This is a genomic window from Mesorhizobium sp. M1088, from assembly GCF_040318575.1.
GTDB lineage: Bacteria > Pseudomonadota > Alphaproteobacteria > Rhizobiales > Rhizobiaceae > Mesorhizobium.
Window position 1 is genome coordinate 1 of record NZ_JAMYMO010000036.1, and the last position, 55263, is coordinate 55263.

Below are 55263 nucleotides of genomic sequence, written 5' to 3' on the forward strand. Positions count from 1 at the left end.
GCTCGTGTCCTCGAATGGCATCCCGAACCTCCCGGCGCAAAGCGCGCCAAACTGTTCGCGATGTCCTCGCACACCTGTTCGCGATGTCTCCGGTCCAAACACCTCCAAGAGGGGGAGATGTCCGGCAGGACAGAGGGGGGCGCGAAGGATCGCCGACGCTCGCTTCGCGTTCGCTCTGCCCTGGGATAACGACAGCACGATGGCCGCCACTTAACGCGAGCGGATGAACTCCGCGAAGGCGGATAGGGCATCGCGCATCGTCAGCCGGTTTTCCGGCTGCGATAAGATATCCTCCACCTCCGGCGGCTTCTTGCCGAGCAGCGCTATTTCGAGCGCTGCCTCCCCATAGAGCGCGAAAGACATTGTCCGCATGACCTCGGCCAGTGCGGCGCGGGCAAACAGCGAGCGCGGCGAGGCGTGGACCAGCATGGCCGGTTTGCCGACGGCGGCATCGCGCGACACCAGCCAGTCGAGCGCGTTCTTCAGGCCGCCTGGCATACCGTGGGCATATTCCGGGCAGGAGACAATGATGCCGTCAGCGGCGGTGACCGCGTCGATCAGCGCCGCTGCTTGCGGCGGCGTCCGCTCGCCTTCGTCGTCGGGGTTGAAGATCGGCAGCCGGCCAAGTCCATCGTAGACGGAGACGTGACAGTCCGGCGGCGCGTTTTGCGCGAGTGCCGCGACCAGGGCCGAATTGGTCGAGGCGGCGCGCAGGCTGCCGGAGATGGCGAGGATGTTCAGCAAAGGAATGGAGACCGGCTTGGGCGATTCGTTGCCGGGCACGCTACCACATGGTCTCCCTGTATTCCTCATCCAGCCAGCGGTCGGTCGCCTCGGCCGAATCGGCGAGCGCCAGCTGGTCGCGCAGGATCTGGCCGAGCGTCGGCAGCGTCGCGCGGTCGTACCAGCTCTCCGGCTTCCACAGTTCGGAGCGCATGAAGGCCTTGGCGCAATGCATATAGGCGGCCTTGACCGTCACCACGACGACGCTTTGCGGCGCCTTGCCGTCGACCGCCAGCCGCTCGCGTAACGCCGCATCGACGGTTATGCGGGCATCGCCGTTGACACGCAGCGTCTCGTTCATGCCGGGAATGAGGAAGAGCAGCCCGACCGAGGGATTGAGAAGGATGTTCTCCAGCGTGTCGAGCCGGTTGTTGCCCGGCCGGTCGGGGATGGCGATGGTCTTCTCGTCGAGCACTGCCACAAAACCCGGCCTGTCGCCCTTGGGCGTCACATCGGCATTGCCGGCGCCGTCGGACGAGCCGATCAGCACGAACGGGCTCTTGCCGATGAATGAACGGCAGTGGCCGTCCAATGTCTTCAATTCCTTGCGGATCGAGCCGTCGGTCAGCCGAGGCGTCTTGTAGATCGTCCTCAACTCGTCGCGCGTGGTGATGAATTCCATGCCCCTCTCCCCTTATTCTGATGCAATTCCCTAGGGAAAACGCTACGCGCTTTTCCCGGGAAAACCGCTACACACTTTCCTGGAATTGCTCTATTTGCCGGCCTTCTCTTCCTTGCCGGCCTTGTCCTCGAGCGAATGGCGCAGGATCAACGGCATTTGGCTTAACGTGAAGACAAGGGTAATGGGAATCGTGCCCCAGACCTTGAAATAAAGCCAGGCTTCCTCAGAAAAGTTGCGCCACACGATCTCGTTCAGCGCAGCCAGAAAAAGGAAGAAGAGTCCCCATCGGAAAGTGAGCTTGCGCCAGCCTTCGGCGTCGAGATTGAAGGCGGAATCAAAGACATAGCCCAACAGCGATCTGCCAAACGCCAACCCGCCAAGCAACGTGATGCCGAACAGGCTGTTGATGATTGTCGGCTTCATGAAAGCGAAGGTCTTGTCCTGCAGCCACAGCGCCAGCGCGCCAAACACAAACACCACGATGGCCGAGACCAACGGCATGATCGGCCAGCTGCGCGTCAAAATCCACGAAACGCTGAGCGATAGCGCCGTCGCCACCATAAAGAACGCTGTGGCAATCAGGATAGGCTCGCCGATATGGCCGAGGATCGGAAACTTCCCGACAAGCCACGCGCCGCGGATGGTGGTGAAAAAGAACACCAGGCCAGGCCCGAGTTCGAGCAGGAATTTCAGGCCGGGGTTCAACGCCCTGCGTCGCGGATCGGACGGGTCGCCTTCGAGGATGGGTGGGTTCATAGCGTCCTTCTTACGCATGATCCAATCCAAAGAGCCTGCAACTTTTCGGAATCATGCTCGTCAAGCCACTCCAGCGATCGCCCTGGCGAATTCGCTTGCGGAAAAGGGTTCGAGGTCGTCGACCTGTTCGCCGACGCCGATGAAATAGACCGGCAATTTGTGCTTTGCCGCGATCGCCACCAGAATACCGCCGCGCGCCGTGCCGTCCAGCTTGGTCATTACCAGGCCGTTGACGCCGGCGACATTGCGGAAGATCTCGACCTGGTTGAGCGCATTCTGGCCGGTGGTGGCATCGACCGTCTGCAGCACGGTGTGCGGCGCTTCCGGATCGAGCTTGCCCAGCACCCGGACGATCTTTTCCAGTTCCGCCATCAGTTCGGTCTTGTTCTGCAGCCGCCCGGCGGTGTCGATGATCAGCACGTCGGAGCCGGCCTCCTTCGCGCGCTCGAATGCATCGTAGGCGAGGCCGGCGGCATCGGCGCCGAGCTTCGAGGCAATGACCGGCGAGTTGGTACGCTCGCCCCAGATCTTCAGCTGCTCGATCGCGGCGGCGCGAAAAGTGTCGCCGGCAGCGAGCATCACCGAGAGGCCGCCATCGGTCAGCTTTGCCGCCAGCTTGCCGATGGTTGTGGTCTTGCCGGTGCCGTTGACACCGACGACCAGGATGACATGCGGCTTGTGGCTGAGATCGAGTTCTAGCGGCATGGCGACATGGGTCAGTACCTTCTCCACCTCGGCCGCCATGATGGCGCGGACTTCGGTGTCGGAGACGTCCTTGCCGTAGCGGCTGGCGGAGAGCGCGTCGGTAACGCGCAAAGCCGTCTCCATGCCGAGATCGGCGCGGATCAGCACATCCTCCAGGTCCTGCAGCGTATCCTCGTCAAGCTTCCGCTTGGTGAAGACGCCGGCGATGTTGCCGGACAACTCCCGGGAAGACCGGGCAAGCCCGTCTCGCATGCGCTGGAACCAGGAACGCCTCGGCGCCGGTTCGGGCGCCTTCTGCGGCTCGGCTTTCTGCTCGACCTTCTTGGTTACGGTGACTTTGCCGGGGGCGGGCTTTGGCTCCAGCGCTGGTTGCGGAACGGCTTCCGGCTCGGGCTTTACCTCCCCCTCGATGGGAGGGTGGGGCGCCGGCACGACCTCCGGTTCGGGCGCGATCTCGGTCAAGATCGGTTTCGTCTCGACCGGCGCTGGCTGGCGGATCGGGGGCGGTATTTCGGCGGGCGGGACTTCGTGCACTGGCGCTGCTGAGGGAGCCTCGGTGGGCACTACCGGCACTTCGACGGGTGCAGGTTCCAGCTGGGAGGGGACGATTTCTGGCTGCTGCGGCTCGGCCCGGATCTCCTCCGGTTCCTCAGCAGGCGTTTCCGGCTCGGGTGGAATGGTCGGCGGCGGCTCAGGCTTCTGCTCTTCCGGCGCCGGTTGCGGTGCCGGAGGCAACTCTGGTTCGACTGGCGGTGGAGGTACGGCTTCGACTTCGGGCCGCGATTCTTCGCGTTTCAAAAACTCCGGGACGGCCTGCTCGGCGACCGGTTTCAGCGCCTCCAGTTCGTCCCATTTGATCGGCGGCAGCGGCGCGGCCTCGTCGGGCCGCTCCTCGACGACTTCCTTCTTGCCGAACGAAAATATCTTCTTGAAAAACCCAGCCATGTCTTGCGCTCTCAGGCGGCGCGGGCGGCAAGCGGCGCGGCGATCAGTCGGATACCGTCATGGCCGGCGATATCAGCCTCGACAATGTCGCCCGGAGCGCCGGCAGAGACCGCGGCCAGCGTAAACCCTTCGGTGCGGCCAAGGCCGTCACGCTCGACCAGGATCGACTGATGCGTTCCAGCGAGCGAGGCAAGATGGCGGCGATAGGCGGCCTCGCCGGCGGCGCGCAGGCGTGCCGCGCGTTGCTTGACGACGTCGCGGCGGAGCTGCGGCATGCGCGCGGCGGGCGTGCCCTGGCGCGGCGAAAACGGGAAGACGTGGAGATGCGTCAGGCCGCATTCCTCGACGATCTCCAGCGAGTTTTCGAACATGGCGTCCGTCTCGGTCGGGAAGCCGGCGATGATGTCGGCGCCGAAAACAATGCCGGGGCGCAGTTTGCGCACATCCTCGCAAAAGCGGATCGACTGGTCGCGGCTGTGCCGGCGCTTCATCCGCTTCAGGATCATGTCGTCACCCGATTGCAGCGACAGATGCAGATGCGGCATCAGCCTCGGCTCGGTGGCGATGGCGTCCAGCAGATCGTCGTCGGCTTCGATCGAGTCGATCGAGGAAAGCCGCAGGCGTTTCACGTCTGGCACCTGCTTCAGGATGGTCTTGACCAATTTGCCGAGCTTCGGTGCGCCCGGCAGATCGGCGCCAAAACTGGTCATGTCGACGCCCGTCAGCACGATCTCGGCATAACCATTGCCGACGAGTCGCTTGATCTGCTCGACCACGGCGCCCATCGGCACCGAGCGCGAATTGCCGCGACCGTACGGAATGATGCAGAAGGTGCAGCGGTGGTCGCAGCCGTTCTGCACCTGGACAAAAGCGCGCGCCCGGCCCTCGATGGCGTCGACCATGTGGGCGGCCGTCTCGCGCACCGAAAAGATATCGTTGACGCGCGCCTTCTCAGTGTCGTTGATGCCGAAATCCGGCAGCGCGCGATAGGAATGCGCCTTCAGCTTTTCCTCATTGCCGAGGACGAGATCGACCTCGTCCATGGCGACGAAATCCTGCGGGCCGGTCTGCGCGGCGCAGCCGGTGACGATGATGCGGGCGGCCGGGTTCTCACGGCGGGCTTTTCTGATCGACTGCTTGGCCTGGCGTACAGCCTCGCCGGTGACGGCGCAGGTGTTGAAGATGATGGCACCGCCTTCGAGGCCGCCGAGGCCCGCACTTTCGGCTTCACGCCGCATCACCTCGGATTCATAGGTGTTCAGCCGGCAGCCGAAGGTGACGACCTCGATACCCTTGTTGCCAAGAGGAGCCATCAGGCGGCGCTTTCGGTGTCGCGCGCCCACGCCCCGGTCGACGGATCGAAGCTGCCGGAAAATTCCCATTCGGCGGCACCGGTGAGGATGACGTGGTCGTCGTCGCGCCACAAAACATGCAGCGAGCCGCCGCCGGGCGTCATCAGCGTGACGCCGCGGCCGGTACGCCGGGTGCGGGACGCGGCGACCACAGCGGCGCAAGCAGCCGTGCCGCAGGCCTTGGTCAGACCGGCGCCGCGCTCCCAGGTGCGGATGGCCATGGTCTCCGGCGAGGTCACCTGCGCGATGGTGATGTTGGCGCGCTCGGGGAAGATCGGGTGGTTTTCGAGCAGCGGGCCGAAGCGCTCGAGCTCGTACGACCAGACGTCGCGGTCGACCCAGAAGATGGCGTGCGGATTGCCCATCGAGACGACCGACGGCGAATGCAGCACCGGAGCATCGATCGGGCCGATCTGCAGCTCGATCATGCGGGTGTCGCGGAATTCCTCGGCCAGCGGGATGTCCTGCCAGCCAAAGCGCGGCCTGCCCATGTCGACCGAGATCATTCCGTCGGCATGTTCCTCGGCATTGAGGATGCCGGCGACTGTTTCAAAGGCAAATGTCTTCTGGCCGGTCTCGGCGGCGAGCGCCTGGACGACACAACGCATGCCGTTGCCGCAGGCTTGCGCCCTGGTTCCGTCGGAATTCAAGATGTCGATGAAAAAGGCGGTGCCCGGCGTCCTGGGGTCGTGGATCGCCATGATCTGGTCGAACCTGGTCGCCGCATCGGCATTAAGCGCGACGGCTGCCGCAGGCGCCACGCGATCGGCACGGCCACGCATATCGGCAACGATGATTTCGTTGCCGATGCCGTTCATCTTGGCGAAAGGGGCCGCGCTTGCCATCGATCGAAAGGTCTCTTGCCGGTTTGGCGCCTATATGGCGGATAGCGGCAGAAATTACCAGCGCGGCGTGATTTTCAAGTCACCGCGAAGACGCCAAGCACGATCAGCAGGAAGATGATCAGCACGATGCCGATGAGGATGCGCGCGCCGGTGGCGGCGGCTCCGGCCAGTGCCGGCATGCCGAGCAGGCTCGCCGCGGCCGCGATAATCAAAAGAATGATGATCCACCTGATCATGAGAGACACCTCGCAGCCGACAGGTTTGAACACCTACAAACGTCTATGTGATGCCTTAGGTTCCGCCGCGCTAGACCGCCGGCACGTCCCAGACTTCGCCCGGCCGCAAGGCGCGAAAACGTTGCCGCGGCAGGCCGGCAGCATCGAGCGCTTCGCCGAGCTTTCTGGGCGGCTCGTCGATCGGCTCGTTGGTGAGCCGGAACGTGCCCCAGTGACAGCCGGCTGCATAGGCGGCGTTGCACAAAAGCATGCCTTGCACCGCCTCCTCCGGATCCTGGTGATGTGGCGCCATGAACCAGCGCGGTTCGTAGGCGCCGATCGGCAGGATGGCGAGGCGGAAGCCGCCGTGCTTTTGCGCCATCAGCCGGTAATTGATGCCACCGTGGAAGCCGGTATCGCCGGCGAAATAGATCTTTGCGTCGGGTGTCTCGACGACGAAACCCGCCCACAGCGCCATGCGCCGGTCGCGAGTACCGCGGGCCGACCAGTGGTGCACCGGCTCGACATGGACGGCGACGCCATCGCCGATATCGACCCGGTCGCCCCAGTCATGCGCGGAAAGCCTCATACGGGGCACGGCAGCGCCGATGATCGTGTCGTTGCCGAGCGGCGTCAGCAGCAGCGGGTCGTGTCTTGTCTTCAGGCGCTTCAGCGTGGCGAGGTCGAGATGGTCGTAATGGTTGTGGCTGACCAGCACGAGGTCGATCGGCGGCAAATGCGAAAACGCGATGCCCGGCGGATTGACGCGTTTCGGACCGGCGAAGGAGAGCGGCGAGACGCGTCGCGACCAGACTGGGTCGGTCAGGATGTTCAGGCCGGCTGTCTGGACGAGCAGCGAGGAATGACCGACCATGGTGAGGCGCAGCGCAGAACCATCGATGCGCTCGACCGGTCTTGCCGGTGGAAACGGGCTCGGATCCGCCGCCGGCCATTTCGAGCGCTCGCGGCTCAATTGCCATTTCAACAGATCGGCAAAGCGACCCGGCGGCCGTCCGTCGGGATTGAAGAACAAGGTGCCGTCGAAATGATCGCTGGGCGGCCCGCTGTAATAGCGGTTGGCGGCTCTCTTTCTCGCGGCCAAGAAATCGGCTCCCTGCAGTTTGCTGATCCCAAGAGATAATGCCGGCGCCGGCCCGCACAAGCATTTGAGGTGAACGCCAAGGATTTGGCGCCAGCGCGCCGTATCGAATCAACCGGAGGTGTCGGCCAAACGGCCAAGGCGTAACGCAATTTCAGGCAATGTGAATTTTGCGACAAATTTGCAACATTACCGGCGCAAACCGTATTTTAACCATATCGGGTTGAAATTTCGCCACCTTCTCCATCTTGGTGAGGGGGACATTGCGCGGACGGCATCCCCAGCCCGATCCGACGGAGGTTGAAGAATGAAATTTTCGAAAACCGGCCCGCTGGCCGTATCGTTGGCCGTGCTCGTTGCGAGCGGCTGTTCAACCTCACGGTTCACATCGATGGATGAGCAGCAGCCGGCGCCGCTGGAAGCTGCGCCCGCCGGCAAGGTGACTGCAAACCAGCTGCCGCCACCGGCGACACCCGGCCCGGCCGACCCGTCGAAATTTCCGACCGCGCCGCAGAGCACGCAGGTCGCCTCGCTGCCGCCCGACGGGACGGCGCCGGCCGGTGCAGCCGACCTGACCGCGTCCAGCGTCGCCGGTGTTTGGAAGGCAAGCGTGTCCGGCCAGAGCTGTCAGGTGGCGACGCCGCAGACCAAATTCGGGTCGGGCTACCGCGCCGGACCGCTGCATTGCCCGGCGCCGCTCGATGGCATCAAATCCTGGAACGTCGCCGGCAAGCAACTGACGCTCTACGACGAGAATGGCGGCACGCTGGCACGGCTTTATTCCTCAGGCGGCGAGAAATTCGACGGCCAGACTTCCAACGGCCTGCCGATCTCGCTTACAAGGTAAGAAAACGGCCCCCATTGTTACGCAATTCCGGACGGAAAACCGTTACACACTTTTCCTGGAATTGCCTCTTTTGTTTTTTACGCAATTCCGGACAGAAAACCGCTACACACTTTTCTTGGAATTGCTCCGGAACGACGTGACCAATGCATCTGCGTGACGGCCTCCAGACCCATGCGACCGTCAAGCAGCGCTATGACCATCTGGTCGAGACGGGCGCCATCGGGCGCGATCCGGCGCAGGAGCGGATCGCCGCTGCGCTCGACCGGCTGATCGAAGAGATATCGGCAAAGCGGCTGGCGCAGAAATCAAGCGCGCTGGGGTGGTTGTTCGCCCGCAAGCGCGAGGTGCACGAGGCGGTCAAGGGCCTTTATATCCATGGCGGCGTCGGCCGCGGCAAGACCATGCTGATGGACATGTTTTTCGAGCTGCTGCCGGTGCGGCGCAAGCGCCGGGTGCATTTCAACGACTTCATGGCCGACGTGCAGGACCGCATCCAGAAGCACCGACAGGCTCGCAAGAACGGCACGGCCAAGGAGGACGATCCGATCCCGCCGGTGGCGCGCGCGCTGGCCGAGGAAGCCTGGGTGCTATGCTTCGACGAGTTCTCCGTCACCGACATCGCCGATGCGATGATCCTGTCAAGGTTGTTTTCGGCGTTGTTTGCCAATGGCATGGTGCTGGTTGCCACTTCCAATGTTGCGCCGCAGGATCTCTACCGCGACGGCCTGAACCGTCAGTTGTTTTTGCCGTTTGTCGCTATCCTGGAGCGCCACGCGCAGGTGCTGGCGCTTGACGCCGACAAGGATTACCGCCTCGACAAGCTCAGCCGCATGCCGGTCTACGTCACCCCGGCCGATGCCGCCGCCGACCATGCGCTCGACGACGCGTGGGCGGTGATGACACATGGCAGGCCGACGGCCGAGACGATGCTGACGGTGAAGGGCCGGCACGTCATGGTGCCGCGGGCTGCAGGGGAGGCTGCGCGGTTTTCCTTCGCCGATCTCTGCGAGAGGCCGCTCGGCGCCCGCGACTATCTTGCCATTGCCGCCCGCTTCTCGACCATCTTCATCGACCATGTGCCGGTGCTCGGCGAAGGCAAGCGCAACGAAGCCAAGCGCTTCATCCTGCTGGTCGATACGCTCTACGATCATCATGTACGGCTGGTGATGAGCGCCGCGGCACCGCCGGCGCAGCTCTATACGGCCAAGCGCGGCAACGAAGTCTTCGAGTTCGAGCGCACCGCATCGCGGCTGATCGAGATGCAGAGCCACGACTGGCTGGAGGACTGGGCGAAGAGGCAGAGGGCGCAGGGATCATCGACGGAGGCACGGCAGGCACAGGCGTGAGGGATAGTACCGAAGGGGGCGCTGCCGCCGGCGCCTATAATCGATAAACATACATGACGAACCCCTCCGCCGGCCCATGCGGCTCTTTTCGCGACTCGTAAAGTGCGCGAGCAGCGACATTGTCCGGCTCGGTGCCGACCCACGCCTCCTCACAGCCATGCTCGCGACCGAGTGCCAACATGGCGCCGAGCATCCTCGTCGCAATGCCCAGGCGTTGAAAGGCCGGCGCCACGCCGACCTCGTCTATGTAGAGTTCGCTCACCTTGTCCGGGTGGCGGTGGATGACGGCTGCGCATTGGCCAACGACGATGTCGTCGGCGAGGGCCACGACCATGAAATGACCGGGCTCCGCGAGATAGGCGGAGAGCCGATCCGGCCTGACCGGCTCGTCGAAGACTTCGTCGGCAACCCGCATCACAAGGGCGTCATCGCCAGGAAACAGCCTTCTGATTTCCACTGCCATTGTGTAGAATTCCTCTAGTCGGCTTCAGAATTTTGACGTTTACGTAATTCCCATTGTTTCTAACCGATTGAAATTACTCACTCCAAAATAATCGTTTGAATTTTTGTGCGGCCGGGGCTATTGCGTGCGGCGAATTTCGCGGTTCCGCAGCATTCCGGCCTCTTCCTCCGACGCCGTCATCAAATCGTCAAGGGTTTGGGCGCCGTCATAGTCAAAGGGAAAACATCCTGACATGGCACGCAACAAGATAGCGCTCATCGGCTCGGGCATGATCGGCGGCACCCTCGCCCACATGGTCGGCCTCAAGGATCTCGGCGACGTCGTGCTGTTCGATATCGCCGAAGGCATCCCGCAAGGCAAGGGACTGGACATCGCGCAGTCGTCGCCGGTCGATGGGTTCGACTCGAGGCTGACCGGCGTCAACGACTATGCCGGCATCGAGGGCGCCGATGTCTGCATCGTCACCGCCGGCGTGCCGCGCAAGCCCGGCATGAGCCGCGACGATCTTCTAGGCATCAATCTGAAGGTGATGGAGCAGGTCGGCGCCGGCCTCAAGAAATACGCGCCGAAAGCCTTCGTCATCTGCATCACCAATCCGCTCGACGCCATGGTCTGGGCGCTGCAGAAGTTTTCCGGCCTGCCCAAGAGCCATGTCGTCGGCATGGCCGGCGTGCTCGACAGTTCGCGCTTTCGTTATTTCCTGGCCGAGGAATTCAAGGTCTCGGTCGAGGACGTCACCGCCTTCGTGCTCGGCGGCCATGGCGATTCCATGGTGCCGATGATCCGTTATTCGACGGTTGCCGGCATCCCGCTGCCCGACCTCATCAAGATGGGCTGGACCTCGAAAGAGCGGCTCGACCAGATCGTGCAGCGCACCCGCGACGGCGGCGCCGAGATCGTCGGCCTGCTCAAGACCGGCTCTGCCTTTTATGCGCCGGCCGCCTCGGCCATCGCCATGGCCGAAGCCTATCTCAAGGACAAGAAGCGGGTGCTGCCCTGTGCGGCGTACCTCTCCGGCCAATATGGCGTCAAGAACACCTATGTCGGCGTTCCCGTGGTAATCGGCGCCGGCGGCGTCGAGCGGATCATCGAGATCGAGCTCGCGAAGAGCGAGCAGAAGATGTTCGACAATTCGGTCGCGGCGGTGCAGGGCCTGTGCGACGCCTGCGTCAAGATCGCTCCGCATCTCGCGGCCAAGTAAGCCGGTAGCCAAGCCCGCCAAGCAAGCTGGAGACATAGCGCATGAACATCCATGAGTATCAGGGCAAGGCGCTGCTGAAAGGCTTTGGCGCACCCGTGGCCGAGGGCGTGCCGGTGTTCAAGGCGAGCGAGGCGGAAGCTGCCGCCAAGGCGCTGCCCGGCCCACTCTATGTGGTCAAGAGCCAGATCCATGCCGGCGGCCGCGGCAAGGGCAAGTTCAGGGAGCTCGGGCCCGATGCCAAGGGCGGCGTCAGGCTGGCGAAGTCGGTGGCCGAGGTCGTCGCCAACGCCGAGGAGATGCTCGGCCATACGCTGGTCACCAAGCAGACCGGCCCGGCCGGCAAGCAGGTCAACCGGCTCTATATCGAGGACGGCGCCGACATCGAGCACGAGCTCTATCTGTCGATCCTGGTCGACCGCTCGGTCGGGCGCGTCGCCTTCGTCGTCTCGACCGAGGGCGGCATGGACATCGAGGCGGTCGCCCACGACACGCCGGAAAAGATCATCACCGTCGCCATCGACCCGGAAAAGGGCGTGACTGCGGACGATGTGAGGAAGCTCAACGCGGCGCTGAAGCTCGACGGCGACGCCGCCAAGGATGGCGCCACGCTGTTCCCCATCCTCTACAAGGCCTTTGTCGAGAAGGACATGAGCCTGCTCGAGGTCAACCCTTTGATCGTCATGAGGAGCGGCCGGCTGCGCGTTCTCGACGCCAAAGTGTCGTTCGACAACAATGCGCTGTTTCGCCACCCGGACGTGCTCGAATTGCGCGACACCACCGAAGAGGACGAGAAGGAGATCGAGGCGTCGAAATACGACCTCGCCTATGTCGCGCTCGACGGCAATATCGGCTGCATGGTCAACGGCGCCGGCCTCGCCATGGCAACGATGGACATCATCAAGCTCTATGGCGCCGAGCCGGCCAACTTCCTCGATGTCGGCGGCGGCGCGTCGAAAGAAAAGGTGACGGCGGCGTTCAAGATCATCACCAAGGATCCGGCGGTCAAAGGCATTCTGATCAACATCTTCGGCGGCATCATGAAGTGCGACATCATCGCCGAGGGCGTCATCGCCGCGGTCAAGGAAGTCGGCCTGCAAGTGCCGCTGGTGGTGCGGCTGGAAGGCACCAATGCCGAGCTCGGCAAGAAGATCATCAACGACAGCGGGCTGAACGTGGTGTCGGCCGATGACCTCGATGACGCAGCCAAGAAGATTGTCGCGGCGGTGAAGGGCGACTGATGCATCGGTTGCTGGCCATAGCGCTCTGCGGCATGGCTTTTTGGGCCAGCGCTGCTGCGGCCGCGGATAGTTCGAAGTCGCCCGCCTGGATCGGCAAGAGGGTCAATCTCTTCATGAACTTATGTCCGGCAACGGCGCCCAGCTTCGGCCGGTTCAACGCGGTTGCCCGGCAAAGCGGGTTCAAGGCCGGATCCGACGGGCTACAAGTCTACAAGGCTACGGAAATCGTTGCCTCAATCAAGAGTTCGAACGGTCGCTGCGACTGCCTGGTCTCCTTCGGCACCAACGATCCGAAGCTGGCCGCCAACATGATCCTGAAAAGGCTTCTGACCAAATATGGCAGCAGTTTCCAAGTCGATGATGACCCCAAGTCCCTTGGTGAATTGAGAACGTCTGGCGGCAATTTATCGGTGCAGATCGTGACGATCCGGCGCGCCGGGGGCCGATGGATCGGTGCTGTCGTTCACGGAAACCAAAAATGTCCAGCTTGAAAACAGAACTTCAGGGTCAAGGTTGATAGGCGATGCCTCCGCACAAGATAAACCTCGTCGAGGCGGCGGATCAGAAGATCAAGAAGGTCTTCGATCCGCATATCGCCGGCGACGTGAACGACAGCCAGGTCAAGATCGCCAAATTCGGCGACGTCTTCGACTGGCACGCGCATGACAATGAAGACGAAGCATTCTTGGTGCTGCGCGGCCGCATCGCCATCGATTTCCGCGACGGCACGGTTGAGCTTGGCAGCGGCGAGTTCATCGTTGTGCCGCGCGCCGTCGAGCACCGGCCGCGCTCGCTCAGCGAACAGCCGGTGGTGCTGATGTTCGAGCCGGCGACGACGCTCAACACCGGCAATGCTAAGAGCGACCTCACCGTCGCCGATCTCAAGCGGCTCTGACCATGAACGCTGCGCCCTTCTCCTCACTCTCGGCCGATCACCAGCGCCTGCGGGCGCTGGTCGGAGCGTGGCGCGGCGAGGAAGAGGTGTCGGCCACGAACTGGGCCGACGGCGGAACAGCGAGTTCGGAAATACTGGCAGAGGCACAGTTCGGCGGCCTGTTCGTAGTGCAGCGCTATCGCCAGCGCCGCGACGGCACGGTTTCGTTCGGCGCGTACAGCGTGTTCGGCTTCGACCAGCAAAACAAAATCGTCACCATGCACCAGTTCGATTCGATGGGTTTCGTGCCGATGTCGCCGGCCAAAGGCAGCTGGAACGGCACGGAGCTGGTTCTGGAGCGGTCGTCGCAGCGCGGCTCCGCGCGTGTGACTTATATTTTCGACAATGCCGATGCCTTCCGCATGCGACTGCATTTCAAACCTGCCGGCGGCGATGGCTGGCAAGACATGGTGAGCGGCGTCTACCGGCGCGTCTCGCCTTCCTCGATCAACGGTTTTTAGAAAAGGGCTCCGATGTCCATTCTCGTCGACAAGAACACCAAGGTGCTGGTGCAGGGCCTGACCGGCAAGACCGGCACGTTCCATACCGAACAGGCGCTCGCCTACCACGGCACAAAGATGGTCGGCGGCATCCACCCCAAGAAGGGCGGCGAAACCTGGACCGGCGCCAAAGGCGAGGCGCTTCCGATCTTCGCCACCGTAGCCGAAGGCAAGGCCAGGACCGGCGCCAACGCTTCGGTCGTCTACGTGCCGCCGGCGGGTGCTGCCGAAGCGATCCTGGAAGCGATCGAGGCCGAGATCCCGCTGATCGTCTGCATCACCGAGGGCATACCGGTGATGGACATGATCAAGGTCAAGGCGAGGCTCGACCGTTCGACGTCGCGGCTGATCGGGCCGAACTGCCCCGGCGTGCTGACCCCCGACGAATGCAAGATAGGCATCATGCCCGGCAGCATCTTCCGCAAGGGCTCGGTCGGCGTTGTTTCCCGCTCGGGAACGCTTACCTATGAGGCGGTGTTCCAGACCACCAATGTCGGCCTCGGCCAGACCACCGCCGTCGGCATCGGCGGCGACCCGGTCAAAGGCACGGAGTTCATCGATGTGCTGGAGATGTTCCTCGCCGACGACGAGACCAAGTCGATCATCATGATCGGTGAAATCGGCGGTTCGGCCGAGGAAGACGCCGCGCAATTCCTCAAGGACGAGGCAAAGCGCGGCCGCAGCAAGCCGATGGCCGGCTTCATCGCCGGGCGCACCGCACCGGCGGGCCGCACTATGGGCCATGCGGGCGCGGTCATCTCCGGCGGCAAGGGCGGCGCGGAAGACAAGATCGCGGCGATGGAATCGGCCGGCATCAAGGTTTCGCCATCGCCGGCCCGGCTCGGCACGACGCTGGTCGAGGCGATCAAGGGTTAGGGGAGTAAGGGAGTACGGGAATAGGGGAGTAGGGAACAAGACGAGGGCATTTGCCCTACTCCCTTACTCCCCTATTCCCTTACTCCCCTCCAACAAAGGAGACGAAGCAAAGGCTTCGACAGTGACATGGCAAGACAAGATCAGGCCAACGACCAGTTTTCGCTTACCTCTTTCCTCTATGGCGGCAATGCCGATTATATCGACGCGCTCTATGCCGCCTATGAGGACGATCCCGCGTCGGTCGATCCCGAATGGCAGGACTTCTTCGCGGCGCTGAAGGATGACGCCGGCGACGTGCGCAGGAACGCCAAGGGCGCCTCTTGGGCCAAGCCCTCCTGGCCGATGCAGGCCAATGGCGAGCTGGTCTCGGCGCTGGACGGCAATTGGGGCCTGGTCGAAAAGCACATCGAAAAAAAGGTCAAGGACAGGGCGGTCGGCAACGGCGCAGCGCTTTCCGACGCCGACGTGCATCAGGCGACGCGCGATTCCGTCCGCGCCATCATGATGATCCGCGCCTTCCGCATGCGCGGCCATTTGCACGCCAATCTCGATCCGCTGGGCATTGCCAAGCCGCTCGAGGATTATAACGAGCTGTCGCCGGAGAATTACGGCTTCACCGAAGCCGATTACGACCGGCCGATCTTCCTCGACAATGTGCTCGGGCTGGAATTCGGCACCATCCGGCAGATGCTCGATATCCTGACCCGGACCTATTGCTCGACGCTCGGCGTCGAATTCATGCATATTTCCGATCCCGAGGAGAAGGCCTGGATCCAGGCGCGCATCGAGGGCACCGACAAGGAGATCTCCTTCACCGCCGCCGGCAAGAAGGCGATCCTGCAGAAGCTTGTCGAGGCGGAAGGCTTCGAGCAATTCATCGATGTCAAGTACAAGGGCACCAAGCGCTTCGGCCTCGATGGCGGCGAGTCGCTGATCCCGGCGCTGGAGCAGATCATCAAGCGCGGCGGCCAGCTCGGCATGAAGGAGATCGTGCTCGGCATGGCGCATCGCGGCCGGCTGAACGTGCTGTCGCAGGTGATGGCCAAGCCGCACCGCGCCATTTTCCATGAGTTCAAGGGCGGCTCCGCCGCGCCCGACGAGGTCGAGGGCTCGGGCGACGTGAAGTACCATCTCGGTGCCTCGTCGGATCGCGAGTTCGACGGCAACAAGGTGCATCTGTCGCTGACCGCCAATCCCTCGCATCTGGAAATCGTCGACCCGGTGGTGATGGGCAAGGCGCGCGCCAAACAGGACTATCTGTTCGGCCGCAGCCGCGAGGAGATCGTGCCGCTGGAAGAGCGTGCTAAGGTGCTGCCCTTGCTGCTGCATGGCGACGCCGCCTTTGCCGGCCAGGGCGTGATTGCCGAAATCCTCGGCCTGTCGGGCCTGCGCGGCCACCGCGTCGCCGGCACGCTGCATTTCATCATCAACAACCAGATCGGCTTCACCACCAACCCGCGCTTCTCGCGCTCGTCGCCCTATCCGTCCGACGTGGCCAAGATGATCGAGGCGCCGATCTTCCACGTCAATGGCGACGATCCGGAAGCCGTGGTCCATGCGACCAAGGTGGCGATCGAATTCCGCATGAAGTTCCACAAGCCTGTCGTGGTGGACATGTTCTGCTACCGCCGCTTTGGCCACAATGAGGGCGACGAGCCCGCCTTCACCCAACCGATCATGTATCGCAAGATCCGCAACCAGAAGACGACGGTGCAGATCTATGCCGACCGGCTGATTTCCGAAGGCCACATCACCCAGGCCGAGTTCGAAAAGATGAAGGCCGATTGGCGGGCGCATCTCGAGCAGGAATTCGAGGTGGGCCAGCATTACAAGCCGAACAAGGCGGACTGGCTGGACGGCGCGTGGTCCGGCCTGCGCTCGGCCGACAACCAGGACGAACAGCGGCGCGGCAAGACCGCCGTGCCGGTCAAGATGCTGAAGGAGATCGGCAAGAAACTGACCGAGGTGCCGAAGGATTTCGAGGCGCACAGGACGATCATCCGCTTCCTCGACAACCGCCGCCAGGCGATCGAGTCCGGCGAAGGCATCGACTGGTCGACGGCCGAGGCGCTGGCCTTCGGCGCCATCCTGCTCGACGGCAATCCGATCCGGCTGTCCGGACAGGATTCGGAGCGCGGCACCTTCTCGCAGCGCCATTCCGTGCTCTACGACCAGCGCGACGAGACACGCTACATTCCGCTCAACAATCTGTCGGCGGCGCAGGCCGGCTTCGAGGTCATCAACTCGATGCTGTCGGAAGAGGCCGTGCTCGGCTTCGAATATGGCTACTCGCTGGCCGAGCCGAAGGCGCTGACGCTGTGGGAAGCGCAGTTCGGCGACTTCGCCAACGGCGCCCAGGTGGTGTTCGACCAGTTCATCTCGTCGGGCGAGCGCAAATGGCTCAGAATGTCGGGCCTCGTCTGCCTGCTGCCGCATGGCTATGAAGGCCAGGGGCCGGAGCATTCGTCGGCCCGGCTCGAGCGCTTCCTGCAGCTTTGTGCCGAAGACAACATGCAGGTCGCCAACGTCACGACGCCGGCCAATTACTTCCACATCTTGCGCCGGCAATTGAAGCGGGACTTCCGTAAGCCGCTGATCCTGATGACGCCGAAGTCGCTGCTGCGCCACAAGCGGGCGGTATCGACGCTGCCGGAAATGTCGGGCGAAAGCGCCTTTCACCGGCTGTTGTGGGACGACGCGCAGCTGCTGTCAGGCCAGGCCATCAAGCTCACCAAGGATTCGAAAATCCGCCGTGTCGTGCTCTGTTCGGGCAAGGTCTATTACGACCTCTACGAAGAGCGCGAGAAGCGCGGCATCAACGACATCTATTTGCTGCGCGTCGAGCAGCTCTATCCGTTCCCGGCCAAGGCGCTGATCACCGAACTGTCGCGCTTTCGCAATGCCGAGATGGTGTGGTGCCAGGAGGAGCCCAAGAACATGGGCGCATGGTCGTTCATCGACCCGTATCTCGAATGGGTGCTGGCGCATATCGACGCCAAGCATCAGCGGGTGCGCTATACAGGCCGGCCAGCCGCCGCCTCGCCGGCGACCGGATTGATGTCGAAGCATCTCGCCCAGCTTGCCGCCTTGCTCGACGACGCGCTTGGTGAATAGAACAGAACCGAAAGAAACGGACAGGCACAATGGCAACCGAAATCCGCGTCCCGACACTTGGTGAATCCGTCACCGAGGCGACCATCGGCAAATGGTTCAAGAAGGTCGGCGACGCGATCGCCGCCGATGAGCCGCTGGTTGAGCTCGAAACCGACAAGGTGACGGTGGAAGTGCCGGCCGCCGCCGCGGGCACGCTCGCCGAGATCGCCGTCAAGGAAGGCGAGACGGTCGGCGTCGGCGCACTGCTCGGCACGATTTCGGCGGGCGCCGGCGCGGCAGCCAATGCCGCCGCCGCTCCGGCGGACAAACAGGATGCGGTATCGCAGGCTTCGGCTCCCACCGCAGCCTCGAGCGTCAAGCAGGCCGCTGCCGAGACGGCCAAGATCGCCGGCGACGCCGGCGCGATCGAGACGCGCACAATGCCGCCGGCGCCGTCGGCGGCAAAGCTGCTGGCCGAGCACAATCTCGCGGTCGACCAGGTATCGGGCTCGGGCAAGCGCGGCCAGGTGCTGAAAGGCGACGTGCTCGACCTTATCGCCAGGGGCGCGCCGTCGCAGCCGGCCGAAATGCCGAAGGCAGCGCCTGTACCGGCACCCGTTGCCGCGCGCGCGCCGTCCCCGGCCGACGATGCGTCGCGCGAGGAGCGCGTGCGCATGACCAAGCTGCGCCAGACGATCGCGCGCCGCCTCAAGGAAGCGCAATCGACCGCCGCCATGCTGACCACCTTCAACGAGGTCGACATGAGCGCGGTGATGGCGCTGAGGGGCAAATACAAGGACGTGTTCGAGAAGAAGCACGGCGTGAAGCTCGGCTTCATGGGCTTCTTCACCAAGGCCGTCACCCATGCGCTGAAGGAGATCCCGTCGGTCAATGCCGAGATCGACGGCACCGACATCATCTTCAAGAACTACGCTCATATCGGCGTTGCCGTCGGTACAGAGAAAGGCCTTGTCGTGCCGGTTGTGCGCAATGCCGACCAGATGTCCATCGCCGAAATCGAGAAGGACATCGGCAGGCTGGGGCTTGCGGCGCGCGACGGCAAGCTCTCCGTCGCCGATATGCAAGGCGGCACGTTCACGATTTCCAACGGTGGCGTTTACGGGTCGCTGATGTCGACGCCGATCCTCAATGCGCCGCAGTCGGGCATTTTGGGCATGCACAAGATCCAGGAGCGGCCGGTGGTGGTCGGCGGCCAGATCGTGATCCGGCCGATGATGTATCTGGCGCTGTCCTACGACCACCGCATCGTCGACGGCAAGGAAGCGGTGACTTTCCTGGTCCGGGTCAAGGAAAGCCTGGAGGATCCCGAGCGGCTGGTGCTCGACCTCTAGGGGGCTCCGGTGGCTGAGCCGATCGACCCGATAGATCTGTTCGAACTATTGTCGAAAGGCCGTGCTGGCCCAATCGAGCTCGGCAAGAGCGACCGCGAGACGGTTCGCAGCTTGATAGATCCGGAGGATCTGCGGGCGGACAATCATTATCGCCACGGGGACGCCGGATCGGCGTGGTGCATCTATGGTGCCAATTGCGAGTTCTTCTTCAGTCCCGATTTTCGTCTGAGGTCGATTAGTGTCGAGCCTGTTTTCGGAAGACTGGAATCGGGTGGAACGATGGCGACTTGGTACGGCCATCTTAACGTCGATGTGGGCCGGCATCCCGTGACTTTTGCAGGCACAAAACCGATTGCCATACATACCTTGCCCAAGGCACTGCAGTTCCTGAACAAGAGCGAGTTCAAGTGGGCAATCGGCGGCGGTCGTGAGCGCGACGTCTATATTGAGCTGGCGGAGAGTTCTCGCATCTTGACCCTCAAATACGAGGTGAACGCGGTTCCGGTCGACAGGAATGAAAACGTAGCGTTTGAGATAGACTATTTTCTTTCGACGGTCTTCATCCTCGATCAAGCTGTTCAAGGCGGATAGCAGTGACGATCCGTTCTTTCTTGTCCGAAAGCCTGTCGACCGCATCGATAGCGGTCGGCGCGGCGATGATCCCGGCGGCCGCGCACGCCGCCTGCCCGCTCGAGCTCGCCGTCTATGGCGATCCTGAAAACGCCGCCGAGATCGATTTCAGGCCGACCGGCGAGTCGGCCGCCGTCACCAACAGCTTCAAGATGGTACTCGACAAGGGCGTCGTGCTCGACGGCATCGTCATGTGGACCGAGGGCGCGGCGCGGCCGCATGGCTCGCTGATGTACAAATGCCCGGCCGGCGACGTCACCGGCGACGAGCTCGCCGCCTGCACCGTGTGGGAGGGCGTCATCTACACTGCCGACGACCAGGGCGATATCACGTTGCTGCCGGGCGAAGGAAAGGATGCGCCGAAGAAGCTGATCTTGCCTGACTTGGGAGCGTCGTTGCAGATGTCGGCGGCCTATGGCGCCAACGGCTTTTCCAAGGTGCCCTGGGACGTCTTTGCCCTGAAGGGATGTCAGGAATGAGCGCGAGCGGAAAGATCCTGCTGGTGACCGGCGGCAGCCGCGGCATTGGCGCCGCTACATGCAGGCTTGCCGCCAGGGCCGGCTATCGCATTGCGGTCAATTACGCGTCGAATGCAAAAGCCGCCGAAACGGTGGTCGCCGACATCGAGGCTGCTGGCGGAGAAGCCTTCACAGTCAAGGCCGATGTCGGCAGCGAGACGGACGTATTGGCCATGTTCGAGGCTGTCGATGGCCGTTTCGGTCGGCTCGACGCGCTCGTCAACAATGCCGGCGTGGTCGACCAGAGCGCGCGCATCGACGAGCTTAGCGCTGCAAGGCTGGAGCGCATGATGCGCATCAATGTGATCGCGCCGATGCTTTGCGCCCGCGAGGCGGTGAAGCGGATGTCGACCAGGCATGGCGGCAAGGGTGGTGCCATCGCCAATGTTTCTTCGATCGCGGCAAGGCTTGGCGGGCCGGGTCAATATGTCGACTACGCCGCCTCCAAGGGCGCGGTCGATTCCTTCACCATCGGGCTTGCCCGCGAAGTGGCCGGCGAAGGCATTCGTGTCAACGCGGTCAGCCCGGGCATCATCGACACCGAAATTCATGCCTCCGGCGGGCAGCCGGATCGCGTCGAGAGAATGCGCAAGGTGGTGCCCATGCAGCGCGTCGGCACCGCCGAGGAGGTCGCAGCCGCAATTCTCTGGCTGCTGTCGGACGAGGCGTCCTACACAACAGGCGCCAATCTGGAAATCGGCGGCGGCCGCTAAAGCAAAAGGGACAGTATCATGGCCTATGACGTCGTTATCATCGGATCGGGACCAGGCGGCTACGTCTGCGCCATCAAGGCGGCGCAGCTCGGTCTGAAGACGGCGGTAGTCGAAAAGAACCCGACCTTCGGCGGTACCTGCCTCAACATCGGCTGCATCCCGTCAAAGGCGCTGCTGCATGCGTCCGAGATATTTGCCGAGGCCGGCCATTCCTTCGAGGCGCTCGGCGTCGAGATCGGCGCGCCCAAGCTCAATCTTGGGAAGATGATGGCACACAAGGATGCGACGGTGACGGCCAATGTCAATGGCGTCGCCTTCCTGTTCAAGAAGAACAAGATCGACAGTTTTCGTGGCACCGGCAAGGTGGTTGCGGCCGGCAAGGTGTCGGTGACCTCCGATGACGGCAAGGTCGAGGAGATCGAGACCAAGAACATCGTCATCGCCACAGGCTCCGACGTCGCCGGCATTCCCGGCGTCGAGGTCGATTTCGATGAGAAGGTGATCGTCTCGTCGACCGGCGCGCTGTCGCTGGACAAGGTGCCGGGCCATCTGGTGGTGGTCGGCGGTGGTGTCATCGGTCTGGAGCTCGGCTCGGTCTGGGCGCGGCTCGGCGCCAAAGTCACCGTGGTCGAGTTCCTCGACACCATCCTGGGCGGCATGGATGGCGAGGTCTCCAAGCAGTTCCAGCGCCTGCTGTCGAAGCAGGGCTTTGAGTTCAGGCTGGGCGCCAAGGTGACTGGCGTCGCCAAGGCCAAGAAGGGGGCGACGGTTACCTTCGAGCCGGTCAAGGGCGGAGCAGCCGAGACGATCGAGGCGGACGCGGTGCTGATTGCGACGGGACGACGGGCCTATTCGGACGCTCTCGGGCTGAAGGAGACCGGCGTCGACGTCGATGAGCGCGGCCGGGTCAAGACCGACGGCCATCTCAGGACCAACGTGCATGGCATCTATGCCATCGGCGATGTCATCGCCGGGCCGATGCTTGCACACAAGGCTGAGGACGAGGGCGTGGCGGTGGCCGAAACCATCGCCGGCCAGGCCGGTCATGTGAACTATGACGTGATTCCGAGCGTCGTCTACACCACGCCGGAAATCGCCTCGATCGGCAAGACCGAAGAAGAATTGAAAAAGGCCGGCGTCGACTACAAGGCCGGAAAATTCCCGTTCAGCGCCAATGGCCGCGCGCGCGCCATGCTGCACACCGACGGCTTTGTGAAAATCCTGGCCGACAAGGCCAGCGACCGTGTGCTCGGCGTCCACATCGTCGGCTTCGGCGCCGGCGAGATGATCCACGAGGCGGCCGTGCTGATGGAATTTGGCGGCTCGTCGGAAGACCTAGCCCGCACCTGTCACGCCCATCCGACGATGTCGGAAGCGGTAAAGGAGGCGGCATTGGCGACGTTCTTCAAGCCGATCCATATCTGAGCGGTTGAATCGCAGGCGACGGTGGCGATTGGCGAAATAGCCAATCTCCCCCCAAGTGGCCCCAAGTGGGGAGATGTCCGGCAGGACAGAGAGGGGCGCGAAGGATCACCACAGACGGCTTCCATTCTCAACCGCAGATGGATTCCAGGGTCTCCGCGATGTCGCTTCGCTCCTGCTCCGCGCTGGATGACGAAGATGAAGTTAGCCCATGGCTAATCGCAGCTCAGAGCATCGACGGCTGCTCTCAAAAAAACGGCCCGCCTTTCAGCGGACCGTTCATATATTAAATCAGCAGTCTGATCACTGAGCCGGTGCCGGCGCTGGTGCTGGTGCCGGGGCCGGGGCCGGGGCCGGGGCGGGCGCAGGGGCCGGAGCCGGAGCCGGAGCCGGAGCGGGTGTTGCCGGAGCTGGCGCAGGAGCCGGTTCGGCTGGTTTCATCGGCTCGGCGGGCGCTGGGGCGGGAGCCGGTGTGCTGGCTGCGGGCGGTTCGGCAGGCGCAGGTGCCTCGCTACGTCTTCCAAAAACATAATAGGCGACAATTGCCAGGATAACGACGACCAGGGCAATCAGCCAGCCGCTGCCGCCGCCGCTTGGCCGTGCGGAGCCCGGCGAGGTGAATGGGTCGTTCGGATTGGGTGTGTTCGCCATAAAAGTGTCCTCCGTGGATGAAAAACATCAAGTAATAGCCATCAACGTACAATCGTTGAATCGGTTTCACATTAGGCGTTGAAAACGCCGAAAACAGGGCAATTCTGATCCGGAATCGCTCGCAGGCATGCATTTCCACCGCAAAATGGGTTCGATCGAGCCAAACCGAACCTTTTTCGGTTTCTTGGCACGAAGCGCGGCTGGTCCGCCGTCGCGCCACGCGTAAGGGCTGATCCCGCCTCGGCAATGATTCGGTGTGCAACTCCGCCGTGTCGTTCAGTTGACGGCGGTCACCGTATAGCCGGTCTTGCGGAAACCCTCGACCAAGCCTTGCGCTCCGGGAAGGTGCATGGCGCCGACCGCCATGAAGACATTGCCGTGGGCGAGGATCGGCGCTGCACGATCGACCATCACCTTGTTGCGGCTGGTGATCATGGTCTGCTCGAATTCGGCGTAACCCGATTCGTCGTCGACCTGATCGGGGACGACAGCCCGAAACAGCGGTACATACATGCCAGTGTCGCCACGCCGGTAAAGCACGATCATGGTTTCGTTGACGTCGTTCACCTTGTCGCCAAGCTTCAGCGTATCGACCAGCCCCTTCAGGTGAAAGGCGATCGGCAGCGAAGCCATGGCGCGCAGCTGGTCGGCGATTGTCTCCAGCCCCTCGACCGATTTGCCCGAAGCCTCGGCGTCCTTGGCAAGCTTGACGTCGAGCACCGGCGCACCGCCAGCCTGGCGAGCTACTTCGCATGCAGGTAGCGCGACCATCGCCGACAGCAACCAAGGTTTCATCTTGGCGACGGTCGCTGGCGGGATGCCACGCGCATCGAGCGCCTTGTTGACCACCGCCGCATCCTCCGGCGACAGCAGCGACGAAAGCGTCGTCTTGTCGGTGAACATCATCAGATCCGGCTCTTTCAGCATTGCTGCCATCATCTTCTGCTTGTCGAGCACTTCGGTGGTCTCGATGATGACGGTGCCAGCCGCATCGAATGCCTTCTGCGCGGCGGGTGGCAGCGTGGTGACGCGCGGGTCGGTAACGTGCATGGTGCCGAACAGGAAGGACGGTTTTTCGCCCGATTTTTCGAGCTTCCACAGCAGGCCCTTGCCGTTCGGCGTCGCTGCCGCCTCCGCCTCGATCTTGCGGTAGGCAGCCGGGTCGTCCTTTTGCAGCGCGCTCAGCATATCGCTACCGGTGCAGGCCGAAGTCTCGGCGCGTGCCTTGCCCGCCGCGAGCAGCGCGACGATGAGGAAAGAGAGGAAAAACAGGGCGTTCAGCGCGACGAGCAGCTTCAGCGACACATGGGTCGCGCGGTCGGCGATGGCGATGAGGCGTTTCATGCTGCGGTTCTAGGCGCAAAAAGCGGCAAAACGGTTAACCGGCGCATCAAAATTGTTGCGAGATGGCCACCGACACATGCATCGATCACGCACGAGGATGAGCTGCTTCGTAAATCTCGAGCAGCCTGGCGGTGTCGACGCCGGTGTATATCTGGGTTGTCGACAGGCTGGCGTGGCCGAGCAACTCCTGGATGGTGCGCAGGTCGCCGCCGCGCCCTAGCAGATGCGTGGCGAAGGAATGGCGCAGCGCATGCGGCGTCGCCGTGTCGGGCAGGTTGAGCGCCGAGCGCAGCTTGGCCATGTCGCGCTGGACGATTGCCGGGTTGAGTGGGCCGCCGCGGGCACCGCGAAACAGCAGGCCCTTGGGATCGAGATGCCAAGGGCAGAGGCGGCGGTATTCGGCAATCGCCCGCAGCGCCACCGGCAGCACCGGCACCAGCCGGGTCTTGCCACCCTTGCCGGTGACGCGCAGCACGGTATCACCAGGTGAGGAAAGATCGGCGCTCGACAGGCCGAGCGCCTCGGAAATCCGCAAACCGGACCCATAGAGCAGGGTCAGCACGGCGGCGTTGCGCGCGGCAATCCACGGCTCCTCCGCCAGTTGGCCTTCCACCGAGACGACGTGTTTTGCATCGCTTGCGGTCAGCGGCTTGGGCAGCGATTTCGGCTGCCGCGGCGCGCGCAAGGCTGTCGCACCTGCCGCATTGGCGAGGCCGCGCCTTTCCAGGAAACGCAACAGCGAGCGGATGCCGGCCAGCCCGCGCCCGAGCGTACGGGCGCCGGCGCCCTCGGCACGGCGGGCAGCGAGAAAGCCGCGCAAATCGGCGGGGCGCAGATCGGCGATGTCGGAAATGCCGGGCGAGCCGCCGCAATGGCCGGTCAGGAAATGCAGGAACTGGCGTGTGTCGCGCTCATAAGCCTCGACGGTTTCGGGCGATAGCCGGCGTTCGCGCGCCAGCATCTTCAGCCAGGCCTCGCGCGCCGCCTGCAGGTCGGGTTTTGCCGATATGAGGAATTCCTGCATTGCACTCTTCCAGTTCCCCGCCATCTTCCGGCACGCGGGTTAGGAAGCGGTGAAGAGCGGCGTCATTGAAATGACGACGGGCTGGGGTTAGAGCAAAGCAAAGGATTTTCCGCAGATGAGCAAGCCGCAAAACCCCGTCCAGATGGCCGTGATCGGTGCCGCGCACGGCATCAAGGGCGAATTGCGCGTCAAGAGCTTTACCGGCGACGCGCTGGCGCTGGCCGATTACGGTCCCCTCTACGCCAGGGACGGCCGCGCCTTCCAGATCGTTGACATCAGGCCCGCCAACACCGTGGTGGTGGTGCGCTTCAAAGGCGTCAACGACCGCAATGCCGCCGAGGCGCTGGCCGGCACCGAATTGTTCGTCGATCGTTCGGTGTTGCCCGATGAGGGCGAAGAGGATGAATTCTACCATGCCGACCTCGTCGGACTGGAGGTCAAGGACGACACCGGTGCGGTCGTCGGCAAGGTCGTCGCCGTGCACAATTTCGGCGGCGGCGACATTCTCGACGTGACGCTGGCGGGGCGCAAGGGCGTGCTCATCCCGTTCACTCAGGCCGCCGTTCCGGAAGTGTCGATCGCCGGCGGCTTTGTCCGCGTTGATCCAGCCGCCGCAGGTTTGGTCGAGGATGAGGACGGCGAGCCTCCCGCTGACGACGGTTTCGACCCCAGGGGCAGGCCGCGCGGGCCGAGGGACGCCGGAGGCAACCGGTGAGTTTTTCGGCTTCGGTGCTGACGCTCTATCCCGAGATGTTTCCCGGCGCGCTTGGCCTGTCGCTGGCCGGCCGCGCCCTCGAGACCGGCATTTGGTCGCTCGAAACGATCCAGATCCGCGACTTTGCCAGCGATCGTCACCGTACCGTCGATGACACGCCGGCCGGCGGCGGCGCCGGCATGGTGATGCGGGCAGACGTGCTGGCCAGCGCCATTGACCATGCCTCGCCGGCAGCCGATCCACGTCCGCGCCTGCTGATGAGCCCGCGCGGCAAGCCGCTGAACCAGGCACGCGTGCGCGAACTCGCCGCTGGGCCGGGTGCGGTGATCGTCTGCGGCCGCTTCGAAGGCGTCGACCAGCGGGTCATCGAGGCACGCGGCCTCGAAGAAGTTTCGATCGGCGACTTCATCCTGTCCGGCGGCGAGCCGGCGGCACTCGTGCTGCTCGACGCCGTGGTGCGCCTGCTGCCCGGCGTCATGGGCAATGCGGTATCGGGCGAGGAAGAGAGCTTTGAAAACGGCCTGCTCGAACATCCGCATTACACACGGCCGCAGGAATTCGAGGGGCGGCCGATCCCCGAAGCGCTGATTTCGGGCAATCACAGGAAGATCGCGGCGTGGCGGCGGGCCGAAGCGGAGAGGCTGACGAAGGAGCGACGCCCGGATCTTTCAGCCGCTCAGCCCTTATCGAAATAGTAGAAAGCCAGGAACAGGCCGACGGCGATGACGAAGCCGCGCACCGCGTTCTGCGGCACGCGCCTGGCGATCCAGACGCCGGCATAGCCACCCAGCGCGCCACCCGGGATCATGATGATCGCCTGCAGCCAGGCAATGACGCCGCCCGAGACGAAGACGAGGATGGCAACCGCAGCAATGACCACGGCCAGCATGTTCTTCAATGCGTTCAGCCGGTGATAGTCGCCGGACTGGGTGAGACCGAGCGTCGCCAGCATCATGACGCCCATGCCGGCGCCGAAGAAGCCGCCATAGACGGCGGTGGCGAACTGCGCCAGCGACCCGACCAGCGAACCTACCGCGGCCTCATGCTCCGGCTTGGGCGCCGGCTTCAGCCATGGCCCGGCAGCGAACAATGCGGTTGCCGCCAGCAGCAGCCACGGCACCAAGGCGCGGAACGACGGGTTGTCGAGCCCTAGAAGGATGAGCGCGCCAGACAGCGCACCGAGAGCCGAAATGAGGCTGAGCAGCAGTGCGCCACGCCAGAAATGCTTGATGTCGTGCCAATAGGCGAGCGTCGAGGTGATGTAGCCAGGAAATTGCGTCACCGACGATGTCGCATTGGCGACGATCGGCGGCAGGCCGGCCAGGGTCATGGCGCCAAAGGTTATGAACGTGCCGCCGCCGGCAACGGCATTGACCGCGCCTGATAGAAAGCCGGCGAGAAAGAGCAGGACCGCGTCCAAGATTGGCATGAGGGTGTCGTCGCTGGAGGAAAATGCTTATCTTCCGGCTTAGGAAGCTTGACGCGCGGGCGCAACCCCCTGGACCACAAGCGATCACGGGATTGCCACAGCGGCCTCAGCCAAAAAGAAACAGCGCCAAAAAAGAAACAGCGAAGGCGTGACAAAGCGCCGAAATAGCTGTATGTGCGCGCCGAACCGGAAGAAAATATGCCAAGAGCGATCTTCTGGCCCGTCAACAATGACGGTGTAGTCGCCCCTGCCCGATGTTCTCGAACAGAAGTTCTCGAACGAAGGGCATAGCCGAGCGGTCGATGCGACTGCAAGGCGAGTGTCGGACGCTCTGACTGTCGGAAGAACAAGAAGTGGATTATTGAGATGGACATCCTCCGTCAGCTCGAGGCCGAGCAGGCCGCCAAGATCGAAGCCAAGCGCAAGCTCCCCGAATTCCAGCCCGGCGATACCGTGCGCGTCCAGGTCCGTGTGACCGAAGGCACCCGCACCCGCGTCCAGGCCTATGAGGGCGTCGTCATCGCCCGCGCCGGCGCCGGCTTCCAGGAAAACTTCACCGTCCGCAAGATCTCCTACGGCGAAGGCGTGGAGCGGGTGTTCCCGGTCTATTCACCGATGGTCGAAGGCGTCGAGATCGTGCGCCGCGGCAAGGTGCGTCGCGCCAAGCTGTACTATTTGCGTGACCGTCGCGGCAAATCGGCCCGCATTTCGGAAAACACCGGCGTGCGCGCCCGCAAGCTGAACGACGAAGAGCGCGATGCGCTGAACGCCGAGAAGGCGCGCATCGAGGCCGAGAAAGTGGCCGCCGCCCAGGCGCTGGCCGCCGAGAAGGCCGCGCAGGACGCCGCCGAGAAGAAGGCCGCCGACGAGGCCGCCAAGGCCGCGGAAGCAGCTGCCGCCGAATAAGGCTCTTCAAGAACGTATTTTCGGAAAGGCGGCTTCGGCCGCCTTTTTGTTTCGCGAGGCGGATTCTATTTTGCCGGGCTGCATCGGCCGCAATCGATACGGATCGTTCCGTAATGCCGCCGTTGAAAGCATTGAAATCCATTTTCGTGCCGAACGCCGCATCGGAGCGGCTTGCAAGGCGCCGGCGGAAAGCTAAAGTCGGCGCCGGATTTCCTGCATGCCTCGGCCGATCGAGGCGGTTCAGTTCCTGGGGAGCATCGTCATGATCAATTCGAAACTGCTGCTGGCCGGCCTGCTGGCTTGCCTTCTCGTGCCTGTCGCGGCTCTGGCGCAGGCGCTGCCCGACCTCGGCGGCAAGAAAGTGGTGGTGGTGACCGAAAACGCCTATCCGCCGCTGCAGTTCATCGATGCCAAGACCGGCAAGCAGATCGGTTGGGAATATGACGCGATGAACGAGATCGCCAAACGGCTGAATTTCAAGGTCGAGTACCAGAATACCTCCTGGGACGCGATGATCCAGGCGGTTTCCGACAATCAGTACAACATCGGCATGACCGGCATCACCATCAAGGACGACCGCAAGCAGAAGGTCGATTTCTCCGATCCGTATATGCGCTCGGAACAGTTCATGCTGGTGCGCGGCGACGAGAAGCGCTTCACCGATGCAAAGACGTTCGCCGCCTTCAAGGACGGGCTGATCGGCGCGCAGGCCGGCACCACGCCCTTCTACACCGCCGTCTACAGCGTGCTCGACGGCAACGAGCAGAACCCGCGCATCAAGCTGTTCGAGACATTCGGCGCGACGGTGCAGGCCCTGAAGGCCGGCGACGTCGACGTCGTGCTCACCGACGGCACTGCCGGCAAGGGCTATGTCGATGCGTCCAATGGCGGCCTTAAGCTGATCGGCGGCCCACTCGGCACCGAGGATTTCGGCTTCATCTTCCCCAAGGGCTCCGACCTGGTGAAGCCGGTCAACGCGGCAATCGCCGCGCTCAAGGCAGACGGTACGCTCGACGCGCTCAACAAGAAGTGGTTCCTTGATTACAAGATGGGGCAGTAGGCCCGCTTGTTGCGCGCATTTCATGACGATTGTGCGCGGGAACTCGCGCTGACTCTGCGCTCGTACACCCCCCTCTGTCCTGCCGGACATCTCCCCCTCAAGGGGGGAGATCGGATTTCGCATCGGCTTTCGCCAATTTTCAGTGTTGCAGAACGGGCCGCGAGGTCAAAGCTGCCGATCTCCCCCCTTGAGGGGGAGATGGCCGGCAGGCCAGAGGGGGGTGTGACAGAACGCTGCCTTCGTGACTCTGTTATCGGTACCGCTTGATGCCGTCGGCGCCTCTCGCCTCAGCCAAATCCGACTTCCCGTGGTGGCTTGCCGTGGCCGTGGCGATCGCCTTGGCCGCCGCCATCTTCATCGCTGCCAGCGACGTCTATGCCCAGGTCTTCGCAACCGTCGCCAAGGGCATCGGCGTCACCATCTTCGTCACGGTGGTCGCCTTCGCGCTGGCTTGCGCGATCGGCCTCGGCGTCGCGCTGATGGGCCTGTCGGGCTCACGCTGGCTCAGCCAGATCGCCCGCTTGTACGTCGAGATCATCCGCGGCGTGCCGATGCTGGTGCTGTTGTTCTGGATCGCCTTTGCCGGCGCGCCGGCCTTCGTCGCGGCATGGAACGCGCTGATGGCGCCGCTGCAAAGCGCCGGCCTCTTCGGTGAGCTGCTGGTACGCGACGTGTCGTTGCTTTGGCGCGCCGTCATGGCGCTGACCATCGGCTATTCGGCCTTCATCTCGGAGGTGTTCCGCGCCGGTATCCAGGCGGTCGAGAAGGGGCAGATCGAAGCGGCCAAGGCGCTCGGGCTGACGCGCACCCAGCGCTTCCGGCTGGTCATCTTTCCGCAGGCGATCCGCACTATCCTGCCGCCGCTCGGCAATGATTTCGTCGCCATGGTCAAGGATTCCTCGCTGGTCTCGGTGCTCGGCGTCGCCGACATCACCCAGATGGGCAAGATCTACGCCGCCGGCTCGTTCCGCTTCTTCGAAACCTATTCGATCGTCGCCTATATCTATCTCATCCTGACCGTCGGCCTGTCGTTGGCCTTGCGGGCGCTGGAGAAGCGGCTGCGCCACCAGCATGGGGAATAGAAGGCAGGCGAAAACGGCGCTGCCATCGAGCGGACGCGACCGGGGAGGACCCATGATCATCGACAAGGCCAATGCGGCGCTGGAAGCGGTCTATACGGCCGACACGCCCGAGACGCTCGCCAAGGCCTATGCGCAATGGGCCGCGACCTATGACGGCGAAACCGCGGCGCTCGGCTATCTCCTGCCGTTCCTGATCACCGCCTGGGTGGCGCGCCATGTGCCGCCGGGCGAAGGGCCGCTGCTCGACGCCGGTTGCGGCACCGGCCTGTCGGGGCCGTCGCTCAAGGCACTCGGCTACCACGATATTGCCGGGCTCGACCTGTCGCAGGACATGCTGAAAATCGCCGGCAGCCGGCAGGCCTACAGCGAGCTGAAACAGGCGATGCTCGGCGGGCCATTGCCTTGGGCGGACGGGTATTTCCGCGCCTTTTTCTCGACCGGCGTGTTCACCATCAGCCACGCACCGGCGTCGGGCCTGCATGAACTGATACGCATCACCAGGACGGGCGGCCACGCCATCTTCACGGTCCGCGACCAGGTGTTTGAAAGCGGCGGGTTCAAGGCCGTGTTTGGCGAACTGGAGCAGGCGAAAAAATGGCGGCCGGTCGAGGAGAGCCCGTGGTTCCGCTGCTATGCAATCGCCGAGCCCGACGCGCTGGTGAAGACCTTCGTGTTCAAGGTGCTGTGAAGCGCCTGCGAAGGCAGACGCGATTGCTGAAAAGCCAAAACATTGATATGAGCAGCGCCATGGAAGAGCTTTTTGGCGATCCGGCCTATAAAGGTTTCGTGCTGCAGGACAGGAAACGCCTGCCGTCGCGATTTTCCGCGCGCGTTTCCGGCGCTCTGACCAGCCGACTTCGCTAGGGCAGACTCGCCAGGCTGCTTCGCCGGGCCGACCGGCGTCCTTTTCCCTTTTTAAATCGACGGATTTACGCACATGAGCGCACCGCGCACCCTCTACGACAAGATTTTCGACGACCATGTCGTCGACCGCCAGGACGACGGCACCTGCCTGCTCTATGTCGACCGCCATCTGGTCCACGAAGTCACCAGCCCGCAGGCTTTCGAAGGCCTGCGCATGACCGGCCGCAAGGTTCGGCATCCGGAAAAGACGCTGGCCGTGGTCGATCACAATGTGTCGACCTCGCCCGAGCGCAAGTTCGGCATCAAGAACGAGGAAAGCCGCATCCAGGTCGAGGCGCTGGCCAAGAACGCCAAGGATTTCGGTATCGAATATTATTCCGAGAAGGATATCCGCCAGGGCATCGTCCACATCATCGGTCCCGAGCAAGGCTTTACGCTGCCCGGCATGACCATCGTCTGCGGCGACAGCCACACCTCGACGCATGGCGCGTTCGGGGCGCTGGCGCATGGCATCGGCACCTCGGAAGTCGAGCATGTGCTGGCGACGCAGACGCTGATTCAGCGCAAGGCCAAGAACATGCTGGTGCGCGTCGACGGCGCACTGCCGGAAGGCGTCACCGCCAAGGACATCATCCTTGCCATCATCGGCGAGATCGGCACGGCCGGCGGCACCGGCTATGTCATCGAATATGCCGGCGAGGCAATCCGTGCGCTGTCGATGGAAGGCCGCATGACGATCTGCAACATGTCGATCGAAGCCGGCGCGCGCGCCGGCCTGATCGCGCCCGACGAGACCACCTTCGCCTATGTCAAGGACAAGCCGCGCGCCCCCAAGGGCGAAGCCTGGGACGCCGCGCTCGCCTACTGGAAGACGCTGCAGTCCGACGAAGGCGCGCATTTCAACAAGGTGGTCGTGCTCGACGCGGCAAAGCTGCCGCCGATCGTCTCCTGGGGCTCCTCGCCCGAGGACGTGGTCTCGGTGCAAGGCATCGTGCCGAACCCGGACGACATCACTGATGAGAACAAGCGCACCTCCAAGCAGCGCGCACTCGACTATATGGGCCTGAAGCCGGGCACCAAGATCACCGATATCGAACTCGATCGCGTCTTCATCGGCTCCTGCACCAATGGCCGCATCGAGGATCTGCGCGCCGCCGCCAAGGTGATCGAGGGCAGACAAGTCAATCCGCGGGTCAGTGCGATGATCGTGCCGGGCTCCGGCCTGGTCAAGGAACAGGCAGAGGCCGAAGGCCTCGACAAGATCTTTGTCGCCGCCGGCTTTGACTGGCGTGAGCCGGGCTGCTCGATGTGCCTTGCCATGAACGACGACCGGCTGAAGCCGCATGAGCGCTGCGCCTCGACCTCGAACCGCAATTTCGAAGGGCGCCAAGGCTTCAAGGGCCGGACCCATCTGGTGTCGCCGGCAATGGCCGCGGCGGCGGCGATCGCCGGCCATTTCGTCGACATCCGCGAGTGGAAATAGGGCAGGCGCGCGCAGTCGGATATGAGGAGCCCGAGGCGCAATGCGGTTCGGGCATTCTTCAGTCGGGCCGCCTGACGAATTCGTGGAATCCCTCACGGCGGCCGGGTTGGTCCTTTGCGACGACCAGCGCCAGTTGGCGCTCGTCGAAGAGTTTGAACCATTCATCCCATTCGACCAGTTCGTAGCCGCCGGCATTGACCGGACGTTCGGCCTCATCCTGGTCCTGATAGGCATGCTGGCCGAAGACCAGCCTCAGCATGGGCTGCGTTCCGGCTTCGGGCGACACGTCGACGATCGCCGGAAAGCCGGCGCGTGCCGCGGCCCATGAGCGAATTGCATCGTGATCGGTCAGCATGATCGTGTCGGCCATCGGAGCGTCTCCTGGTTGCCGTCGTGAAACGCCGCTCGCCGTTCGCGGTTCCGCCCAGCGGCTTTGTCGACGCACCTGTCGTATATTCGCTTTCGCTTAACCGCTTGTTTGGGCTTCCGCTCTAAGGTCCTCCAAGGGGAAGCGAGGGGAAATTACAGCGCTTGGACACCGGCCTGCTCATAGCGCTGCTCAATCCAGGCATCGCCCTCACACTCGGCGCGGCATTTCTCGTGCTGTGGTTCTATCAGCGCCACCGTCCCTATCTGGCTGTGCTGGCGGCGGGCTACTCGGCCTCGGCCGCAGGCTTCCTGCTCCAGTATTTCACGCTGCCGGTCGGCATGGCGCCGACCAAGCTCATCTCGATCCTGTGCTTCACCTTCGCCACCTGCTGTCTCGCCGGCGCGGTCATTGCGCGCTATGGGCGGCGCGTGCCTTACCCGGCGGTCGGCATTCTGGCCTGCGGCGGCCTGGCCGCGTTCTCGTGGTTTCTTTTTGCCCGGCCGGATCTCACCTGGCGCATCCTTGCCATCAATTTCAGCTTCGGCGGCATCAGCCTGGTTGTCGCCGCCGAGTTGCGCGTGGTGCGCAACAACGGCCCGACAGAAATGATCCTGTTCGTGCTGTCGCTGCTTTCCGGCCTGAACTTCCTGGGGCGGACGCTTGCCGTCGTCATCGCGCATGGGCCGTTCACCAGCTATGAAGGGCTTTACTCCTCGTCCTACTGGACGACGGCTCTGCTGTCGCATGCATTGCTGTCGCTGCTTATTGCGCTTTGCCTGTTCGGCGCCGCCGCGCTCGATGTGATGAAGGCCCTGAAGACCGAAACCCTGACAGACCCGCTGTCGGGCCTGCTCAACCGCCGCGGCTTCGAGGAGCGCGCCATGCTTGTCCTGCAGCACTGTGCCACGGCGCAATTGCCGGTTGCTCTGGTGCTTGCCGATCTCGATCATTTCAAGGCGCTCAACGATCAACATGGCCACGCGGCCGGCGATCGCGTCATCGCCGACTTCGCTGCCAAGCTTCTGTCGGCTGCAGGTACGCGCGGCGTTGCCGGCCGCATCGGCGGCGAAGAGTTCGCCGTGCTTTTGCCGCTCAGCGACCTTGGCGCGGCAAGACTGTTTGCCGAAACCATTCGCACGCTCTATTCGGCGGACAGAATCGACGGGCTTCCGCCCGAGACAAGAGTGACCGCCAGCTTCGGCGTGGCCGCCCGCGCCAGCGACGAAGGGCTGGACCCGCTGATGCGCCGCGCCGACGAAGCGCTCTACAGAGCCAAAAGGAGTGGCCGCGACAGCGTATGCCTGTCCTATCAGCGGCCTGAGACGGTCGTCCTTCCCAATAGGACCAGTGCTGGCTGAGCGTCAGCGACGGCTTCGAATTAACGTCTTTTTCGCGCGTTGGTGATTTGCTGTTCGGGGGAGTGCCAAAACGCCATGGGCAGCGCTAATTTCATCCTGCTGATCAACCTGTTCGTTGCCGGGCTGCTGGCGGCGGCCTTCATGACGATCGCGGTCTATGACGCCGGCCGGGTGTCGGCACGCTGGCTGGCGTTCGGCTATGTGCTCGGCACGGCTTATTTCGCGATCGAGTTCAGCATTCCTGCCTTCGACAATGCGCGCCCCGTGGTTGTCGCCGCCTTTGCCGCCTTCCTTGGCGCTACCGTCGCCTTCAATGGCGGGCTTGCCCATAAATACCGCGTTTCGCCGCCTTGGCCGCCGATGCTGTTCTTCCTGGTCTTCGCCACCCTCGCGGTCTACTTCGTGCAGGACCTGCCACGCCAATCGTTCGTGCGAATGGCGGCCTACCAGCTTCCCTATGCGGCCATGCAGTTCACCGGGCTGGCGATCGTCTTGTCGTCCAGGCAAAGACGCGAGCGGCTCGACTATATGCTGATGGCTGTCCTTGCGGCCAGCACCTTGCAGTTCGCCAGCAAACCCTTCATCGCCCATGCGCTTGGTGGCTGGGGCGCCAACCCGCAATCTTATGCGCAGACCAGCTATGCGTTGGTGTCGCAGTCGGTCGGCACCGTGTTCGGCCTGGCGCTTGCGCTGGTGACATTGGCTATCCTGGTCCGCGACGTGCTCGCCGAGGCGACGTCGAAATCGGAAACCGACACGCTTTCGCGGCTGCTCAACCGTGGGGGCTTCGAGCGCCATGCCGAGATCCTCTGCGTGACGCCATGCGGCGCGCCGTTCCAGCGGCACTGGTCATTGCCGATCTCGACCATTTCAAGCGCATCAACGATACTTACGGCCACGCGTCGGGCGATCGGGTCATCGAGACCTTTGCCGGTTTTCTCCGCGATGCCGCGGCCGACCATCATGTCGCCGGCCGCATCGGCGGCGAGGAATTCGCGATTTTCCTGCCGGGGACCAATCTAGCCGCCGCCCGGCTCTTTGCCGAGGGCACGCGGAGCGCCTTCGGTGCCACGCCGATCGACTGCCTGCCCGCGGATCACCGCTGCAGCGCCAGCTTCGGCGTTGCCGAGCTTGGTCCGGGCGAAAGCTTTTCCGACCTGTTGCGGCGCGCCGACAAAGCGCTCTATCAGGCGAAGGGCAGCGGTCGCGATTGCGTGCGTGTCTCGGTGGGGCCGGCTGTTGCCCTGCCGGCGCCGTCAACCAAGGGCGGCGTGGCCGTCAGCGGCAGGGGCTGAGCTCCGGCATTTCGCCGTCGGAGAGGCCGTACATATAGCTGCGGCCCTTGACGAAAACCGGCGGCCTATAGCAGTCGCCGCCGCGGACATCGTCCGATTCGTTTTCGTAGATCACGTCGGGCTGGCCGGCGCTGGTGTAGTCGGACAATTCCTTGGCCAGCTTGCCCTCGCCAACGAGGATACGCTTGTAGCCGGCGGCGCTGTCGATGACGAGATTGCCGAAGGAATCGGCATAGACGCGGTCATGATGGCGCGTCCCGGCGAATGCCGGTGCGACGACGCCGACGGCGAGCGCCGCCAATAGGAACCAGGGAAGGCGCGATCCTGCTGAATTCGAATGCATGGCGTGCTGCTCCAGTTGCTGAGAGGCAAGCCTCCTCGAATCAGAAATTAACCTTTTATTAACCTTTGTTAAGAGGGCAACCGCAGCACGGGCGAGGTCTCGGAAAATATGGTTAATACCCGATCGCCCACCGGCCATCATTCGGCCACGCCTTGTTCCCACCATTCCCAGCATCGGGCGCGACTCAAAAAGCATGAAATCCGGTGGCTTGCCGGAGCATCGCGGCGGGCTCGATACGCGGTGGGGAAGGCAGCAAATGAGATTACGCCGCACGTTTCGGATGGCGCTGGCCATTCCGCCGCTGCTGGCTGCAGCCGCCTGCGCGCCGCAGACCAGCGCGCCCAAGCTCGGCAACACGGCCGCCGCTTCCGTGTCGCTTGCTCCGGCTGCTAGCGAACCGACGGCACCGCAGCCGCGCACAGCTACTTACAACTGCGCCGACGGCAGCGTGATGACCATCGAGAATCTCGGCACGTCGGTGCGCGTCCTCGGCCAGAACGGCGCCAGCGCCGAGCTGCCGGCCTCACCGGCCAATCAGACCAGCCGTTACGGCGAGGCGCATGACGCAATCGTGATCGATGGGCGTGAGGCGCTGGTGATGAAGGGCGGTGCATCACCGCTGGCCTGCAAGCGCTGATCCGCCCCTTGCGCCAGCCATATTTTGCAGTGCGACGACATTGTGCCGGCGCAAGGCGACAGCCCTAATCGATTGAAGCTGAAAGCCTCGCTTTCATCAGACTAAATTACGTTTTCGAAACGGTTTTCCGGCTTTGACGCGGTGCAAAAAGAGCATTAGAAACCGGCTGTCCGAAGTCGCAACCGGAAGCGGTAATGCCGCATTCCCACCTGAGGCTCCAGAGACGCCGAACTGGGGGAGCCATGAGCAAATCACCAGCCACCCGCGAATTTGCCAGGCGTGAACGGCCGCTTTCGCCGCATCTGACCGTCTATCGGCCGCCGATCACCATGACGATGTCGATCGTCCACCGCATCACCGGCGGGGCGCTCTATTTCGGCACGCTGCTGGTCGCGCTGTGGCTGATGGCGGCGGCGAGCTCGGAGGCGACCTTCAACGCCGTAAACTGGGCCTTCGGCTCGTGGCTGGGACGGCTGGTGCTGTTCGGCTACAGCTGGGCGCTGATGCACCACATGCTGGGCGGTGTGCGCCATCTTATCTGGGACACTGGGGCAGGGCTGGAAAAGCATACGGCATCGAGGATCGCCTGGGCGACGCTTGCCGGCTCGGTCACGCTGACGCTGCTGATCTGGATCGCCGGCTACATGGCGCGGGGAGCCTGACATGAACGGCAAGAACACCGACATGCGCACGCCGCTGGCCAAGGTCCGCGGCCTCGGTTCCGCCCGCGAGGGCACCGGCCATTTCTGGCGCCAGCGGCTGACGGCGATCTCCAACATCCCGCTGGTCCTGTTCTTCGTCGGCTTCCTGATCGCACTCAACGGCGCCAGCTATCTCGAGGTGCGCGCCGCACTTGCCAATCCGTTCGTTGCACTGGTGCTGGCGCTGGTGCTGTTGTCGGTGCTCTACCACATGCGGCTCGGCATGCAGGCGATCATCGAAGACTATGTGCATGGCGAAGGCACCAGGCTGGCGCTGCTCGCCCTCAACACATTCTTTCCCGTAGTCGTCGGCGTCGCTTCGGTCTTCGCCCTGCTTAAACTGGCATTTGGAGGCTGATTTTTTGGCCAAGGACGCGAAGAACGCCAACACGGCTTCCGCCTATAGCTATGTCGATCACAAATTCGACGTCGTGGTCGTCGGCGCCGGCGGCGCCGGCCTGCGCGCCGCGCTCGGCATGGCCGAACAGGGCCTGCGCACCGCCTGCATCACCAAAGTGTTCCCGACGCGCTCGCATACGGTTGCGGCGCAGGGCGGCATCGCCGCCTCGCTCGCCAATATGGGTCCCGACAACTGGCAGTGGCATCTCTTCGACACCGTCAAAGGCTCAGATTGGCTGGGCGACACCGACGCTCAAGAATACATGGTGCGCGAAGCGCCGGCGGCGGTCTACGAGCTCGAGCACTACGGCGTTCCCTTCAGCCGCACCGAGGACGGGAAAATCTACCAGCGGCCGTTCGGCGGCATGATGATGAATTTCGGCGAGGGGCCGCCGGTGCAGCGCACCTGTGCGGCCGCCGACCGCACCGGCCACGCCATGCTGCACACGCTCTACGGCCAGTCGCTGAAGCACAATGCGCAGTTCTTCATCGAGTATTTCGCGCTCGACCTGATCATGGAGCCGGACGGCACCTGCACCGGCGTGGTCGCCTGGAACCTCGACGACGGCACCATCCACCGCTTTTCGGCCAAGATGGTGGTGCTGGCGACCGGCGGCTATGGCCGCGCCTATTTCTCGGCCACCTCGGCGCATACCTGCACCGGCGATGGCGGCGGCATGGCCGCACGCGCAAGCCTGCCGCTGCAGGATATGGAGTTCGTGCAGTTCCACCCGACCGGCATATACGGCGCCGGCTGCCTGATCACCGAGGGCGCGCGCGGCGAGGGCGGCTATCTCGTCAATTCCGAGGGCGAGCGCTTCATGGAGCGCTACGCGCCGTCAGCCAAGGATCTGGCTTCGCGCGACGTGGTCTCGCGCTGCGTGACGCTGGAAATCCGCGAGGGCCGCGGCGTCGGCCCGAAGAAGGATCACATTTTCCTGCATCTCGACCATCTCGACCCGGCCGTTCTGCACGAGAGGCTTCCGGGTATTTCGGAATCGGCAAAGATCTTTGCCGGCGTCGACCTGACCAAGGAGCCGATCCCGGTGCTGCCGACGGTCCACTACAATATGGGCGGCGTGCCGACCAATTACTGGGGCGAGGTGCTGAACCCGACGGCGTCGAATCCGGACCAGGTGTCGCCCGGGTTGATGGCGGTCGGCGAAGCCGGCTGCGCCTCGGTGCACGGTGCTAACCGGCTGGGCTCCAACTCGCTGATCGACCTGGTGGTGTTCGGCCGTGCGGCGGCAATCCGGGCCGGCCAGGTGATCGACCGCACATCGGCGATCCCTTCGCCCAACGAGGCCGCCGTCGAAAAGATCATGGACCGCTTCGACCGGCTGCGTCACGCCAACGGCTCGACGCCGACCGCGGTGTTGCGCGAAAAGATGCAGAAGGCGATGCAGGAGGACGCGGCGGTGTTCCGCACCCAGGACTCGCTGGAAAGCGGCTGCAGGCGCATTTCCCAGATCTGGGGTGAACTCGGCGACGTCAAGGTGTTTGACCGCTCGATGATCTGGAACTCCGACCTGGTCGAGACGCTGGAGCTGGAAAACCTGATGGCCAACGCCATCACCACCGTCTACGGCGCCGAGGCGCGCAAGGAAAGCCGCGGCGCGCACGCGCGGGAGGACTTTTCGGCCCGCGACGACGCCAACTGGCGCAAGCATACGCTGGCCCGGCTCAACGAGGCCGGCGAGGTGGCGCTCACCTACCGGCCGGTGCACACCGAAACGCTGCTCAAGGAAGCAGACGGCGGCATCAACCCGGCCAAGATCGCGCCGAAGGCCAGGGTGTATTGAGATGAGGCTGCTGGCGGTTGCGGGATATTCCGGCACGCCCCTTCCGGCCAAGCTCGGCCTGAAGGACGGGATGATTGCCGCTTTCGTCGCCTTGCCGGCCGAACTCGAGGATTTGGCCGAAGCCGTGGATTTTGCCGAGCTCGATCGGCTGGCCAACTGGTCGGCGATTTCGGGCGTTCATGAGAAATACGATGCCGTACATGCTTTCACCCGGCAGCGTGTCGAGATCGAGGACCGTCTTGGCGACGTCGAAGCGGCAATCAAGCGGGACGGCATGGTCTGGGTGTCATGGCCGAAGAAGGCATCGAAAGTGCCGACCGACGTCACCGAGGACGTTATCCGCACAGAGGCGCTGAAGCTCGACCTTGTCGACGTCAAGGTCGCCGCCGTGAACGAGATCTGGTCCGGGCTGAAGCTCGTCATCCGAAAGGACCTGAGGTAATGGTCGAACTCACGCTTCCGAAAAACTCGAAGATCATGGCCGGAAAAACTTGGCCGAAGCCGGAGGGCGCGACCAACCTGCGCGAATATCGCATCTACCGCTGGTCGCCGGACGATGACGAGAACCCGCGCATGGATACGTATTTCGTCGACATGGACGATTGCGGGCCGATGGTGCTCGACGCGCTGCTCTGGATCAAGAACAAGATCGATCCGACGCTGACGCTGCGCCGCTCCTGCCGCGAAGGCATTTGCGGCTCGTGCGCCATGAACATCGACGGGTCGAACACGCTGGCCTGCACCAAGGGCTGCGACGACATTTCCGGCGCGATCAAGGTCTATCCGCTACCGCACATGGCCGTGGTCAAGGACCTGGTGCCCGACCTCACCAATTTCTACGCCCAGCACGCCTCGATCGAGCCGTGGCTGAAGACGGTGTCGCCCGAGCCGGCCAAGGAATGGCTGCAGAGCCATGAGGACCGCGAAAAGCTCGACGGGCTCTACGAGTGCATATTGTGCGCCTGCTGCTCGACCTCCTGCCCGAGCTACTGGTGGAACGGCGAGCGCTATCTCGGCCCGGCGACGCTGCTGCAGGCCTATCGCTGGCTGATCGATTCCAGGGACGAGGCGACGGGCGAGCGGCTCGACAATCTCGAAGACCCGTTCCGGCTCTATCGCTGCCACACCATCATGAACTGCGCCCAGACTTGCCCCAAGGGGCTCAACCCGGCCAAGGCGATCGCCGAGATCAAGAAGATGATGGTGGAGCGACGGGTTTAGGCGGCGGGCGGGTTGCAGCCGAGATCGTCTCGTCCGCAGCGATCCTTCGCGCCCCCCTCTGTCCTGCCGGACATCTCCCCCCTTGAGGCCTCTTGAGGGGGGAGATTAGCAGCTTGGAGGACAGCGCCCTTTCTGCAGCCTTGAAAAGTGGCGAAGCGGTGATGACAGCCAATCTCCCCACTAGAGGGGGAGATGTCCGGCAGGACAGAGGGGGGCGCTGTCCCGCCGAGTTCGAAAGGATAGCAAACTTATGACCGATTCCGACCTTCCCATCCTCTCTCCCATCGAAGCCCGCGTGCTCGGCTGCCTGATCGAGAAGAAGGAGCTGACGCCGGACGTCTATCCGCTGACGCTCAATGCGGCACATGCGGCGGCCAACCAGAAGACGGCGCGCGAGCCGGTAATGTCGGTCGAGCTTGCCGAGGTCAGGCGGGCGCTTGGCCAGCTGGAGCAGAAGGGCCTCGTCAGGCAAGTGTTCGCGTCGCGCGTCGAGCGCTACGAGCATATCGTGGCGCAGCGCTTTTCCCTGACCTCGGCGCAGATCGCGCTGCTCGGCCTGTTGCTGCTGCGCGGCCCGCAGACGGCCTATGAATTGCTGGCGCGAAGCGAGCGCATGGCGCGGCTGCCGTCGATCGACGAGCTTCGCGGCAATCTCGATCTGCTGATCGGCCGCCGGCCACCGCTGGTGCAGCAGATCGATCGCGGCCCAGGCCAGCGCGAGGATCGCTACGTCCATCTGCTCAGCGGGCCGCCGCAGCTGTCGGCTGCCGCAGCACCCCTGCAGTCGTCCTCGCCGGCGTCGGATATGGAAATGCGCGTGCGGGCCCTCGAGGAGGAGGTCGCGGCATTGCGCGCCCGCCTCGACGCGCTCGTTGGCGAAAAAAGCCAATAATCATTCGAGAGGGGGCGCGAAGGATCGCCCGCTTCGCAGACCAGCTCTCACCCGAGCCTGGCGTCGAGCGATACTTTGATGGCGCCGAGCGCTTTCGAGACCGGGCATTCGGCCTTGGCCTTCTCGGCCAATTCCTTGAACTTGGCGGCATCAATGCCCGGTACCTTGCCGACCAGCGTGATCGCGCTGCCGGTGATGCCGGTGCCGGGGACCAGCGTTACCACGGCCTTGGCGTCGAGCTCGGCAGCCGGAGTGCCGTTCTCGGCGAGAAAATGCGAAAGCTGCATGGCGTAGCAGCCGGCATGGGCGGCGGCGATCAGCTCTTCCGGGTTTGTGCCGGATTTGCCGCTTTCATCCTCGAAACGCGTCTTGGCCGAATAGGGTGTGCCCTTCAGCACCCCGCTCTGGGTTTCGAGTGTGCCCTTGCCTTCCTTGAAACTGCCTTTCCAAACGGCGTTGGCGGTGCGGTCCATCAATTCCTCCTTGATTGTCGTGGCTGAGCCCGTGATCGGCATCCAGTCGACTATAGCGCGCGCGGGAGCGAAGGCCACCCACGCTTTCGTATCGGCGGCGGCGTGACACATCATGTCGAGCGAAAAAAATTCGAAAAAAATATGCGTGCAAAAATGTCGACTTCCATCTGTCCCGGCCGTCCTGCGGGCGGCCATGGACTTGGTGGCCGGATGGAGGACCACATGAACAATCTGTTTTCTGCTCACTGGACAAGCACCGGCCACAGGGCCGGTGAACAACAAGCCGACTGGTCGCGCCTGCAGCCTTCCGGCTTCGGCCGACTGCTTGCGGCGATTGCCATCATTGGGATTGCGGTATCTCTTCTCGACTATGCTGCGGCCGGTCTCGATTCTGCGGCAGGCAAGGGCTCCGCGGAGATTTCCGTAGCCTCGTCTTCGGCTTCAAGCCAGGAATGGAGATAAAAATGAAGTATGTTTGCCTAGTCTATGGTGAAGAAAAAGATCTCTACGCAATGACCCCCGAGAGGCTGGCCAAGCTCGACGCCGATTCGATGGCCCATGACCGGTCATTGGACCAACGCGGGATGCTGATCATCGCGCAGGCGCTGCAATCGGTGCAGACGTCGAAAACCGTTCGCAGGCGCAAGGGCAAGCGGCTGGTCACCGACGGCCCCTTCGCCGAAACCAAGGAGCAGTTGCTCGGTTTCGTCATGATCGAGGCCGAGAGCCTCGATGAGGCGCTGGAGATCGCGGGCGAGATTCCGCTGGCCGAAATCGGCACGATCGAGGTGCGGGCGATCTACAACGTGCCGGGGTCGTAGGGATGTCCCGATAAGATCCTTAGCAAAGTGATGGCGGCCGGCGACTGGCGCGGGCTGTCGTTTTCTTCAATCGGCGCAACTTTTGCGTGTTGAAGCGAAGCAATACTTCTCCTATCGTCGCCCGAGATTGGGGGATCTTGGGCATGCATATATTGATTGCTGCAATCGGCCTGCTGGGGGCGGCGGCGTTCTGGTGGTACCGGCTGAAGACCATGAACGACGCGGCGCGTGAGGTTGCCGACGTGGTTGGCCGCGTCCAGGGCAACGTCCGCCGCAAGAAACTGCGCAAGCAGGCGGCGCTCTCGCCGCTGACGGCGATCGACGATCCGGTCGTCGCCGCCGCGACGCTGATCACCGCCATCGTTTCCGAACATGGTCCTGTGCTGCCGCAACGCGAAGCTGCCATTCGATCGGTGATCTCGGAGATTGCCGACAAAAAACAGACCGATGAAGCGGTGATCTACGCCAAATGGGCGGCATCGCAAATCGACGACGCCACGGTGGTCATCGACAAGCTGGCACCGTTCCTGCGCGAACGGCTCGACGCGGCCGAAAGGAGCGATCTGCTGCGGATGGTCAGCCGTGCGGCGGAAGCCGGCGGTCAAAACCTGCAAATTCCCGACCAGCGCATGCTGCGGCTGCGCCAGAAGCTGGGCTTCGAGGTCAACTGACCGAACGGCCAGTAACGCGCACTTGCCAAGCCTAAATCGCCTCGCCCTTCAACAGTTTCGGCGTGTCGCCGGACAGACCCGACGCCTGGCGGATGAAAAACCCCTTCAGCCGCGGCATGCGCTCGACGAGGCCGAGGCCGATGTCGCGCAAAGTGCGCAGCGGGCCGAAATCGTTGGAAAACATCCGGTTCAGCACATCGGTGGTGATGCCCATCTGCACCGTGTCGAAACGCCGCCATTGCTGGTAGCGCTCGAGCACGTCGAGCGCGCCGATGTCCTGGCCGAGCCGGTCGGCCTCGACCACCACTTCGGCCAGCGCCGCCACGTCCTTGAAGCCGAGATTGAGACCCTGGCCGGCGATCGGGTGGATGCCGTGGGCGGCGTCGCCGGCCAAGGCGATGCGCGGCGCGACGAAGGCGCGCGCAATGATCAGCCCGAGCGGCCAGGCACGCGGCTTGTCGGCGATATGGATTTCGCCGAGTTTCAGGCCAAAGCGCTGCTCGAGCTCATATTCCAGGACCAGCGTGTCGCCACTGACCAGTTTCTCGGCATCCTGCGACCGTTCGACCCAGACGATCGACGAGCGGTTGGTGCCGTCCTTGCCCGGCTTGAGCGGCAGCGTGGCAAACGGGCCTGCGGGGAGGAAATGCTCTTCGGCGCGGCCGTTGTGCGGCCGCTCGTGCGCCACCGTGCAGACGATGCCGGACTGGCCATACTCCCATTTCACCGTCTTGATGCCGGCCATGTCGCGCAGCTTCGAATTGACGCCGTCGGCGGCAACCAGCAGCCGCGCCTTCAGCGTCGCGCCGTCGGCAAGATGCACGGTGATGCCGGCGCCGTTGATGTCGAAGGCGCTGACGGCGACGCCTTCGATGATGCCGATGCCGAGTTGTTCGGCGCGCCGGCGCAAGGCGCCGTTCAAATCCTTGTTGGCGACCATATGCGCAAAGGGTTCGCCGGGCGCGACCTCGCCGTCGAAAGTGAGGAACACCGGGCGGACCGGATCGGATGTGCGCGAATCGGTGACGATCATTTCGGTGATCGCCTGCGCCCCCGGCGCGATCTCGTTCCAGACGCCGAGCTGGTCGAGCATGCGGCACGCGGCGGCGGCAATCGCCGAGGCGCGGCCGTCCTTCTGCCAGACCCTGGCGGGTGCCGCATCGACGACGGCGACGGCGAGGCTCGGCCGCGCCTGCTTCAGCGACACGGCGGCGGCTAGGCCGACATAACCGGCGCCGGCGACCAGAACATCGAGCGAATTCTTGCTGTCGACCATGGCAATTCCTTTCGCAGCCTGACTGTCGCCGGGCATTCCGCCCTTGACTGCCCGCTGTTCCTGTCGGAAACCGCCATGGTAATTTTGCGGCGAGGTCAAGATGACGGCAGCCATGGACGAGCTTCTCGGCATTCTCGACCTCGAGCAGCTGGAACACAACCTGTATCGTGGTCGCAGCCCCAAGCTCGATTGGCAGCGCATCTTCGGCGGCCAGACCATCGCCCAGGCGCTGGTCGCCGCGCAGCGAACGGTCGAGCCCGAGCGCCACGTGCATTCGCTGCATGGCTATTTCATGCGGCCGGGCGACACCAAGGTGCCTATCATCTACGAGGTCGACCGCATCCGTGACGGCGGCTCCTTCACCACGCGCCGCGTCGTGGCGATCCAGCACGGCCAGGCGATCTTTTCGCTGGAAGCCTCGTTCCAGCAGGATGAGGTCGGCCTGGAACATCAGGTGCCGATGCCGCAGGACGTGCCGGCGCCCGACACGTTGCTGTCGCAGCGCGAATTGCTGGGCAAGTTCGGCGAAGCCGTGCCCGACGGCATCAAGCGCTATTGGGAGCGCGACCGGCCGATCGAGATGAAGCCGGTGATGCTGAAGCATTATACCAGCCGGGAAAAGCTCGAGCCGAAGCAGAACATCTGGATCCGCACCACCGGCCCGGTGCCGGCCGACCGCGCCACGCAGGCGGCCGTGCTCGCTTACCTCTCGGATATGACGCTGCTCGACACCTCGACCTTTGCTCATGGCCGCGCCATTTTCGATCGTGATATCCAGGCAGCCAGCCTCGACCACGCCATGTGGTTCCACCGCAGCCATCCGCTCGACGACTGGATGCTGTACACGCAAGACAGCCCGTCGACGCAAGGATCGCGTGGCTTTACCCGCGGCTCGCTGTTTGCCCGCGACGGCACCTTGATCGCCTCGGTTGCCCAAGAAGGACTCATCCGGCTGAAGCGGCCGCCTGCGGAGTAGGCATTTTTCGAAATTTGCCTACTTTTTAAGCATATGCACTGCCGCGTCTGTGAACAGGCAGCTGCCAGACCTTCTCGATTTCGTTGTTTAACAACAGCTTAACACCCTGCTTCGGCAATTGGCACGGAGCTTGAATCCTAGCGGGCACTCTCCGGCTCTCATGGGGATCGGCGAAGTCGTGCAAACGCGGGGACCCGCAACAGCAAAGGGTGAAACCTTATGAAGATCGTGATGGCAATCATAAAGCCGTTCAAGCTCGACGAGGTGCGCGAGGCGCTCACCGCAGTCGGCATCCAGGGCCTGACCGTCACCGAAGTAAAAGGCTACGGACGTCAGAAGGGGCACACGGAAATCTATCGCGGGGCGGAATACGCGGTCAGCTTCCTGCCGAAGATCAAGATCGAAGTCGCGGTCGCTGTCGACATGGTCGACAAGGCCGTCGAAGCCATCACCGCGGCGGCCAAGACCGGCCAGATCGGCGACGGCAAGATCTTCGTTTTCGGCATCGACCAGGCGGTGCGCATTCGCACCGGCGAAACAGACACCGACGCGCTTTGAGCTGCGGATACGTATTCCAATGGAGAGTTCAATGAATATTCCTTCTACCTTGAAGATAACGGGACGCGCGGCCGTTTTAGGTTCGCTCGCTCTCGCTGCACTGGGCACGGTTGCTGCGTTCGCGCAGGAAGCGGCACCGGCGGCACCGGCTGCCCCTGCACCCGCGCTCGACACCGGCAACACAGCCTGGATGCTGACCTCGACGGCGCTGGTGCTGATGATGACCGTACCGGGCCTGGCGCTGTTTTATGGCGGCATGGTGCGCAAGAAGAACGTGCTCGCCACCATCATGCAGAGCTTTGCCATCACCTGCCTGGTGACGGTGCTGTGGTTCATGTTCGGCTACTCGCTGGCCTTCTCGGATGGCGGCGGCATGAATGCCTATCTCGGCGGCTTCTCGAAGTTCTTCCACAACGGCATCACCACCTCCTCGCTGTGGCTGCCGGGCGTGGCGAACATTCCTGAGTTCGTCTTCTCGATGTTCCAGATGACCTTCGCCATCATCACGCCGGCGCTGATTGCCGGCGCCTTCGCCGAACGCATGAAGTTCTCGGCGCTGCTCATCTTCATGGGCGCGTGGCTGCTGGTGGTCTACGCCCCGATCGCGCACTGGGTGTGGGGCGGCGGCTTCCTCGGCACAGCCGGCGTTCTCGATTTCGCCGGCGGCACGGTCGTTCACATCAATGCCGGTGTTGCCGGCCTGGTCTGCGCGCTGGTTCTCGGCAAACGTGAAGGCTACGGCACCACCAACATGGCGCCGCACAACCTCGTCTACTCCGTCATCGGCGCTTCGCTGCTGTGGGTCGGCTGGTTCGGCTTCAACGCCGGCTCGGAACTGGCCGCCGACGGCCTTGCCGGTGCCGCGATGCTGAACACCCAGGTTGCCGCTGCCGCCGCGGCGCTCGCCTGGATGTTCGCCGAATGGATCGTCGCCAAGAAGCCGAGCGTGCTTGGCATCATCTCGGGCGCCGTCGCCGGCCTGGTCGCGGTGACGCCGGCTTCCGGTTTCGTCAATCCGACCGGCGCCTTCATCGTCGGCATCGTCGCCGGCGTGCTCTGCTACGTCTCGGCCGTCAAGCTCAAGCACGCGTTCGGCTATGACGACTCGCTCGATGCATTCGGCGTGCACGGCATCGGCGGCATCATCGGTGCATTGCTGACCGGCGTGCTCGCCGATCCGGCGATCAACAGCCTTGGCTCGGGTGCCTCTGTCGGCAAGCAGCTCTACGGTATCGTCTTCACCATCCTGTGGACGGCGATCGCGAGCTTCGTGATCCTCTATATCGTCAAGGCGCTGGTCGGCCTGCGTCCTTCCACCCAGGAAGAGGTCGAAGGCCTCGACATCAGCCAGCACGGCGAAGTGGTGCCGTGAGGTTTATTGGCTGGCACCGGCGTTTTGCCGGTGCCGGGAAGATCCCGTCGTGATGCTCCCGAAAGGGCTCACGCCTTGAGGCCCGGAAACCTTCCGGGCCTCTTTTTTGTGTGCAGGCGGCCGTTATGGCTCGATCATACAATCGCTTGATCAAGGTGGCTCGATCCGCCGGCGGCGTGAAACAGCGGCCGCAACGCTCCGAACTGTGGTGGCGGTCGCCCGTTCCGGTGACGCAGAATGCCCATGGTTAATGCGCCCTTAACCTTCCCGCCGCTAGTCTGACAGCCGAATCTGCCGTGTTGCGCGTCCGCGCCCGGCCGGGCAACGACAGACGAGGAAAAGCATGCGTTCAGGGGCTTCAGCACCGCTTGCGCTGGCCGATACGGAGCACGGCATCCGGTCGTTCGCGAGGCGCCAGGTCGGGCGGCTGGTCGGTGCCGGGCTGTTTGCTCTGGTTGGTTTCGGCGTCGCCGCCCTTGCCACCTGGAACGTCGCCGATCCGAGCTTTTCGCACGCCACCGACAATATCGTCACCAATGCAATGGGTTATGCCGGCGCCGTCTTTTCCGACATTGCCATGCAGTTCTTCGGACTTGCCGCCGTTGCGGCGCTGGTGCCGGCGGTGATCTGGGGATTTCTGCTGTTTACCGCGCGCGGCGTCGACCGGCTGCCGAAACGGGCACTGGCCTGGTTCGGGTTTTCGCTGCTTGGCGCGGCAATTGCCGGCTGCGTGGTGCCGCCCAAGACCTGGCCGCTGCCGACCGGCCTCGGCGGCGTCTTCGGCGACATGGTGCTCAATATCCCGGGCCTGGTCATCGGCGGCTATCCGACCGGCCTCGTCGCCAGCGTGCTCGCCGTGCTCCTGGCAGCGCCGGCGCTGTGGGTATTCTTGTATGGCTCGGCGCTGATTTCGCGCAAGAACGGCTTTGCCGTCCTCGAACAGCCCGCAGTGCCCGATCCGCAGGACGACCTGCTTTTCGACAATGAAGAGGACGAGGGCGACGAAGGTATATTGGCGCTTGGCGCCATCACCCACTGGTGGCTGTCGCTGCGGGCCTATCTGCGCCGCCGCGCCGCGCGCCGGCGCGAGCGCGACGATTTCGAGCCGGAGATGGAACCGCGCCCCAGCGCCTGGCGGCGGGCGGCCGAACGGGTCGAATCGGCCGAGTTCGCCGAGGCGCGGATGAGCCCGGGCGGGCGCGCCCGCGTCGAGCCGGAATTCTTCGCCGCCATGGTCAACGACCGCAGTGCCTCGATCGACCCTGACGATGCCGACGTCTTCGATAACGACGACAATGACGACGACATGGATTTCGCGCCCGAGCCGGCCGGCCAGCGCCGCGCCGCGCCAACGGCCAGGGTGCAGAACTTCCGTTCCGACGCGGCGACACGCGTCGAGGCGCCGGCGCCGCGGCCGGCCCCCGGCGCCCGCGTCCAGCGCGAGGCGCAGACTTCGCTGATCGGCTCGGAAAAATTCGAGATGCCGTCGCTGCACTTCCTGTCGGAACCAAAGAACGTGGTGCGCGACGCCAGCCTGTCCAAGGATGCGCTGGAGCAGAACGCCCGCCTGCTTGAGGGCGTGCTGGAGGATTTCGGCGTCAAGGGCGAAATCATCCATGTGCGTCCGGGTCCGGTCGTCACGCTCTACGAGCTGGAACCGGCGCCCGGCATCAAATCGTCGCGGGTCATCGGCCTGTCCGACGACATCGCCCGCTCGATGAGCGCCATCGCCTGCCGTGTCGCCGTGGTGCCCGGCCGCAACGCGATCGGCATCGAATTGCCGAACGCCAGGCGCGAGACGGTCTATTTGCGCGAGATCATGGCCAGCCGCGATTTCGAAACCACCAAGGCCAAGCTGGCGCTGGCGCTGGGCAAGACCATCAATGGCGAGGCGGTGATCGTCGACATCGCCAAGATGCCGCACGTGCTGGTCGCCGGCACCACCGGCTCGGGCAAGTCCGTCGCCATCAACACCATGATCCTGTCGCTGCTCTACCGGCTGACGCCGCAGGACTGCCGGCTGATCATGATCGATCCAAAGATGCTGGAGCTCTCGGTCTATGACGGCATTCCGCATCTTCTGACGCCGGTCGTCACCGATCCGAAGAAGGCGGTGGTGGCGCTGAAATGGACCGTGCGGGAGATGGAGGACCGCTACCGCAAGATGTCCAAGGTCGGCGTCCGCAACATCGACGGCTTCAACGCGCGCGTGCAGCAGGCTGAGAAAAAGGGCGAAAGGATCTCGCGCACCGTGCAGACCGGCTTCGACCGCCAAACCGGCGAGGCGATCTACGAGACGGAGAACCTCGACCTCGAGCCGATGCCCTACATCGTCGTCATCATCGACGAGATGGCCGATTTGATGATGGTCGCCGGCAAGGACATCGAAGGCGCGGTGCAGCGCCTGGCGCAGATGGCGCGCGCCGCCGGCATCCATGTCATCATGGCGACGCAGCGGCCATCGGTCGACGTCATCACCGGCACCATCAAGGCGAATTTCCCGACCCGCATCTCCTTCCAGGTGACATCGAAGATCGACAGCCGCACCATCCTGGGCGAACAGGGCGCCGAACAGCTGCTCGGCATGGGCGACATGCTCTACATGGCCGGCGGCGGCCGCATCCAGCGCGTGCACGGTCCCTTCGTCTCCGACGACGAGGTGGAGAAGATTGTCGCGCATCTGAAATTGCAGGGCGTGCCGGAATATCTCGACGCCATCACCGAGGACGACGACAAGGATGACGATGAGCCGACGGGCAAAGGCAGTGGCGGCGGCGACGGCGGTAATTTCGAGGATTCCGACGATCCCTACGACCAGGCGGTCGCGGTGGTGCTGCGCGACGGCAAGGCCTCTACCAGCTACATCCAGCGCCGGCTCGGCATCGGCTACAATCGCGCCGCCTCGATCATCGAGAAGATGGAGAAGGAAGGCATTGTCGGCCCGGCCAACCATGCCGGAAAACGCGAAATCCTGGTGCCGACGGAGGACGACAAGTTCTAGAGCGCGTCCGCGCCGGCAACTTTGAACCTTTTGGCGCGTTGCAACGACGGGCGCCGTGCGGCCGCCAAACTTAAGCCCAACTGGGGGGCCAGACCAATATAACGAGCAAGCAATCAGATGATGGTGACCGGCATGAAAAACGCAACTCTCGCCCCAAGCAGGGATTTCGCCCCAACCCGCCGGCAGGTGCTCGGCCTCGGCCTGGTCCTGGCCGGTGCGGCGGCCGCCAACCTCGTGCCCGGCTTCCAGCTGCTGGCGTCGGCGCAAGCAGCGGTTCCGGCGACGGCGCAGAAGATCGCCGATCATTTCTCCTCGGTCAAATCGATGAGCGGCGAGTTCGTGCAGTTCGGACCCAAGGGCGAGCAGACCGGCGGCAAGTTCTTTCTGGAACGGCCGGGCAAGATCCGCTTCAATTATGACGGCGCCTCGAATTTCAGGGTGATTTCCGACGGCAAGTCGGTGGTCATCCTCAACAAGAAGCTGCGGACGTCCGACCTCTATCCGCTGTCGAAGACGCCGCTGAAGCTGCTGCTCGACGACAAGATCGATCTGTCGGGCGGGCGCGTCAGAAGCGTCAAGGAAGAGGACGATCTCACCACCATCCAGCTTGCCGACAAATCGGTGTTCGGCAATTCGAAGATCACCATGATGTTCGATCCGAAATCTTATGAATTGCGGCAGTGGACCATCACCGATGCGCAAGGCAAGGACACGACGGTGATGATCTTCAACACCAAGGAGGGCGTCAGCTTCGCCCCCGACACCTTCGCCATCGACTATACGGCGAACCGCGAGCTGAACACCAAGACGCGGTAACTTCCTACTGCTGCGGGATAGCTTTTCCCGCGTTGGTGCGGGCGGCTTGTTTTTGCGGTGCGCGGCTGGCAGTAGTTTCCGCGATTGACTTCCGTCGGAGCCATCCGGCGGATCTTGCGTGGAACCCCACATGCCGTTTTCCGTCGCTACCTGGAACATCAACTCCGTCCGGCTGCGCATGCCGATCGTCGAGCGCCTGGGGGACGTGCAGGCGCCGGACGTGCTCTGCCTGCAGGAAACCAAGGTTCCGGACGAATTGTTTCCGGAGAAGGCGTTCCGCAAGCTCGGCTACGAGCACATCGCCTTCCATGGCCAGAAGGGCTATCACGGCGTTGCCACCATAGCGCGGCGGCCGATCGAGGTGGTCGAAAAGCGCCGCTTCTGCGAGATCGACGACAGCCGGCATCTGTCGGTCACCGTCAACGCCGGCGGCAAAACGATCCTGCTGCACAATTTCTACGTTCCGGCCGGCGGCGACGAGCCCGACCCGGCCGTCAACCGCAAGTTCAAGCACAAGCTCGATTTCGTTGCCGAGATGAACGCCGTGCGGGCCGAGCATGACGAGCACTCCGGCTCGATCCTGGTCGGCGACCTCAACATCGCGCCGCTCGAGCACGATGTCTGGTCGCACAAGCAGCTCCTCAATGTCGTCAGCCATACGCCGGTCGAGACGGAAAACTTCGAGGCAATGCGGCTCGCCGGCGACTGGATCGACCTGATGCGGCTCAATGTACCTTACAAGGAGAAACTCTACACCTGGTGGAGCTATCGCGCCCAGGATTGGCAGGCCTCAAATCGCGGCCGCCGCCTCGACCATGTCTGGTCGTCGCCAAACCTGGTGCCGCATTTTGCCGGCTATGAAATCCTGCGGCCGGCGCGCGGCTGGGAACGGCCCTCGGACCACGTGCCGGTGATCGGGCGTTTCAACCTGGATTAGCTTTGTCTCGCCTCAGCGAAACCTGAAGCTATCCGCGATGTAGTCGGGACGGGCATTCAGCGTGGCGAAAACGTCCTCCAGGTCAGGCGCCCCCGCCAATATGCCCGACAGGACCAGCGTCGTCGCGACACCGACGCCGTTGCCGCCGGCGATGTCGTGCTCGACGCTGTCGCCGACGCAGACCACGCTGTCGCGCTCCGGGTGGCCCGCCAGTGCCAGCGCTGCCTCGAATATCTGCGGATTGGGCTTGCCAATGCGCGACACGCTGCCGCCGAGGCTCTCATAGAGATCGGCGAGCCGGCCGGCGCCGAAGCGAGGGCCGACGGCAGTCAGCATGATCTTGTCGGGATTGGTGCAGAAGCATGGCACCCGCCGCGCCGCCGCCGGACCAAGAAGCCGGCGATAATGGTCGAGGTCGTAGCGATCGCCCTCGCTGGCGGAAATCAGCACCAGTTCGGCATCGTCGCCGTCCTTGGCCAGGACGAAGGGCAGGCCGTCGACAGCCGAACGGTCATTGTCGCGGCGGATCAGCAGGCATTTTGTCTGCGGGCGCAGGGCTCCGGATGCTGCCATTTGGTGGAAGGAGCGCCACGCCACCTCGCCGGAGGAGACAAAGTGATCCCAGCTTCCCGGTTCGAAGCCGAGCTTCAGCAGGCGGCGCTCATTGGGTTGCGCCCGCTTGCCGGAATTCGAGATCAGTACGATGGTCTTGCCGGCGCGCTTGAGTGCCGACAACGCTTCGACAGCACCTGGATAGGCGCTGGTGCCGTCGTGCAGCACACCAAATTGGTCGAGCAGGAACACCTGATAGCGGTCGGTCAGCGCGGCGATGCCGTCGAGGTGTTGAATTGCCTTGTCCGTCATAAAAGCCCCGCTGCGCTTGCGCCCATCAGCGCCAGCCGCGCCGTGCCGGCAGCGGCCTCCTCCGAAAGAGCCGGCACGAGAGCGACGCCAAGCTTGCGCTGCCGGATCGCTGTCCAGGCCGGATTGGCCGCACCGCCGCCGACGCTCCTGACCGATGTCAGCCGGGGGGCGCCGAGTTCGGCAAGCCGGCGATAGCCGAGCGCTTCGATCGCCGCAATACCCTCGAACATCGCTTTCAGATAGTCGGCGTCGTCGGCGGGCCGCGGCTCGAGGCGCGGCGGCAGCGCCGGATCGGCTATGGGGAAGCGTTCGCCCGGCGCCGGCAGCGGGTAATAATCGAGGCCGGTCTTCGTCGCCGGGTCGATTTTTTTGCTGAGTTCGACAATGCGGGCGACGGGGAAATGCTGGGCCAGCACCTTGCCGCCGGAGTTCGAGGCGCCGCCCGCCAGGTAGGTGTCACCCAGCCGATGGCTGTAGATGCCGAATTGCGGCGCCGAGATCGGCCGGTCGGAGAGGATCTTGATGGTCAGCGACGAGCCGAGCACAGTGACGCCGTCGCCCGCCGCCGTCGCGCCGGTTGCCAGGAACGACGCACAGCCATCGGTGGTGCCGGCGACCACGACCACGTCGCGCGGCAGGCCGAACATTTTCGCGGCGCTGGCGGTGAGCGTGTCCGTGACATCGCCCGGCCGCACGACGCGGGGCAGGAATTCCATGCGCACGCCGGTCGCGGCGATCCAGTCCGGCCAGCGCCTGGCCCCGACGTCGTAGCCGGTCTTCAGGGCATTGTTCTCGTCGCTGACATCGAAGCGGCCGGAAAACTGTCCGGCGATCCAGTCTGCCTGGTGCAGCACAGTGGCGACGCCGGGCAGGTGCTGGAAAGACAGCGCCTTGGCGAGACCGGAGGTCGCCCCGAGTGCAGCGCTCGTTGCCGGTGCCGCGTCGGCTATTGCTGTCAGGATAGTGTCGTCAGCGACCTTGTCGTTGTACATCAGCGGTTCGGCCAGCGGCCGCCCGGCGCCGTCGACCGGCAGCAGCGTGCCCGACGTACCGTCGACGGCGATCGAGCGCACTGCCGCGCGATCGATACATTTGAGCAGTTCCGCCAACGTCGCGCCGACCGCCTCCCACCATATGGCGGGGTCGCGGCCGTTCGGCCCAAATCGCTCGAGGGCAATAGCGGAATGCGCGGCAATGGAAAAGTCCGGACGCATGGCGACGGCGCGCGCGCCGGATGTGCCGATGTCGATGCCGATGGCAAGCGGACCAGACGAACGCGGCATGTTAGCTGCCTCCGGCATTGAGTTTCTGGCGATATTTTTCGGCGTCCCAGTTGATCAGCTCGTCATTCTCCGCCGCTGTCAGATAATTCAGCTTCGCCGCGACATCGATCCGCGCTGTCACGTCGGAAAGGCAGCGCTGCATGGCGTCGGCACCGGCGCCGGCGTCGCCGCGCATCAACACGCC

Annotated in this window: 57 protein-coding genes and 1 pseudogene (1 of these 58 only partly in view); 39 read left to right on the forward strand and 19 right to left on the reverse strand. The window is 63.7% G+C overall.

Going from position 1 to position 55263, the window contains the following annotated elements; genetic code table 11:
• Nucleotides 1-210: 210 nt before the first annotated feature.
• The 8 genes from NKH49_RS27460 to NKH49_RS27495 form a co-directional block, all read right to left on the reverse strand.
• Nucleotides 211-744 carry an NADPH-dependent FMN reductase gene (locus tag NKH49_RS27460; protein WP_352928820.1) on the reverse strand — a complete coding sequence of 178 codons (534 nt, stop codon included), beginning with the start codon at nucleotides 742-744 and terminating at the stop codon, nucleotides 211-213.
• A 40-nt stretch (nucleotides 745-784) separates the two neighbouring features.
• Nucleotides 785-1405: a pyridoxamine 5'-phosphate oxidase family protein gene (locus NKH49_RS27465; protein WP_352491642.1), complete on the reverse strand. Its 621-nt coding sequence runs from the start codon at nucleotides 1403-1405 to the stop codon at nucleotides 785-787.
• 90 nt (nucleotides 1406-1495) lie between these two features.
• The gene (locus tag NKH49_RS27470; protein ID WP_352493215.1) at nucleotides 1496-2161 is read right to left on the reverse strand and encodes a septation protein A; all 666 of its coding nucleotides are present in this window, start codon (nucleotides 2159-2161) and stop codon (nucleotides 1496-1498) included.
• A 60-nt stretch (nucleotides 2162-2221) separates the two neighbouring features.
• Nucleotides 2222-3811: a signal recognition particle-docking protein FtsY gene (gene ftsY / locus NKH49_RS27475; RefSeq protein WP_352615479.1), complete on the reverse strand. Its 1590-nt coding sequence runs from the start codon at nucleotides 3809-3811 to the stop codon at nucleotides 2222-2224.
• A gap of 11 nt (nucleotides 3812-3822) precedes the next feature.
• Complete coding sequence (mtaB, locus tag NKH49_RS27480) at nucleotides 3823-5124, reverse strand: tRNA (N(6)-L-threonylcarbamoyladenosine(37)-C(2))-methylthiotransferase MtaB (protein WP_352615477.1); 1302 nt, start codon at nucleotides 5122-5124, stop codon at nucleotides 3823-3825.
• Nucleotides 5124-6008 carry a diaminopimelate epimerase gene (dapF, locus tag NKH49_RS27485; protein WP_352615475.1) on the reverse strand — a complete coding sequence of 295 codons (885 nt, stop codon included), beginning with the start codon at nucleotides 6006-6008 and terminating at the stop codon, nucleotides 5124-5126. Before dapF ends, mtaB begins: the two co-directional genes overlap by 1 nt.
• Nucleotides 6009-6082: 74 nt before the next feature.
• The gene (locus NKH49_RS27490) at nucleotides 6083-6244 is read right to left on the reverse strand and encodes a DUF1328 family protein (protein WP_031195454.1); all 162 of its coding nucleotides are present in this window, start codon (nucleotides 6242-6244) and stop codon (nucleotides 6083-6085) included.
• 70 nt (nucleotides 6245-6314) lie between these two features.
• Nucleotides 6315-7325, reverse strand: a complete 1011-nt coding sequence (locus tag NKH49_RS27495; RefSeq protein ID WP_352540819.1) for an MBL fold metallo-hydrolase — start codon at nucleotides 7323-7325, stop codon at nucleotides 6315-6317.
• Nucleotides 7326-7629: 304 nt separating this feature from the next.
• On the opposite strand from NKH49_RS27495, the gene NKH49_RS27500 reads away from it, so the two are divergent.
• Both NKH49_RS27500 and zapE read left to right on the forward strand, forming a co-directional pair.
• Nucleotides 7630-8169: a protease inhibitor Inh/omp19 family protein gene (locus NKH49_RS27500; protein ID WP_352615473.1), complete on the forward strand. Its 540-nt coding sequence runs from the start codon at nucleotides 7630-7632 to the stop codon at nucleotides 8167-8169.
• A gap of 143 nt (nucleotides 8170-8312) precedes the next feature.
• Nucleotides 8313-9515, forward strand: a complete 1203-nt coding sequence (gene zapE, locus NKH49_RS27505; protein WP_352615472.1) for a cell division protein ZapE — start codon at nucleotides 8313-8315, stop codon at nucleotides 9513-9515.
• Nucleotides 9516-9549: 34 nt separating this feature from the next.
• Here zapE and NKH49_RS27510 read toward each other — a convergent pair whose 3' ends face one another.
• Nucleotides 9550-9978 (reverse strand): GNAT family N-acetyltransferase, encoded by a 429-nt coding sequence (locus NKH49_RS27510; protein WP_352615470.1) that lies wholly within the window; start codon nucleotides 9976-9978, stop codon nucleotides 9550-9552.
• A gap of 232 nt (nucleotides 9979-10210) precedes the next feature.
• Here NKH49_RS27510 and mdh point away from each other — a divergent pair, with 232 nt between their 5' ends.
• The 12 genes from mdh to lpdA all read left to right on the forward strand — a co-directional run bounded on the left by mdh (nucleotide 10211) and on the right by lpdA (nucleotide 22458).
• The gene (gene mdh / locus NKH49_RS27515) at nucleotides 10211-11179 is read left to right on the forward strand and encodes a malate dehydrogenase (RefSeq protein ID WP_352456335.1); all 969 of its coding nucleotides are present in this window, start codon (nucleotides 10211-10213) and stop codon (nucleotides 11177-11179) included.
• Between the two features lie 41 nt (nucleotides 11180-11220).
• The gene (gene sucC / locus NKH49_RS27520; RefSeq protein ID WP_352615468.1) at nucleotides 11221-12417 is read left to right on the forward strand and encodes an ADP-forming succinate--CoA ligase subunit beta; all 1197 of its coding nucleotides are present in this window, start codon (nucleotides 11221-11223) and stop codon (nucleotides 12415-12417) included.
• Complete coding sequence (locus NKH49_RS27525) at nucleotides 12417-12908, forward strand: hypothetical protein (protein WP_352615466.1); 492 nt, start codon at nucleotides 12417-12419, stop codon at nucleotides 12906-12908. The genes sucC and NKH49_RS27525 overlap by 1 nt, the downstream gene beginning before the upstream one ends.
• 32 nt (nucleotides 12909-12940) lie before the next feature.
• Nucleotides 12941-13312, forward strand: a complete 372-nt coding sequence (locus NKH49_RS27530) for a cupin domain-containing protein (RefSeq protein ID WP_352615464.1) — start codon at nucleotides 12941-12943, stop codon at nucleotides 13310-13312.
• Nucleotides 13313-13314: 2 nt separating this feature from the next.
• Nucleotides 13315-13812 (forward strand): DUF1579 family protein, encoded by a 498-nt coding sequence (locus NKH49_RS27535; protein WP_352615462.1) that lies wholly within the window; start codon nucleotides 13315-13317, stop codon nucleotides 13810-13812.
• A 12-nt stretch (nucleotides 13813-13824) separates the two neighbouring features.
• Nucleotides 13825-14727: a succinate--CoA ligase subunit alpha gene (gene sucD / locus NKH49_RS27540; RefSeq protein WP_352832377.1), complete on the forward strand. Its 903-nt coding sequence runs from the start codon at nucleotides 13825-13827 to the stop codon at nucleotides 14725-14727.
• 126 nt (nucleotides 14728-14853) lie between these two features.
• Nucleotides 14854-17841 (forward strand): 2-oxoglutarate dehydrogenase E1 component, encoded by a 2988-nt coding sequence (locus NKH49_RS27545; protein ID WP_352615459.1) that lies wholly within the window; start codon nucleotides 14854-14856, stop codon nucleotides 17839-17841.
• A gap of 29 nt (nucleotides 17842-17870) precedes the next feature.
• The gene (gene odhB, locus NKH49_RS27550) at nucleotides 17871-19172 is read left to right on the forward strand and encodes a 2-oxoglutarate dehydrogenase complex dihydrolipoyllysine-residue succinyltransferase (protein ID WP_352470805.1); all 1302 of its coding nucleotides are present in this window, start codon (nucleotides 17871-17873) and stop codon (nucleotides 19170-19172) included.
• Nucleotides 19173-19181: 9 nt separating this feature from the next.
• Nucleotides 19182-19763 (forward strand): hypothetical protein, encoded by a 582-nt coding sequence (locus NKH49_RS27555; RefSeq protein WP_352615457.1) that lies wholly within the window; start codon nucleotides 19182-19184, stop codon nucleotides 19761-19763.
• A gap of 65 nt (nucleotides 19764-19828) precedes the next feature.
• On the forward strand, nucleotides 19829-20281 hold the full coding sequence (locus NKH49_RS27560) for a hypothetical protein (protein WP_352615520.1): 453 nt from the start codon (nucleotides 19829-19831) through the stop codon (nucleotides 20279-20281).
• Nucleotides 20278-21033: an SDR family oxidoreductase gene (locus NKH49_RS27565; protein ID WP_352615455.1), complete on the forward strand. Its 756-nt coding sequence runs from the start codon at nucleotides 20278-20280 to the stop codon at nucleotides 21031-21033. Before NKH49_RS27560 ends, NKH49_RS27565 begins: the two co-directional genes overlap by 4 nt.
• 18 nt (nucleotides 21034-21051) lie before the next feature.
• Nucleotides 21052-22458: a dihydrolipoyl dehydrogenase gene (gene lpdA / locus NKH49_RS27570; protein WP_352748411.1), complete on the forward strand. Its 1407-nt coding sequence runs from the start codon at nucleotides 21052-21054 to the stop codon at nucleotides 22456-22458.
• A 924-nt stretch (nucleotides 22459-23382) separates the two neighbouring features.
• Here the strand turns inward: lpdA and NKH49_RS27575 are convergent.
• Nucleotides 23383-24450, reverse strand: a complete 1068-nt coding sequence (locus NKH49_RS27575; RefSeq protein ID WP_352615453.1) for a TraB/GumN family protein — start codon at nucleotides 24448-24450, stop codon at nucleotides 23383-23385.
• An 85-nt stretch (nucleotides 24451-24535) separates the two neighbouring features.
• A complete protein-coding gene (locus tag NKH49_RS27580; protein ID WP_352470801.1) occupies nucleotides 24536-25474 on the reverse strand; it encodes a tyrosine recombinase XerC in 939 nt (312 codons plus the stop codon).
• A gap of 115 nt (nucleotides 25475-25589) precedes the next feature.
• Here NKH49_RS27580 and rimM point away from each other — a divergent pair, with 115 nt between their 5' ends.
• Nucleotides 25590-26189, forward strand: a complete 600-nt coding sequence (gene rimM / locus NKH49_RS27585) for a ribosome maturation factor RimM (RefSeq protein ID WP_352615451.1) — start codon at nucleotides 25590-25592, stop codon at nucleotides 26187-26189.
• Nucleotides 26186-26884 carry a tRNA (guanosine(37)-N1)-methyltransferase TrmD gene (gene trmD, locus NKH49_RS27590; protein ID WP_352928807.1) on the forward strand — a complete coding sequence of 233 codons (699 nt, stop codon included), beginning with the start codon at nucleotides 26186-26188 and terminating at the stop codon, nucleotides 26882-26884. Before rimM ends, trmD begins: the two co-directional genes overlap by 4 nt.
• On the opposite strand, the gene NKH49_RS27595 is transcribed toward trmD, so the two are convergent.
• On the reverse strand, nucleotides 26866-27618 hold the full coding sequence (locus NKH49_RS27595; RefSeq protein WP_023679781.1) for a sulfite exporter TauE/SafE family protein: 753 nt from the start codon (nucleotides 27616-27618) through the stop codon (nucleotides 26866-26868). The genes trmD and NKH49_RS27595 overlap by 19 nt on opposite strands.
• A gap of 366 nt (nucleotides 27619-27984) precedes the next feature.
• Here NKH49_RS27595 and rplS point away from each other — a divergent pair, with 366 nt between their 5' ends.
• The 5 genes from rplS to leuC all read left to right on the forward strand — a co-directional run bounded on the left by rplS (nucleotide 27985) and on the right by leuC (nucleotide 33013).
• Complete coding sequence (rplS, locus tag NKH49_RS27600; RefSeq protein WP_254817835.1) at nucleotides 27985-28524, forward strand: 50S ribosomal protein L19; 540 nt, start codon at nucleotides 27985-27987, stop codon at nucleotides 28522-28524.
• A 262-nt stretch (nucleotides 28525-28786) separates the two neighbouring features.
• Entirely contained in the window at nucleotides 28787-29584 is a 798-nt protein-coding gene (locus NKH49_RS27605) for a transporter substrate-binding domain-containing protein (protein WP_031212709.1), read from the forward strand.
• A 266-nt stretch (nucleotides 29585-29850) separates the two neighbouring features.
• On the forward strand, nucleotides 29851-30666 hold the full coding sequence (locus NKH49_RS27610; protein ID WP_352470797.1) for an amino acid ABC transporter permease: 816 nt from the start codon (nucleotides 29851-29853) through the stop codon (nucleotides 30664-30666).
• 52 nt (nucleotides 30667-30718) lie between these two features.
• Nucleotides 30719-31354, forward strand: coding sequence for a class I SAM-dependent DNA methyltransferase (locus NKH49_RS27615; protein WP_352615448.1), 636 nt, complete (start codon nucleotides 30719-30721; stop codon nucleotides 31352-31354).
• A gap of 249 nt (nucleotides 31355-31603) precedes the next feature.
• Nucleotides 31604-33013 (forward strand): 3-isopropylmalate dehydratase large subunit, encoded by a 1410-nt coding sequence (gene leuC / locus NKH49_RS27620; protein ID WP_352615446.1) that lies wholly within the window; start codon nucleotides 31604-31606, stop codon nucleotides 33011-33013.
• 58 nt (nucleotides 33014-33071) lie between these two features.
• Here leuC and NKH49_RS27625 read toward each other — a convergent pair whose 3' ends face one another.
• Entirely contained in the window at nucleotides 33072-33383 is a 312-nt protein-coding gene (locus NKH49_RS27625) for a hypothetical protein (protein ID WP_023679773.1), read from the reverse strand.
• 161 nt (nucleotides 33384-33544) lie between these two features.
• On the opposite strand from NKH49_RS27625, the gene NKH49_RS27630 reads away from it, so the two are divergent.
• Both NKH49_RS27630 and NKH49_RS27635 read left to right on the forward strand, forming a co-directional pair.
• Nucleotides 33545-34741 (forward strand): GGDEF domain-containing protein, encoded by a 1197-nt coding sequence (locus NKH49_RS27630; RefSeq protein WP_352615444.1) that lies wholly within the window; start codon nucleotides 33545-33547, stop codon nucleotides 34739-34741.
• Nucleotides 34742-34816: 75 nt separating this feature from the next.
• Nucleotides 34817-36036, forward strand: a pseudogene (locus NKH49_RS27635) (GGDEF domain-containing protein).
• On the opposite strand, the gene NKH49_RS27640 reads toward NKH49_RS27635, so the two are convergent.
• Entirely contained in the window at nucleotides 36020-36379 is a 360-nt protein-coding gene (locus NKH49_RS27640; protein WP_352450158.1) for a hypothetical protein, read from the reverse strand. The pseudogene NKH49_RS27635 and the gene NKH49_RS27640 overlap by 17 nt on opposite strands.
• Nucleotides 36380-36635: 256 nt before the next feature.
• Between NKH49_RS27640 and NKH49_RS27645 the strand changes: the two genes are divergently transcribed.
• The 7 genes from NKH49_RS27645 (at nucleotide 36636) to NKH49_RS27675 (ending at nucleotide 42031) form a co-directional block, all read left to right on the forward strand.
• Nucleotides 36636-37016, forward strand: coding sequence for a hypothetical protein (locus tag NKH49_RS27645; protein ID WP_352450157.1), 381 nt, complete (start codon nucleotides 36636-36638; stop codon nucleotides 37014-37016).
• A gap of 242 nt (nucleotides 37017-37258) precedes the next feature.
• Nucleotides 37259-37678, forward strand: coding sequence for a succinate dehydrogenase, cytochrome b556 subunit (gene sdhC / locus NKH49_RS27650; protein ID WP_292663224.1), 420 nt, complete (start codon nucleotides 37259-37261; stop codon nucleotides 37676-37678).
• A gap of 1 nt (nucleotide 37679) precedes the next feature.
• Entirely contained in the window at nucleotides 37680-38075 is a 396-nt protein-coding gene (gene sdhD, locus NKH49_RS27655; RefSeq protein WP_292663226.1) for a succinate dehydrogenase, hydrophobic membrane anchor protein, read from the forward strand.
• Between the two features lie 4 nt (nucleotides 38076-38079).
• Entirely contained in the window at nucleotides 38080-39918 is a 1839-nt protein-coding gene (sdhA, locus tag NKH49_RS27660; protein ID WP_352928810.1) for a succinate dehydrogenase flavoprotein subunit, read from the forward strand.
• Nucleotide 39919: 1 nt separating this feature from the next.
• Complete coding sequence (locus tag NKH49_RS27665; RefSeq protein WP_352470790.1) at nucleotides 39920-40360, forward strand: DUF3052 family protein; 441 nt, start codon at nucleotides 39920-39922, stop codon at nucleotides 40358-40360.
• Entirely contained in the window at nucleotides 40360-41139 is a 780-nt protein-coding gene (locus NKH49_RS27670; RefSeq protein WP_292663232.1) for a succinate dehydrogenase iron-sulfur subunit, read from the forward strand. The genes NKH49_RS27665 and NKH49_RS27670 overlap by 1 nt, the downstream gene beginning before the upstream one ends.
• A 250-nt stretch (nucleotides 41140-41389) precedes the next feature.
• Complete coding sequence (locus NKH49_RS27675; protein WP_352470789.1) at nucleotides 41390-42031, forward strand: YceH family protein; 642 nt, start codon at nucleotides 41390-41392, stop codon at nucleotides 42029-42031.
• 47 nt (nucleotides 42032-42078) lie between these two features.
• Here the strand turns inward: NKH49_RS27675 and NKH49_RS27680 are convergent, their stop codons facing one another.
• The gene (locus tag NKH49_RS27680) at nucleotides 42079-42504 is read right to left on the reverse strand and encodes an OsmC family protein (RefSeq protein WP_352470788.1); all 426 of its coding nucleotides are present in this window, start codon (nucleotides 42502-42504) and stop codon (nucleotides 42079-42081) included.
• A gap of 222 nt (nucleotides 42505-42726) precedes the next feature.
• On the opposite strand from NKH49_RS27680, the gene NKH49_RS27685 reads away from it, so the two are divergent.
• The 3 genes from NKH49_RS27685 to NKH49_RS27695 all read left to right on the forward strand — a co-directional run bounded on the left by NKH49_RS27685 (nucleotide 42727) and on the right by NKH49_RS27695 (nucleotide 43996).
• On the forward strand, nucleotides 42727-42966 hold the full coding sequence (locus NKH49_RS27685; protein ID WP_352450153.1) for a hypothetical protein: 240 nt from the start codon (nucleotides 42727-42729) through the stop codon (nucleotides 42964-42966).
• Nucleotides 42967-42968: 2 nt separating this feature from the next.
• Nucleotides 42969-43325, forward strand: coding sequence for a YciI family protein (locus NKH49_RS27690; RefSeq protein ID WP_352615439.1), 357 nt, complete (start codon nucleotides 42969-42971; stop codon nucleotides 43323-43325).
• Nucleotides 43326-43468: 143 nt separating this feature from the next.
• Nucleotides 43469-43996 (forward strand): hypothetical protein, encoded by a 528-nt coding sequence (locus tag NKH49_RS27695; protein ID WP_352540843.1) that lies wholly within the window; start codon nucleotides 43469-43471, stop codon nucleotides 43994-43996.
• A 31-nt stretch (nucleotides 43997-44027) separates the two neighbouring features.
• Here the strand turns inward: NKH49_RS27695 and NKH49_RS27700 are convergent, their stop codons facing one another.
• Entirely contained in the window at nucleotides 44028-45272 is a 1245-nt protein-coding gene (locus NKH49_RS27700; RefSeq protein WP_352470911.1) for a ubiquinone biosynthesis hydroxylase, read from the reverse strand.
• A 100-nt stretch (nucleotides 45273-45372) separates the two neighbouring features.
• Here NKH49_RS27700 and tesB point away from each other — a divergent pair, with 100 nt between their 5' ends.
• The 6 genes from tesB to NKH49_RS27730 all read left to right on the forward strand — a co-directional run bounded on the left by tesB (nucleotide 45373) and on the right by NKH49_RS27730 (nucleotide 52932).
• Complete coding sequence (gene tesB, locus NKH49_RS27705; protein WP_031212697.1) at nucleotides 45373-46248, forward strand: acyl-CoA thioesterase II; 876 nt, start codon at nucleotides 45373-45375, stop codon at nucleotides 46246-46248.
• A gap of 219 nt (nucleotides 46249-46467) precedes the next feature.
• Nucleotides 46468-46806 carry a P-II family nitrogen regulator gene (locus NKH49_RS27710; RefSeq protein ID WP_023679755.1) on the forward strand — a complete coding sequence of 113 codons (339 nt, stop codon included), beginning with the start codon at nucleotides 46468-46470 and terminating at the stop codon, nucleotides 46804-46806.
• A 49-nt stretch (nucleotides 46807-46855) separates the two neighbouring features.
• Nucleotides 46856-48178, forward strand: coding sequence for an ammonium transporter (locus tag NKH49_RS27715; protein ID WP_352540949.1), 1323 nt, complete (start codon nucleotides 46856-46858; stop codon nucleotides 48176-48178).
• Between the two features lie 343 nt (nucleotides 48179-48521).
• On the forward strand, nucleotides 48522-51179 hold the full coding sequence (locus tag NKH49_RS27720; RefSeq protein WP_352540844.1) for an FtsK/SpoIIIE family DNA translocase: 2658 nt from the start codon (nucleotides 48522-48524) through the stop codon (nucleotides 51177-51179).
• A gap of 132 nt (nucleotides 51180-51311) precedes the next feature.
• Nucleotides 51312-51995, forward strand: coding sequence for an outer membrane lipoprotein carrier protein LolA (locus NKH49_RS27725; protein WP_031213172.1), 684 nt, complete (start codon nucleotides 51312-51314; stop codon nucleotides 51993-51995).
• 130 nt (nucleotides 51996-52125) lie between these two features.
• Nucleotides 52126-52932 (forward strand): exodeoxyribonuclease III, encoded by an 807-nt coding sequence (locus tag NKH49_RS27730; RefSeq protein WP_352928812.1) that lies wholly within the window; start codon nucleotides 52126-52128, stop codon nucleotides 52930-52932.
• Nucleotides 52933-52944: 12 nt separating this feature from the next.
• On the opposite strand, the gene NKH49_RS27735 is transcribed toward NKH49_RS27730, so the two are convergent.
• The 3 genes in view from NKH49_RS27735 to NKH49_RS27745 are tightly spaced (at most 1 nt apart) and all read right to left on the reverse strand, a layout consistent with a single transcriptional unit that may run on beyond the window.
• The gene (locus NKH49_RS27735; RefSeq protein WP_352615435.1) at nucleotides 52945-53796 is read right to left on the reverse strand and encodes a TIGR01459 family HAD-type hydrolase; all 852 of its coding nucleotides are present in this window, start codon (nucleotides 53794-53796) and stop codon (nucleotides 52945-52947) included.
• Complete coding sequence (locus tag NKH49_RS27740) at nucleotides 53793-55079, reverse strand: FGGY-family carbohydrate kinase (RefSeq protein WP_352928814.1); 1287 nt, start codon at nucleotides 55077-55079, stop codon at nucleotides 53793-53795. The genes NKH49_RS27735 and NKH49_RS27740 overlap by 4 nt, the downstream gene beginning before the upstream one ends.
• Nucleotide 55080: 1 nt before the next feature.
• Nucleotides 55081-55263: the final stretch of a class II aldolase/adducin family protein gene (locus NKH49_RS27745; protein ID WP_352748461.1), read on the reverse strand. Its footprint extends 861 nt past the window's final position; only the last 183 of its 1044 coding nucleotides appear in the window; its start codon lies beyond the right edge, outside the window; the stop codon is at nucleotides 55081-55083.

Bases quoted from the DNA above. Each gene is read 5' to 3' on its own strand.
- odhB (WP_352470805.1), top strand. From the start codon at position 17,871: ATGGCAACCGAAATCCGCGTCCCGACACTTGGTGAATCCGTCACCGAG.
- NKH49_RS27605 (WP_031212709.1), top strand. From the start codon at position 28,787: ATGATCAATTCGAAACTGCTGCTGGCCGGCCTGCTGGCTTGCCTTCTC.
- NKH49_RS27645 (WP_352450157.1), top strand. From the start codon at position 36,636: ATGAGATTACGCCGCACGTTTCGGATGGCGCTGGCCATTCCGCCGCTG.
- NKH49_RS27500 (WP_352615473.1), top strand. From the start codon at position 7,630: ATGAAATTTTCGAAAACCGGCCCGCTGGCCGTATCGTTGGCCGTGCTC.
- NKH49_RS27595 (WP_023679781.1), bottom strand. From the start codon at position 27,618: ATGCCAATCTTGGACGCGGTCCTGCTCTTTCTCGCCGGCTTTCTATCA.
- rimM (WP_352615451.1), top strand. From the start codon at position 25,590: ATGAGCAAGCCGCAAAACCCCGTCCAGATGGCCGTGATCGGTGCCGCG.
- rplS (WP_254817835.1), top strand. From the start codon at position 27,985: ATGGACATCCTCCGTCAGCTCGAGGCCGAGCAGGCCGCCAAGATCGAA.
- NKH49_RS27725 (WP_031213172.1), top strand. From the start codon at position 51,312: ATGAAAAACGCAACTCTCGCCCCAAGCAGGGATTTCGCCCCAACCCGC.
- NKH49_RS27575 (WP_352615453.1), bottom strand. From the start codon at position 24,450: ATGAAACGCCTCATCGCCATCGCCGACCGCGCGACCCATGTGTCGCTG.
- NKH49_RS27690 (WP_352615439.1), top strand. From the start codon at position 42,969: ATGAAGTATGTTTGCCTAGTCTATGGTGAAGAAAAAGATCTCTACGCA.
- mtaB (WP_352615477.1), bottom strand. From the start codon at position 5,124: ATGGCTCCTCTTGGCAACAAGGGTATCGAGGTCGTCACCTTCGGCTGC.
- sdhC (WP_292663224.1), top strand. From the start codon at position 37,259: ATGAGCAAATCACCAGCCACCCGCGAATTTGCCAGGCGTGAACGGCCG.
- sdhD (WP_292663226.1), top strand. From the start codon at position 37,680: ATGAACGGCAAGAACACCGACATGCGCACGCCGCTGGCCAAGGTCCGC.
- dapF (WP_352615475.1), bottom strand. From the start codon at position 6,008: ATGGCAAGCGCGGCCCCTTTCGCCAAGATGAACGGCATCGGCAACGAA.
- lpdA (WP_352748411.1), top strand. From the start codon at position 21,052: ATGGCCTATGACGTCGTTATCATCGGATCGGGACCAGGCGGCTACGTC.
- NKH49_RS27695 (WP_352540843.1), top strand. From the start codon at position 43,469: ATGCATATATTGATTGCTGCAATCGGCCTGCTGGGGGCGGCGGCGTTC.
- NKH49_RS27465 (WP_352491642.1), bottom strand. From the start codon at position 1,405: ATGGAATTCATCACCACGCGCGACGAGTTGAGGACGATCTACAAGACG.
- sucD (WP_352832377.1), top strand. From the start codon at position 13,825: ATGTCCATTCTCGTCGACAAGAACACCAAGGTGCTGGTGCAGGGCCTG.
- tesB (WP_031212697.1), top strand. From the start codon at position 45,373: ATGACGGCAGCCATGGACGAGCTTCTCGGCATTCTCGACCTCGAGCAG.
- NKH49_RS27640 (WP_352450158.1), bottom strand. From the start codon at position 36,379: ATGCATTCGAATTCAGCAGGATCGCGCCTTCCCTGGTTCCTATTGGCG.
- NKH49_RS27580 (WP_352470801.1), bottom strand. From the start codon at position 25,474: ATGCAGGAATTCCTCATATCGGCAAAACCCGACCTGCAGGCGGCGCGC.
- NKH49_RS27680 (WP_352470788.1), bottom strand. From the start codon at position 42,504: ATGGACCGCACCGCCAACGCCGTTTGGAAAGGCAGTTTCAAGGAAGGC.
- NKH49_RS27710 (WP_023679755.1), top strand. From the start codon at position 46,468: ATGAAGATCGTGATGGCAATCATAAAGCCGTTCAAGCTCGACGAGGTG.
- NKH49_RS27510 (WP_352615470.1), bottom strand. From the start codon at position 9,978: ATGGCAGTGGAAATCAGAAGGCTGTTTCCTGGCGATGACGCCCTTGTG.
- NKH49_RS27610 (WP_352470797.1), top strand. From the start codon at position 29,851: ATGCCGTCGGCGCCTCTCGCCTCAGCCAAATCCGACTTCCCGTGGTGG.
- NKH49_RS27535 (WP_352615462.1), top strand. From the start codon at position 13,315: ATGAACGCTGCGCCCTTCTCCTCACTCTCGGCCGATCACCAGCGCCTG.
- NKH49_RS27740 (WP_352928814.1), bottom strand. From the start codon at position 55,079: ATGCCGCGTTCGTCTGGTCCGCTTGCCATCGGCATCGACATCGGCACA.
- NKH49_RS27490 (WP_031195454.1), bottom strand. From the start codon at position 6,244: ATGATCAGGTGGATCATCATTCTTTTGATTATCGCGGCCGCGGCGAGC.
- NKH49_RS27525 (WP_352615466.1), top strand. From the start codon at position 12,417: ATGCATCGGTTGCTGGCCATAGCGCTCTGCGGCATGGCTTTTTGGGCC.
- NKH49_RS27665 (WP_352470790.1), top strand. From the start codon at position 39,920: ATGAGGCTGCTGGCGGTTGCGGGATATTCCGGCACGCCCCTTCCGGCC.
- NKH49_RS27560 (WP_352615520.1), top strand. From the start codon at position 19,829: ATGATCCCGGCGGCCGCGCACGCCGCCTGCCCGCTCGAGCTCGCCGTC.
- NKH49_RS27625 (WP_023679773.1), bottom strand. From the start codon at position 33,383: ATGGCCGACACGATCATGCTGACCGATCACGATGCAATTCGCTCATGG.
- NKH49_RS27530 (WP_352615464.1), top strand. From the start codon at position 12,941: ATGCCTCCGCACAAGATAAACCTCGTCGAGGCGGCGGATCAGAAGATC.
- NKH49_RS27720 (WP_352540844.1), top strand. From the start codon at position 48,522: ATGCGTTCAGGGGCTTCAGCACCGCTTGCGCTGGCCGATACGGAGCAC.
- NKH49_RS27545 (WP_352615459.1), top strand. From the start codon at position 14,854: ATGGCAAGACAAGATCAGGCCAACGACCAGTTTTCGCTTACCTCTTTC.
- NKH49_RS27470 (WP_352493215.1), bottom strand. From the start codon at position 2,161: ATGAACCCACCCATCCTCGAAGGCGACCCGTCCGATCCGCGACGCAGG.
- NKH49_RS27675 (WP_352470789.1), top strand. From the start codon at position 41,390: ATGACCGATTCCGACCTTCCCATCCTCTCTCCCATCGAAGCCCGCGTG.
- leuC (WP_352615446.1), top strand. From the start codon at position 31,604: ATGAGCGCACCGCGCACCCTCTACGACAAGATTTTCGACGACCATGTC.
- ftsY (WP_352615479.1), bottom strand. From the start codon at position 3,811: ATGGCTGGGTTTTTCAAGAAGATATTTTCGTTCGGCAAGAAGGAAGTC.
- NKH49_RS27685 (WP_352450153.1), top strand. From the start codon at position 42,727: ATGAACAATCTGTTTTCTGCTCACTGGACAAGCACCGGCCACAGGGCC.
- NKH49_RS27565 (WP_352615455.1), top strand. From the start codon at position 20,278: ATGAGCGCGAGCGGAAAGATCCTGCTGGTGACCGGCGGCAGCCGCGGC.
- mdh (WP_352456335.1), top strand. From the start codon at position 10,211: ATGGCACGCAACAAGATAGCGCTCATCGGCTCGGGCATGATCGGCGGC.
- NKH49_RS27730 (WP_352928812.1), top strand. From the start codon at position 52,126: ATGCCGTTTTCCGTCGCTACCTGGAACATCAACTCCGTCCGGCTGCGC.
- NKH49_RS27700 (WP_352470911.1), bottom strand. From the start codon at position 45,272: ATGGTCGACAGCAAGAATTCGCTCGATGTTCTGGTCGCCGGCGCCGGT.
- sucC (WP_352615468.1), top strand. From the start codon at position 11,221: ATGAACATCCATGAGTATCAGGGCAAGGCGCTGCTGAAAGGCTTTGGC.
- zapE (WP_352615472.1), top strand. From the start codon at position 8,313: ATGCATCTGCGTGACGGCCTCCAGACCCATGCGACCGTCAAGCAGCGC.
- NKH49_RS27615 (WP_352615448.1), top strand. From the start codon at position 30,719: ATGATCATCGACAAGGCCAATGCGGCGCTGGAAGCGGTCTATACGGCC.
- NKH49_RS27670 (WP_292663232.1), top strand. From the start codon at position 40,360: ATGGTCGAACTCACGCTTCCGAAAAACTCGAAGATCATGGCCGGAAAA.
- NKH49_RS27735 (WP_352615435.1), bottom strand. From the start codon at position 53,796: ATGACGGACAAGGCAATTCAACACCTCGACGGCATCGCCGCGCTGACC.